The 56,695-nt window shown below is 70.0% G+C and carries 52 protein-coding genes, 1 tRNA gene and 2 pseudogenes (2 of these 55 running past the window's edge); 34 read left to right on the top strand and 21 right to left on the bottom strand.

Features of this window, described 5'->3' with window-relative positions:
* Positions 1-1,116, bottom strand: the 5' portion of a protein-coding gene (locus tag QFZ75_RS25100; protein ID WP_307540331.1) for a dynamin family protein. 492 nt of this gene lie to the left of the window's left edge; 1,116 of the gene's 1,608 nt are visible here — the first part of the coding sequence; the start codon lies at positions 1,114-1,116; its stop codon lies beyond the left edge, outside the window.
* A gap of 311 nt (positions 1,117-1,427) precedes the next feature.
* On the opposite strand from QFZ75_RS25100, the gene QFZ75_RS25095 reads away from it, so the two are divergent.
* Both QFZ75_RS25095 and QFZ75_RS25090 read left to right on the top strand, forming a co-directional pair.
* Positions 1,428-1,500, top strand: a tRNA-Arg gene (locus QFZ75_RS25095).
* A 282-nt stretch (positions 1,501-1,782) separates the two neighbouring features.
* Complete coding sequence (locus QFZ75_RS25090) at positions 1,783-3,672, top strand: TerD family protein (protein ID WP_307540329.1); 1,890 nt, start codon at positions 1,783-1,785, stop codon at positions 3,670-3,672.
* Positions 3,673-3,718: 46 nt separating this feature from the next.
* On the opposite strand, the gene QFZ75_RS25085 is transcribed toward QFZ75_RS25090, so the two are convergent.
* Both QFZ75_RS25085 and QFZ75_RS25080 read right to left on the bottom strand, forming a co-directional pair.
* Positions 3,719-5,155: a tyrosine-type recombinase/integrase gene (locus QFZ75_RS25085; RefSeq protein ID WP_307540327.1), complete on the bottom strand. Its 1,437-nt coding sequence runs from the start codon at positions 5,153-5,155 to the stop codon at positions 3,719-3,721.
* Positions 5,152-5,352: an AlpA family transcriptional regulator gene (locus QFZ75_RS25080; RefSeq protein ID WP_307540326.1), complete on the bottom strand. Its 201-nt coding sequence runs from the start codon at positions 5,350-5,352 to the stop codon at positions 5,152-5,154. Before QFZ75_RS25080 ends, QFZ75_RS25085 begins: the two co-directional genes overlap by 4 nt.
* 768 nt (positions 5,353-6,120) lie before the next feature.
* Here QFZ75_RS25080 and QFZ75_RS25075 point away from each other — a divergent pair.
* The 5 genes and pseudogenes from QFZ75_RS25075 to QFZ75_RS25055 all read left to right on the top strand — a co-directional run bounded on the left by QFZ75_RS25075 (position 6,121) and on the right by QFZ75_RS25055 (position 9,727).
* Positions 6,121-6,963 (top strand): helix-turn-helix domain-containing protein, encoded by an 843-nt coding sequence (locus QFZ75_RS25075; RefSeq protein WP_307540324.1) that lies wholly within the window; start codon positions 6,121-6,123, stop codon positions 6,961-6,963.
* A gap of 6 nt (positions 6,964-6,969) precedes the next feature.
* Complete coding sequence (locus tag QFZ75_RS25070) at positions 6,970-7,659, top strand: hypothetical protein (protein ID WP_307544771.1); 690 nt, start codon at positions 6,970-6,972, stop codon at positions 7,657-7,659.
* A 391-nt stretch (positions 7,660-8,050) separates the two neighbouring features.
* Positions 8,051-8,884, top strand: coding sequence for a plasmid mobilization relaxosome protein MobC (gene mobC / locus QFZ75_RS41190; protein WP_373465940.1), 834 nt, complete (start codon positions 8,051-8,053; stop codon positions 8,882-8,884).
* A pseudogene (locus QFZ75_RS25060) lies at positions 8,881-9,093 on the top strand (mobilization protein); the annotation flags it as partial. The gene mobC and the pseudogene QFZ75_RS25060, both read left to right, overlap by 4 nt.
* 100 nt (positions 9,094-9,193) lie before the next feature.
* Positions 9,194-9,727, top strand: a complete 534-nt coding sequence (locus QFZ75_RS25055) for an NUDIX hydrolase (protein WP_307540321.1) — start codon at positions 9,194-9,196, stop codon at positions 9,725-9,727.
* Here QFZ75_RS25055 and QFZ75_RS25050 read toward each other — a convergent pair.
* Positions 9,705-11,045, bottom strand: coding sequence for a helix-turn-helix domain-containing protein (locus QFZ75_RS25050; RefSeq protein ID WP_307540319.1), 1,341 nt, complete (start codon positions 11,043-11,045; stop codon positions 9,705-9,707). The genes QFZ75_RS25055 and QFZ75_RS25050 overlap by 23 nt on opposite strands.
* A 114-nt stretch (positions 11,046-11,159) precedes the next feature.
* Here QFZ75_RS25050 and QFZ75_RS25045 point away from each other — a divergent pair, with 114 nt between their 5' ends.
* The 11 genes from QFZ75_RS25045 (at position 11,160) to QFZ75_RS41185 (ending at position 21,739) form a co-directional block, all read left to right on the top strand.
* Positions 11,160-11,402 (top strand): hypothetical protein, encoded by a 243-nt coding sequence (locus QFZ75_RS25045; protein ID WP_307540317.1) that lies wholly within the window; start codon positions 11,160-11,162, stop codon positions 11,400-11,402.
* A 248-nt stretch (positions 11,403-11,650) separates the two neighbouring features.
* On the top strand, positions 11,651-12,094 hold the full coding sequence (locus tag QFZ75_RS25040; RefSeq protein ID WP_307540315.1) for a hypothetical protein: 444 nt from the start codon (positions 11,651-11,653) through the stop codon (positions 12,092-12,094).
* 69 nt (positions 12,095-12,163) lie between these two features.
* Positions 12,164-13,000: a protein kinase gene (locus QFZ75_RS25035; RefSeq protein ID WP_307540313.1), complete on the top strand. Its 837-nt coding sequence runs from the start codon at positions 12,164-12,166 to the stop codon at positions 12,998-13,000.
* 412 nt (positions 13,001-13,412) lie between these two features.
* Complete coding sequence (locus QFZ75_RS25030) at positions 13,413-14,408, top strand: hypothetical protein (RefSeq protein WP_307540311.1); 996 nt, start codon at positions 13,413-13,415, stop codon at positions 14,406-14,408.
* 140 nt (positions 14,409-14,548) lie between these two features.
* On the top strand, positions 14,549-16,063 hold the full coding sequence (locus QFZ75_RS25025) for an amino acid permease (protein WP_307540310.1): 1,515 nt from the start codon (positions 14,549-14,551) through the stop codon (positions 16,061-16,063).
* Complete coding sequence (locus tag QFZ75_RS25020) at positions 16,063-17,448, top strand: glutamine synthetase family protein (protein ID WP_307540308.1); 1,386 nt, start codon at positions 16,063-16,065, stop codon at positions 17,446-17,448. Before QFZ75_RS25025 ends, QFZ75_RS25020 begins: the two co-directional genes overlap by 1 nt.
* Positions 17,441-18,505 (top strand): hypothetical protein, encoded by a 1,065-nt coding sequence (locus tag QFZ75_RS25015; protein WP_307540306.1) that lies wholly within the window; start codon positions 17,441-17,443, stop codon positions 18,503-18,505. The genes QFZ75_RS25020 and QFZ75_RS25015 overlap by 8 nt, the downstream gene beginning before the upstream one ends.
* Positions 18,506-18,633: 128 nt before the next feature.
* A complete protein-coding gene (locus tag QFZ75_RS25010) occupies positions 18,634-19,296 on the top strand; it encodes a radical SAM protein (RefSeq protein ID WP_307540304.1) in 663 nt (220 codons plus the stop codon).
* Between the two features lie 96 nt (positions 19,297-19,392).
* Complete coding sequence (locus QFZ75_RS25005; RefSeq protein ID WP_307540302.1) at positions 19,393-21,042, top strand: DUF262 domain-containing protein; 1,650 nt, start codon at positions 19,393-19,395, stop codon at positions 21,040-21,042.
* Positions 21,043-21,058: 16 nt separating this feature from the next.
* Positions 21,059-21,337 (top strand): UPF0758 domain-containing protein, encoded by a 279-nt coding sequence (locus QFZ75_RS25000; protein WP_307540300.1) that lies wholly within the window; start codon positions 21,059-21,061, stop codon positions 21,335-21,337.
* Between the two features lie 9 nt (positions 21,338-21,346).
* Positions 21,347-21,739, top strand: a complete 393-nt coding sequence (locus tag QFZ75_RS41185) for a JAB domain-containing protein (RefSeq protein WP_373466060.1) — start codon at positions 21,347-21,349, stop codon at positions 21,737-21,739.
* Here QFZ75_RS41185 and QFZ75_RS24995 read toward each other — a convergent pair.
* From QFZ75_RS24995 to hsdR, 4 genes are all read right to left on the bottom strand, one after another.
* Positions 21,711-23,825: an N-6 DNA methylase gene (locus tag QFZ75_RS24995; RefSeq protein WP_307540298.1), complete on the bottom strand. Its 2,115-nt coding sequence runs from the start codon at positions 23,823-23,825 to the stop codon at positions 21,711-21,713. The two genes, QFZ75_RS41185 and QFZ75_RS24995, sit on opposite strands and share 29 nt — an antisense overlap.
* Positions 23,825-24,169 (bottom strand): hypothetical protein, encoded by a 345-nt coding sequence (locus QFZ75_RS24990; protein ID WP_307540296.1) that lies wholly within the window; start codon positions 24,167-24,169, stop codon positions 23,825-23,827. The genes QFZ75_RS24995 and QFZ75_RS24990 overlap by 1 nt, the downstream gene beginning before the upstream one ends.
* Before the next feature lie 528 nt (positions 24,170-24,697).
* The gene (locus QFZ75_RS24985; RefSeq protein ID WP_307540295.1) at positions 24,698-25,297 is read right to left on the bottom strand and encodes a hypothetical protein; all 600 of its coding nucleotides are present in this window, start codon (positions 25,295-25,297) and stop codon (positions 24,698-24,700) included.
* Positions 25,298-25,379: 82 nt separating this feature from the next.
* On the bottom strand, positions 25,380-27,836 hold the full coding sequence (gene hsdR, locus QFZ75_RS24980; RefSeq protein ID WP_307540294.1) for an EcoAI/FtnUII family type I restriction enzme subunit R: 2,457 nt from the start codon (positions 27,834-27,836) through the stop codon (positions 25,380-25,382).
* A gap of 172 nt (positions 27,837-28,008) precedes the next feature.
* Between hsdR and QFZ75_RS24975 the strand changes: the two are divergent.
* Positions 28,009-28,315, top strand: a pseudogene (locus QFZ75_RS24975) (sulfite exporter TauE/SafE family protein); the annotation flags it as partial.
* Positions 28,316-29,429: 1,114 nt separating this feature from the next.
* Here the strand turns inward: QFZ75_RS24975 and QFZ75_RS24970 are convergent.
* Together QFZ75_RS24970 and QFZ75_RS24965 are read right to left on the bottom strand one after the other, a co-directional pair.
* Complete coding sequence (locus QFZ75_RS24970; RefSeq protein ID WP_307540293.1) at positions 29,430-29,813, bottom strand: hypothetical protein; 384 nt, start codon at positions 29,811-29,813, stop codon at positions 29,430-29,432.
* Positions 29,813-30,739 (bottom strand): hypothetical protein, encoded by a 927-nt coding sequence (locus tag QFZ75_RS24965; RefSeq protein WP_307540291.1) that lies wholly within the window; start codon positions 30,737-30,739, stop codon positions 29,813-29,815. The genes QFZ75_RS24970 and QFZ75_RS24965 overlap by 1 nt, the downstream gene beginning before the upstream one ends.
* A 429-nt stretch (positions 30,740-31,168) precedes the next feature.
* On the opposite strand from QFZ75_RS24965, the gene QFZ75_RS24960 reads away from it, so the two are divergent.
* Together QFZ75_RS24960 and QFZ75_RS24955 are read left to right on the top strand one after the other, a co-directional pair.
* Positions 31,169-32,755: a serine/threonine-protein kinase gene (locus QFZ75_RS24960; protein ID WP_307540288.1), complete on the top strand. Its 1,587-nt coding sequence runs from the start codon at positions 31,169-31,171 to the stop codon at positions 32,753-32,755.
* Between the two features lie 118 nt (positions 32,756-32,873).
* Positions 32,874-33,140, top strand: coding sequence for a chaplin (locus QFZ75_RS24955; protein WP_307540286.1), 267 nt, complete (start codon positions 32,874-32,876; stop codon positions 33,138-33,140).
* 88 nt (positions 33,141-33,228) lie between these two features.
* Here QFZ75_RS24955 and QFZ75_RS24950 read toward each other — a convergent pair whose 3' ends face one another.
* The 7 genes from QFZ75_RS24950 to QFZ75_RS24920 all read right to left on the bottom strand — a co-directional run bounded on the left by QFZ75_RS24950 (position 33,229) and on the right by QFZ75_RS24920 (position 38,106).
* Positions 33,229-34,095: a tyrosinase family protein gene (locus tag QFZ75_RS24950; protein ID WP_307540284.1), complete on the bottom strand. Its 867-nt coding sequence runs from the start codon at positions 34,093-34,095 to the stop codon at positions 33,229-33,231.
* A complete protein-coding gene (locus tag QFZ75_RS24945; RefSeq protein WP_307540283.1) occupies positions 34,079-34,642 on the bottom strand; it encodes a tyrosinase family oxidase copper chaperone in 564 nt (187 codons plus the stop codon). Before QFZ75_RS24945 ends, QFZ75_RS24950 begins: the two co-directional genes overlap by 17 nt.
* Before the next feature lie 85 nt (positions 34,643-34,727).
* Positions 34,728-35,234: a hypothetical protein gene (locus tag QFZ75_RS24940; protein WP_307540282.1), complete on the bottom strand. Its 507-nt coding sequence runs from the start codon at positions 35,232-35,234 to the stop codon at positions 34,728-34,730.
* A gap of 251 nt (positions 35,235-35,485) precedes the next feature.
* Positions 35,486-35,980, bottom strand: a complete 495-nt coding sequence (locus QFZ75_RS24935) for a DUF5949 family protein (RefSeq protein WP_307540280.1) — start codon at positions 35,978-35,980, stop codon at positions 35,486-35,488.
* Between the two features lie 172 nt (positions 35,981-36,152).
* Positions 36,153-36,446: a hypothetical protein gene (locus QFZ75_RS24930; RefSeq protein WP_307540278.1), complete on the bottom strand. Its 294-nt coding sequence runs from the start codon at positions 36,444-36,446 to the stop codon at positions 36,153-36,155.
* Positions 36,447-36,700: 254 nt separating this feature from the next.
* Positions 36,701-37,594: a hypothetical protein gene (locus QFZ75_RS24925; RefSeq protein ID WP_307540277.1), complete on the bottom strand. Its 894-nt coding sequence runs from the start codon at positions 37,592-37,594 to the stop codon at positions 36,701-36,703.
* 272 nt (positions 37,595-37,866) lie between these two features.
* A complete protein-coding gene (locus tag QFZ75_RS24920; protein WP_307540276.1) occupies positions 37,867-38,106 on the bottom strand; it encodes a chaplin in 240 nt (79 codons plus the stop codon).
* 338 nt (positions 38,107-38,444) lie between these two features.
* Here QFZ75_RS24920 and QFZ75_RS24915 point away from each other — a divergent pair, with 338 nt between their 5' ends.
* The 9 genes from QFZ75_RS24915 to QFZ75_RS24875 all read left to right on the top strand — a co-directional run bounded on the left by QFZ75_RS24915 (position 38,445) and on the right by QFZ75_RS24875 (position 49,434).
* Positions 38,445-39,569, top strand: coding sequence for a DUF3344 domain-containing protein (locus QFZ75_RS24915; RefSeq protein WP_307540274.1), 1,125 nt, complete (start codon positions 38,445-38,447; stop codon positions 39,567-39,569).
* A gap of 144 nt (positions 39,570-39,713) precedes the next feature.
* Positions 39,714-40,907 carry a glycosyltransferase gene (locus QFZ75_RS24910; protein WP_307540272.1) on the top strand — a complete coding sequence of 398 codons (1,194 nt, stop codon included), beginning with the start codon at positions 39,714-39,716 and terminating at the stop codon, positions 40,905-40,907.
* Complete coding sequence (locus QFZ75_RS24905) at positions 40,904-42,367, top strand: exopolysaccharide biosynthesis polyprenyl glycosylphosphotransferase (RefSeq protein WP_307540271.1); 1,464 nt, start codon at positions 40,904-40,906, stop codon at positions 42,365-42,367. The genes QFZ75_RS24910 and QFZ75_RS24905 overlap by 4 nt, the downstream gene beginning before the upstream one ends.
* Positions 42,368-42,369: 2 nt before the next feature.
* A complete protein-coding gene (locus QFZ75_RS24900; protein ID WP_373465939.1) occupies positions 42,370-43,698 on the top strand; it encodes an O-antigen ligase family protein in 1,329 nt (442 codons plus the stop codon).
* Positions 43,695-45,566, top strand: coding sequence for a murein biosynthesis integral membrane protein MurJ (gene murJ / locus QFZ75_RS24895; RefSeq protein WP_307540270.1), 1,872 nt, complete (start codon positions 43,695-43,697; stop codon positions 45,564-45,566). The genes QFZ75_RS24900 and murJ overlap by 4 nt, the downstream gene beginning before the upstream one ends.
* A gap of 133 nt (positions 45,567-45,699) precedes the next feature.
* The gene (locus QFZ75_RS24890) at positions 45,700-46,458 is read left to right on the top strand and encodes a polysaccharide deacetylase family protein (RefSeq protein WP_307544766.1); all 759 of its coding nucleotides are present in this window, start codon (positions 45,700-45,702) and stop codon (positions 46,456-46,458) included.
* Positions 46,455-47,591, top strand: coding sequence for a glycosyltransferase (locus QFZ75_RS24885; RefSeq protein ID WP_307540269.1), 1,137 nt, complete (start codon positions 46,455-46,457; stop codon positions 47,589-47,591). The genes QFZ75_RS24890 and QFZ75_RS24885 overlap by 4 nt, the downstream gene beginning before the upstream one ends.
* The gene (locus QFZ75_RS24880) at positions 47,588-48,244 is read left to right on the top strand and encodes a lipopolysaccharide biosynthesis protein (RefSeq protein WP_307540268.1); all 657 of its coding nucleotides are present in this window, start codon (positions 47,588-47,590) and stop codon (positions 48,242-48,244) included. The genes QFZ75_RS24885 and QFZ75_RS24880 overlap by 4 nt, the downstream gene beginning before the upstream one ends.
* Positions 48,241-49,434: a GNAT family N-acetyltransferase gene (locus QFZ75_RS24875; protein ID WP_307540266.1), complete on the top strand. Its 1,194-nt coding sequence runs from the start codon at positions 48,241-48,243 to the stop codon at positions 49,432-49,434. Before QFZ75_RS24880 ends, QFZ75_RS24875 begins: the two co-directional genes overlap by 4 nt.
* Before the next feature lie 22 nt (positions 49,435-49,456).
* On the opposite strand, the gene QFZ75_RS24870 is transcribed toward QFZ75_RS24875, so the two are convergent.
* A complete protein-coding gene (locus QFZ75_RS24870; protein WP_307540264.1) occupies positions 49,457-50,794 on the bottom strand; it encodes a glycoside hydrolase family 26 protein in 1,338 nt (445 codons plus the stop codon).
* A 144-nt stretch (positions 50,795-50,938) separates the two neighbouring features.
* On the opposite strand from QFZ75_RS24870, the gene QFZ75_RS24865 reads away from it, so the two are divergent.
* Positions 50,939-52,249, top strand: coding sequence for an ATP-grasp domain-containing protein (locus QFZ75_RS24865; protein WP_307540262.1), 1,311 nt, complete (start codon positions 50,939-50,941; stop codon positions 52,247-52,249).
* On the top strand, positions 52,249-53,508 hold the full coding sequence (locus QFZ75_RS24860; RefSeq protein WP_307540261.1) for an FAD-dependent oxidoreductase: 1,260 nt from the start codon (positions 52,249-52,251) through the stop codon (positions 53,506-53,508). Before QFZ75_RS24865 ends, QFZ75_RS24860 begins: the two co-directional genes overlap by 1 nt.
* A 50-nt stretch (positions 53,509-53,558) precedes the next feature.
* Here the strand turns inward: QFZ75_RS24860 and QFZ75_RS24855 are convergent, their stop codons facing one another.
* The 3 genes from QFZ75_RS24855 to rdlA form a co-directional block, all read right to left on the bottom strand.
* Entirely contained in the window at positions 53,559-54,530 is a 972-nt protein-coding gene (locus QFZ75_RS24855; protein ID WP_307540259.1) for a chaplin family protein, read from the bottom strand.
* 119 nt (positions 54,531-54,649) lie between these two features.
* The gene (locus QFZ75_RS24850) at positions 54,650-54,841 is read right to left on the bottom strand and encodes a chaplin (protein ID WP_307544764.1); all 192 of its coding nucleotides are present in this window, start codon (positions 54,839-54,841) and stop codon (positions 54,650-54,652) included.
* 280 nt (positions 54,842-55,121) lie between these two features.
* Entirely contained in the window at positions 55,122-55,511 is a 390-nt protein-coding gene (rdlA, locus tag QFZ75_RS24845; RefSeq protein ID WP_307540257.1) for a rodlin RdlA, read from the bottom strand.
* 250 nt (positions 55,512-55,761) lie between these two features.
* Here rdlA and QFZ75_RS24840 point away from each other — a divergent pair, with 250 nt between their 5' ends.
* Complete coding sequence (locus tag QFZ75_RS24840; protein WP_307540256.1) at positions 55,762-56,154, top strand: rodlin; 393 nt, start codon at positions 55,762-55,764, stop codon at positions 56,152-56,154.
* Positions 56,155-56,261: 107 nt separating this feature from the next.
* Positions 56,262-56,695, top strand: partial view of a hypothetical protein gene (locus QFZ75_RS24835; protein WP_307540254.1) — the beginning only. Its footprint extends 1,312 nt past the window's final position; 434 of the gene's 1,746 nt are visible here — the first part of the coding sequence; its start codon is at positions 56,262-56,264; the stop codon falls past the right edge of the window.

Genomic DNA, 56,695 nt, shown 5'->3' with positions numbered 1-56,695 from the left:
CTCGGCCAGCGCGTCGAGCAGTTCACCGGCGCTGCAGTCCAGCGGGTAGCTGCGCCACCGTTTGAGCGCGCCCCCGGCGAGGACGGCACCGGCCTGCAGCCGGCCCCGCAGGCGCGTGTACTCGCTGTCGTACGCCCCCTCGACGGCCGTGGTGAGCCGCAGTGCGGCCGCGTACTGGGCCGCCGTCGCACCGGCGAGCTCGGGCATCCTCGACTTCAGCGAGTCGAGCGCCCCGTACGCCGTGCGCGCCATCGCCCGGTGCCGGGCACCCGGATCCTGCGCCTGCTGGGCGAGCCAGGTGCGCAGCGGCGCCACGGCCGTGGCCGGAAGCAGCCCTCCGCCCCAGGCGGATTCGGGCAGTTCGGGCACGGTGAAACGCGGCACGTTGCCGAGTCCCGCCTTGGCGAGGAGCGCGCCGAACTGGCGCGAGACCTCGGACACCACCTGGTGGGGCACCCGGTCGAGCACGGTGACGAGGGTGGCGTCCTGCTCCTTGGCGGTACGCAGCAGGTGCCACGGCACGGCGTCGGCGTACCGTGCCGCCGTGGTGACCATGACCCAGATGTCCGCCGCGCACATGAGTTCGGCGGCGAGTGCCCTGTTGGGCGCCACCAGGGAGTCGATGTCGGGCGCGTCGAGGAGTGCGAGCCCTCGCGGGAGGGTGTCGGCGGTCTCGACGCGCAGGACGCGGGTGTCGTCCTCCTCCGGCAGGAGGGGGTCGTCGTCGGCCTCCTGCCGGGGCACCCACACGCGCGTGAGGTGCGGCAGCACGCGCATCCCGCTGAACCAGTGGTGGTCCTCCGGGTGGCAGACGAGCACCGGGGTACGCGTCGTGGGCCGGAGCACCCCGGCCTCACTGACCCGCCGTCCCACAAGGGAGTTGACCAGCGTCGACTTGCCCGCCCCGGTCGATCCTCCTATCACGGCGAGCAGAGGTGCTTCGGGTTCCCTCAACCGGGGCACGAGATAATCGTCGAGTTGCGCAAGCAGTTCGTCGCGGTTGGCACGCGCGCGTGGAGCCCCCGCCAGGGGCAGCGGGAAGCGTGCGGCGGCGACACGGTCGCGCAGGGCGGAGAGTGCGTCGAGCAGCTGGGGCCGTACGTCCAAGGTCACCACATGTGAAGAATGCCCAATTTTGCAGGGTTTCTAAAGCATTTGGGCACGCCTGCGCGCCGATCGGACACACGGGGCCTAAAGGACGACTGGGGCGCAGGCATAACGAGTGCACAACACCCGGGGCGCGAGACGCCAAAAGCGATGCACGATTCGTACCTGCCTGCGATTATCAGGACCGCTTCACTGAACCTCCACATCGAGCCACGGAGGTGAAGCGCGAAGCACAGGGACCCAGGAGCTCTATCCTTGTCCCCGGCAAGGTCACAGCCCCGCCCGCACCCGGGCACCAGCATCACAGGCCACCACACCCGGCCCCCGTAGCTCAGTGGATAGAGCAGGCGCCTTCTAAGCGCTTGGCCGCAGGTTCGAGTCCTGCCGGGGGCGCTCACTCCCCGCCCTCCCACCGGGAGGGCGTTTCTGCTGTTCAGGGGAGCAATGACAGGCGCGGTACGCCTGTGACGCAAGGCCGGATGGACCCCCTGGTGGAGTGTGCGGGAGTCCGGCCGAGAGCGGTTCCGACCGGCTTTTGGCGGGCGTTCTTCCCGAAAACTTCCCGAAGTTTTGGTGCGGTCCCTCCACGGTCGGCAGGGCAGTTCACCCTTCCAGAGCAGGGCAAAACGACATACAGGTTGAAGGAGGGCCGTATATCGGATCATCCTTGGCACCATGGGTCTCGCCTCCACCTCCTTCGACCTGCCCGCCACGGGCGACTACGCCCGCGACTGGGCCTTGGTCGACGTGGAGACTTCCGGGCTCATAGCCCGGCGGGACCGGGTGCTGTCCGTGGCGGTGGTGACCATCGGGCCGGACGGCGAGCAGACCGGGGAGTTCTCCACGCTGCTCAACCCGGGATGCGATCCGGGACCGGTGGAGGTGCACGGGCTGACCGTCGAGCGACTGCAGGGTGCGCCTGCCTTCGACCAGGTCGCCGGGCGGATCGGAGCGATGCTCCAGGACCGGGTCCTGGTCGCCCACAACGCTCAGTTCGACTACGACTTCCTGGCCTACGAGTTCGCCCGGGCCCGGATGTGGCTGCCGGTGTCCCAGCGGCTGTGCACCTTGGCTTTGAACCGTCAGGTGGATCCGCCGACGGACGACATGAAACTGGGCACGCTGGCCGCCCACTACGGCGTACCGCAGCAGCGCGCGCACGATGCGCTGGACGACACCCGGGTGCTTGCCGGGATCCTGCGGGCCTCGCTGCGCGAGGCAGTGCGGCTCGACCTGCCCTTGCCACTGGTGAGCTGCCCGCCTCGGGCGGAATCGCAGTTCACACCGAAGCCACCCAAAACGCCGTGCGCCTATCGCAATCCCGGTCGGATGACTCCCGGCGGGCCACTGCTGCAGGGGATGAAGATCGCGATAACCGGTGAGACCGCCCACGCACGGGCGGAGCTGGTCGGGCGCGCTGTTGCCGTCGGACTGAACATGGTGACCTCCGTGAGCCGGCACACCAGCGTGCTCGTCACCAACGAGCCGGCGTCCCGGTCCGCCAAGGCCCGCCGCGCAGCCGCCGAGGGCGTACCGGTCATCGACGAGCACACCTTCCTGAAGCTGCTGGCCGACGTGCAGGTCGGAATCGTGCATGAGGCGACGGCTGCTTCCGCCGTGATCGCGCCGGTGAAGGCCCCGGCGGCGGCAGAAGGTCGGGCCACCGAGCCCGAACCCGCGGCAGCGCCTGTCCTGGTGCCGTCCCCCTCCGGCGCAACCGTCCCCGCCCCGCACCGACCGGGCGACTCGGCGGGCACCTTGGCCAAGCCGCTGACGGGCCGCCGGGTGCTGGTGCTCGGAGGTGTTCACAGAGATGCCGCCGCGGCTCGTACCCGCGTCGTCGAGCTCGGCGGATCGGCAGCGGTCAACCTGTCCACCAGCGTCACCGACGTCGTCCTTCTCGCCGGCGGTGAGAACGACCGCCGCATGAGCCGTATCACCGCCCTTGAGCTCGCCCTGCACGACACGGACTGGCTCACTTCACCGACCGTCACCAGCCCTGCAGCGGCGGCTGTCCGGCCGAAGGAACCGCACGTGATGCCGAGGGGCGGCGTCATCGACCTGCCCACCCCGTACGGCGGACCCGCGCCCGAGTGGTACGTCACCGCCAGCTGGGCTCCGCAGGCAGACTGCGAGATCGACGTCGTCGCTTTCGTCCTCGACGAGGACGAACAGGTCACCTTCGACGAGGACCTCATCTTCTACGGCGCCCCTGAAAGCCCCGCCGGCACCGTGCGGCTCCTCACCGGCGGTCCCGCCGAACAGACCATCGCCCTCGATCTCGCCTCCCTGCCGCCCGCTACCCGCAAGGTGGTCGTCGCCGCGGCCATCGACGGCGCGACCACCTTCGGGACGGTCGGCGCGATCCAGGTCAGTGCGGCTCCCAGCAGCAGCGGCTCGCCCCTCGCCCGGGCCACCCTGGACGCCGCGACAACCGAGCGCACCATGCTCCTTGCGGAGATCTACCGCAGGGGCCCCATCTGGCGTCTGCGCGCCGTCGGGCAGGGCTACGACCACGGCCTCGATGCCCTCGCGCGGGGATACGGGGTCGCCGTCTCCGAGTGAACGACGGTGCCGGAGGCGCAGGTGGCGGTCTGCACAGTCCGCTGGATCAGGTACGGCGATGCGGTGTGGGCGAGGAACCAAGCGTAGGAACCCGCACGCTTGGAGACAGCCCGGCGGGCAGTCGCTGGGGGCCTTCGATGCGCTGCTGGAGCGCGGCGAGCTGGCCGGTGACGCATCGGGCGTACGTGGCGAGCAGGACGGGGACGCTGTTGCCGGCCCATTCGGCGACCTGGGCGGGCGGGACGGCGTTGTTCAGCCAGGTGGTCAGGCAGGTGTGCCGAAGGTCGTACACGCGCTTGCCGGTCGGCGAGTTGTACTCGTGCTCGGACAGGACGGCCTCGCGGGCCTTGTTCCAGGCACGCCGAAAGACCGATCCGGCCAGCAGTCCGCCCTTCTCTCCGGGGAAGAGGAGGTCGCCGGGCTTCAGGCCGTCCGCCTCGATCAGGTCTCGCAGGGTGGCGACCAGAGCGGGGTGGACGGGGACGACGCGGGTGTCGCCTTGGGCGCGGCCCTTGAGATGGCGGGTCTCGTGGACCTGACCGTCGTCGGTCCACTGGCTGCCGACTTCGGGCTCGGCGGTGTGGACGAGTAGCTGGCCCCAGCCCTCAGCGGGCAGCGTGGCGTCGCCGACACGCAGCGCGACGGCTTCCTCTGGGCGCAGGCCCGCGTAGTAGAGCGTGGCGAAGAACGCGTGGAGTCGGTGGCCGGTGCGGGGGCGGGCGCCGATCCAGGTAAGGAGCGTGGCGACCTGGCCGGGGTTGAGCAGGGAGCGCTTGTCGACGGCTTCGGCGACCCTGGGAGCCGCGTCCTCGTCCTTGCCCGTGGGCAACGGGTTGTCGGTGAGGATCTTCTGACGGACGGCGTATTTGATCGCCACGTTCAGGATCCGCCGCTCACGTCTGACCGAGCTGGCGGCGGCCGGGGTGCCGTCCAGGAGGGTGTCGAGCGCTCGCAGGACGGCGTCGAGGTGCGCGGTGTGCTCCCAAGCCGTCATGGGAAGGGAATTGCGGCTGATCCAGGACAGGATCGTGCGGACCTCGGGCGGGGCCTCGTCCCGTCTCAGCTTGTTGAAGGCGTACTCGCGAAGGGCCCGTCGTACCTCGACCGGGTCGAAGCGGTCGGGGGGTTCGGCGCGCAGGAGGGCGAGTGTGGCTTTGGTGAGGGCCTTGGCGGTGTTCTTGCGATTGTTCGCCGAGATGCGGGGCCACTTCGCGTCGACGTACTGGCGGGCGAACTCGTACCAGGTGAGTTCGACCGGTGACGCGATCTGCGAGACCGGCAGTCCGGTGTCCGAATCGAAGGGCTCGCCATCATTGGCGGCGACGCGCAGTGCGGCGCGAAACGATTCCGCGAGTGCACTCGTCTCGAAACTTCGGCCTCGCCGGGTGCCATTGACGGACCAGCGGACGGTGTAGGTGGTCTTGCGCTTCCCCCTGTAGACCTCCGTGTCGTAGAAGCGGACCTTGAAGGACCGGTTGCTCACGCGTTGTCCTCGCAGTCGGTGAGCCAGTTCTCGTAGTCACTGCGGCGGATGCGCAGGGCACCGTTGGGGATGCGTATGCAGCGCGGGCCTCGGCCTTTCTTGCGCCAGTCGTAGAACGTGGAGCGGGAGATGCGGAGGTCGGTGCAGAACTCGTCGACCGTGAGCTTGTCGGTGGGACGGCGGGACGGAGACGTCAAACGGTGCTCCTCGGGCAGGGGGCGGGGAGTCCTGCGGTTGCGCCGGGACGGTGCGAAAGGCCGGCGGAATTGCGGACTTGGAAACCGATAGCGACGCAGATCTGCGGTCGGGATCAGCCTCGATTGACGTCATAACTGTCCGGAGAATCGCCGGTTTCGCAAACCGGCGATGTAGTGTTATATTGCCCGCCCTTATTGTCTGACTTACCCCATACGCCACCGTAAAAGCGGCGGAATTTCGCACGGCATCCCGGATGGAGGAAACAGCAGTACCTCAGGCAGTACCTCGGGTAGTGCCCAAGGTCGGCCACCCTGGTGGACGCACCGGCACTGGTGAGCCTCCTGCAACTGCCCGGAGACGGCGTACCGCAATGGGGCGGGACTCTGCGGACGCGAGTACCGAAGGGTTATGAGTTGCCCCGGTTCGACCTGCCGGATTCCGGCACTATTTCGTCAGCCGCCAATCCGGGCTTATTGTTTTTTGGCCCCACTCTTGATGTGTTCGCCGAGGGCTGCTTGCTTTCTCCGGAGAATGCTGGACTTGTCCGGGGCGGGTGTGGCTGTCTTGCTCAGGCGCCCGGAATCCTGATCCCGGGCGCCTGAGCAACCTCGGTATTCCAGGGCCTGGACCGGATGCCCTCGTGCACCCGCCTGCGGCCCTCGTCAGCGCCACCAGACCGGGAACCGCCGCGCCGCGCCCTTCCCTGCACCGCCCCGAAGCGGGCTGGTGCCGCCCCTCCCCGCCCCGAACCCAGGAGCCGCGACCCGATGAGCCACGACGCCCGCGCATGGGTGTGGGACCACAGCCGAAGCAAGGGCACCGCCCGCATGGTCCTCACCCTGATCGCCGACCGGTGCCTCGACCTCCGCTGCATCGCGTACGCATCCGTCCCCACCCTCATGAAGCGGGCGAACGCGTCCCGTACCGCGGTACGGGACGCCATCGACAAGCTGATCGCCAGCGGCGAACTGGTGCAGCTCGACGGCCGCAAGGGACCTCGCGGAGAGACGTACTACCAACTCCCGGCCGCCGCCCGGTTCCTCGCCGAACGAGCCGCCGACGAGGACCGGAATCCGACCCCCCAGGGGGACCGGATACCGACACCCGCCGGACCGGAATCCGGCCCTGCCGACCCGCCCGAAAGGGGACCGGATACCGGTCCCCAGGACCGGATTTCGACCCCTGGCGGGAGCGGATTCCGGCCCCGAGGAGGCACGGATTCCGGCCCCCAGAACAGTAGAGAACCAAAGATGAACGGTAAGAGCAGCAGCTCACCCTTCACTCCAGCCACCGAGTGGCAGATCGACGACGAAGCCCGCGTTTGGCTGCAGCAACAGGGGCACCTGGCCCGGCTCGGCGAGCACGGGCTGCAGGCCGCCGACGAGAAGTGGCGTGCCTACCGGGCCACATGGTCACCCCGCCCGGCCGCCGCCTGGGCTGCTGACTGGCGTGCCTGGATCACCAACGAACGCCCAGCCGACCATGGCCGCCGGCACCTGCGTGGCATACCCGGCGGAGGCACGCCGTCCAAGGCCCCCGGCATGACGCGCTCCGAGGAGCACATGGCCGCCTTGCTCGCCGCCCTCGACGAACCGAACGGAATGGAGTAACCCGCCCTGAACCCGCGCGAAACCGCCGCCGTCCTCGCCTACATCGGCCGCCTCGACCCCCGCACGATCCGGACCGCCGCCAGCGAGGCCCGCGACCAGATCGCCCAGTGGCACGAACTGCTCAGCGACGTACCCCTGGCCACTGCCCACGGCTGGGACGTCCGCGAGGCGGTACGGACCCACGTCCTCGACTCCCCGTACCCGATCCTTCCGGTGGACGTCGTCCGCACATGGCGGGCCTATCGCCGTGACCGCCTGGCTCGGCACACCGACCCCACTCCGTCCGCCAGCCCGGACGACGAAGCTGCCTGGCGTGCAGAACTCCTCGCCGCCCGGCACGCGGTCGCCACCGGCACGGCCGCGCCGTCGACCCACCGGCAGATCACCGGCGGCGACCCGAGCCCCGACCTCGAAGACCGCCTGCGCGCCCTCGGTACGTGCATCCCACCTGCCGCCCGCGCCGAGCTCGCCCGGTACCGGCCGACCCGAGCCGCCCGCGAAACCACCGTCGCCGAGGGACACCCCGATGCCCTCAGCGTTCCGTGCCAGTGGTGCCACGCCGCCGAGGGCGAGCCCTGCCGCACTCGACGCATGGGTCTCGACGGCCGTGCCAGGGGTAACGCACCCCGCGCCACGCCCCACCCGACCCGCGTAGACCTTGCCGCTGCGGAACTCAGCCGGCACAAGGCTGCGTGACCTTCCTTCGGCTCTCCGTCTCTCGCTGTCACTCCGCGACGAGGCAGCTTATGGAGATTGCATTTCCAACACCTTCGGTCCCCGAGACCGGCCGGGAACCGTACGCCGACGGGGACCGGTCCTGCGAGGGACCTCAGAGACTGAGGGACGGTCCCCGCGCAACTCGGCGGGACGGTCCCCCTGACGAGGCGTCACGGGGACCGGTCCCGGAGCCGAACACTGCGCCGCACGGGGACCGGTCCCCAACGGACCAATCGGGCACGGGGGCCGGGACCGGGTCAACGAGCAGGTCAACGCCTCACAAGAGCACCCTCGGTCCCCACAGCACACCCGGGGACCAACCATGTGGGGAGCGGGGACCGACGTCACCGTCGCCTGCCGGGACCGATAGATGCGGGGACCGACTGAACCACGGCCCCTTCAAGCGTGGACCGACTACGGGGACCGTTTCCCGGGACCGGATATAGAAGGCCGGTCCCCGCGGTCCCCGATCCGTTGTATCCCCGCGGGACCGCCCCGGCCCCGCCCGCCCTCTCTCACGCCCCCGACAACCACAGACCCCGCCCCCGCCCCGCCTCAAATACTTTGCCAAGGAGCTTCCATGCATCAGCGTCACCCTCAGACGACCGACGACGCGCACCAGAACGCAACCTCCCCAGCCCCAAACGGCACAGCAAGTTATCCCCTTGGATACTCCGCTCAAGACGGAGTATCCAAGGGTTCCCCTGCCCCTGGAGGGCAGGGGCTCGTCCGGCGCCGGGGGACGCCTGACGAGGAGGCTGCGACCGAGGGCGGATCGCAGCCAGAAGGGATACAGGACAGACCTGAGCAGCCGCGTATACACCGCCGCAAATACCAGCGTCGCCAGCGTCCACACGTCCGCAACACCCGCTTCAGCGACGACGAACTCGCCCTCGTAACCGCTGGCGCGAAGGCCGCCGGCCTGACCCGCGCAGGCTTCCTCGCCCGCGCTGCCCTCTCCGCCGCCCGAGACCTCGAACGGACCGCAAGCGCCGTCGCCGACGAGCGTGAGGTGATCGCCGAACTATTCGCCGCCCGCCGCCACGTCGGCAACAACCTCAACCAGGTCACGCGCGCAATCAACGCCGGCGCTCACCCACCCGAACTGGACGCCGTCATCGCCGCGACCCGGCGCGCCGTCCAGCGCGTCCAGCGCGCCACCGACCAGCTCCTCCAGCAGGACCAGGACGCGGCACCGGCATGATCCCCAGGATCCACAAACGCGGGCAGCGCACCCTCGGACTCCTGTACTACCCCTACGGACCAGGCAAGTTCGAGGAGCACACCGACCCGCACCTCGTCGCATCCTGGGACAACAACGCCCCCGACCCAGGCCGCGACCAGAGCGCTACACGCAAACAGCTCCAGCAGCTCCTCGACCAGCTTCTGGAGAACATCGATGCTTCCGAACGCGTACCGCACATCTCGTCAGTGTGACGCGAAAAGAACGGAATTTACGCCTCCATCCCGGTCGGTCTGAGATCCTGGAGTCCGATCGAGAGGGGCCGCAGGCATGGAGTGGAAGACCCACGGTGAGCGCCAGATCTACAACAACCCCTGGGTGAACCTGTGGTTGGTTGATGTCCAGCAGCCGGACGGCCGTCGTTGGGAGTACCACGTAGTTCGCCTGCGGCACCTAGCCGTGGCCGCCGTGGTCAATGACCGCCAAGAGGTCTTGATGATGTGGCGGCACCGCTTCATCACCAACTCGTGGGCCTGGGAGCTCCCCATGGGCCTGGTGGAAGAGGGCGAGACACCTGAGGAAGCAGCGGCTCGCGAAGTGCTGGAGGAGACCGGCTGGCGCCCTGGTCCGATCAAGCCTCTGATTTATGCCGAGCCGGCCAACGGGATCACCGACTCGCAGCACCACGTCTTCCGCGTCGACGGCGCGACCTACTCCGGACCGCCCACGGAGAAGAACGAGTCCGACCGCATCGAGTGGGTCCCCCTCAGTGAGGTGCGGGGCATGATCGACCGTCGTGAGGTCGTGAGCAGCGGATCTCTCGTCGGTCTGCTGTACCTGCTCATGGATGAAACGATCCGCTGACGGGTGGGAGAACTTCCCGTAGCCGGGCCTCGAAGGCCAGGGCTACGGGTTCTTGCCTATGGGGAGCCAACTGGCCGTAGAACTCCCTCAGGTGGCCCGTCACCCGCTCGGACACCACGGTCGACGCGGACTCCAGGGCTTGTGTAGCGGTGTGGCACGCTTGGTCGAGCTTGCCTTGGTCCAGTTGGGTCCGGGCCAGCCAGAATGCATGAAATGCACGGCCGCGGTGGTTGGCGCGGTCTTCTCTCCGTAAGGCGTCCGCGATCAAGGGTTCGGCGGTGGCCGCTTCGCCCAGCCGGCCGTGGGCGATGCCCGTGTCCACGATGAGCTTCGGTTCATCGAAGTAGGTCACCCATGACGGGTCGGGGTCGCTTGTCCGGATCTGCTCGAACTGGCGGTGCGCCTCCGTGAGCGCTCGGCGGGTGGAGGTCTGGCTACCAAGGGAAGCGTGGGCGAAGGCTTCGCGCATGGACAGCATCGACAGGACACGCGGGGTGGTGTCGGGGGCCGAGCGGGCCTGGTCCTGGGCGGCTGTGACGAGTGCCAGAGAGTCCGCGGGCTTGTCCTGGTAGGTCGCCTGCAAGCTCATGCAGGCGAGGACGTTGGCCATGAACTGTCGGTCGTCGATGTGCTTGGCCAGTTGCAGAGCTTCGCTGAAGTAGGTGCGGGCCTGGTTGTACTGGCGGGCGTCGAAGTAGATCCAGCCCGTGAGGCGTGCCAGTTCGGCGGCGATGCCGTAGAGGCCGTACTGGATGGACGGCGGCCGGTTCTCCTTCATGAGCCCGATCACGTATCGGAGCTGCCCAACGACGGCGGGCCTCAGGGCTTCTCCGCCGTGTTGATTGTCTCGTCGCCAGTAGTCCTCAATGGAAGACCGGAACGCCGCGAGGGTGGCGGCGCTGAAACTTGTCCGGGTGGCCATGGCCAAGATGCTGTCCACGTCCGGGCCCGGCAGAGACGCGGGGATCTGCTGCGCCGGCTCCGGTACCGGAAATGCTTCGCGGTCGGTGACGACAAGAGCCTGGGGCGTCTCCCACGACCGCCGGGCAAGTCCGAGCATGTGCCCTGGAATGCGTAAGCCGTCCGCGATGCGCTCGATGACATCCATGTGCACCAGCTGGCGCCGCCCGGAGAGCACTTCGCCGACTCGACTCGGGGTCAGGTCACATCGCCTGGCGATCATCGACGGGTAGATACCGGCCTTGACTTTGGCCAGTCGGAAGACCACGGCGAAGTCCCGTACCCGACACGCATCGATCATCTCGGGGTCGGTGAGCAACCGCGCGGGCAGTTCCGGCGGCTGGTTGGCTTGGGGCATCTGGGAGGCTCCCACACTGCGAAGGCTACGCAACGTCGCTGGTTCTCTACCTGCCGCGATATTACCCAAGTTGGGTAATCAGCCTGACCTTTTGGCAGAGGTACCCGGCTCGGGATGCTCCTCTGCATGGCGAGCAATCAGCAGACCAGACCAGACATCGGCGAACTGGCGAAGGACAGTGCCCGTGGACGTATCGGCGTCGTCATGGGCGAGGTCGGTGGCCGTGTGCAGATACGCCCGATCGGAGGCGGCAGGGAGTGGGACGCCATGCCGGACAAGGTGGCGGCACTCAGCGCGCGAGAGGAACTGAGCGCGCGCCTGGCCGTGAAGAACGACAACAGTCGGGTCGGACTGTGATGCGCGCCATCGGCCGGTGTACCGGGTTCCTGTTCATCATCTGCATCAGCGGTTCGCGCAGCTTGGTGATCGGCATGACCCTCAACGTCGGCCAGTAGAACGGCCGCCCCGAACGGGTGCCACATCCCGGCCCCCCGTCCCCGTTCGAGGCCGGCCTCAAAGCCTTCTTCCCGGTCGTCTATGAGCCGAGCTCGGCGGCCGGGGTGGAGCTGCTCACCACGCACTACCTCACACACCAGGAGATACGCATGACGGCAACAGCGAACGACCAGAGGACCGGCCGCATGGTGGCTGGCGAGGACCTGTTCGAGAGCCTCGCCCACTTCGTGGTCCTCCATGACGGACAGACGCCCGAGCGTGCCGAGCGCATCGCGGACCAGGCGGTCGCGTTCCTCGTCACCGCGGCCACCGCCACCGTCGCCATGGTGCCGTCGGACGACGTGGACCTCGGCCTGCACGCGCTCATCCTGCACACCAAGGAGTACGCCGGGCTGTGCGAGCAGTACGCGGGGCGTTTCCTGCACCACAACCCGAAGCCGGGCGGAGGAGGTCGTGATCCGAAAATGGTCGCTGCTGCGGCGCACGCCATGAAAGCCGCCGGGTTCATGGTCTTCGACGACCTGTGGACCGTGAACGGCGAGAACCTCGCACAGTGCGACGCGGACTGCGGCCGGCCGTACGGCCAGGCGTAGCTCACGACAACAGCGACACGGCCGGCCCCTGCTCGTGGTCGGCCGTGCTCGCCAGGAAGGAGAAAGACCTTGTCCGGCTCGCCCCCTGAACTGCCGGCCGTACTGCGTGATGCGCTCACGCCCACAGCTCAGTACCTGATCATCAACCGCCGAGGCTCCGTGGTCTGGGAAGTCGAAAACTCCCGGGGCCATTACGCCGTGAAAGTCGGCTACCCGATCGAGGCCACAGCCGACTGGGCCGCGCAGCCCTGGACCGCTCTCGCTCCCGCACGCGAAGGCGCCGTGCTGCATCACCTCGGCTTCGAGGACGTCGCGTACGGCGAGTGGGAGCAGGGAACCTGGAACTTCCAGCCGTGGCGGGAAGGGCCGGACCTGTACCGGCTGTGGGAACCCTGCCGTAGGCGGGACTCGTCCATCGCACCGCACGCCAGCGTGGCGCTGGGATGCGTTGAAGCGCTCGCCGAACTGCACGCGAAAGGCTGGGCCCACGGAGACATTCAGCCTGCCCACTTCATCATCGGGCCCGAACGCACCCATCTCATCGACCTAGCACTGGCTCGGGGTGGGCAGGTGCCTCAGGGGTACGACTTCCCGTTCCGCGGCTGCCTGGTCCACTACGAGGCACCGGAGATCGCGCGCAGCGTGCTCGCCACAGGAGAGGCGGAGCCGACCCAAGCTGCCGACATCTACGCACTCGGTGCGTCCCTGCTCATCTCCGCCACCGGCTGGCGGGCAGTCGAGTATCCGGACGACGCTCCACGCTCCGTACAGAGAGAAGCGGTGGCAAACGGCCGACGTCGCTCAGTGAAGGTGCCCGGTGAACTGGGCGCCCTGATCGACGCCATGCTCAGCCACGCCCCGGAGGACCGGCCCACCATCTACGAGGTGGGCAAAGCCCTGAACTGATCTACACATCAGACTGGACCGCCCTCAGCCTGGACAGCATTCCGGGTGGTCCGGTCTTCGACACTTTCTAAGCCCCCCACACACGCCAGCTCCCTTCAGCTCTACCGCGTCTCAGAGCCGGAACAGCTCCATAACCGGCGCTACGCCCTGCGCTCGAACCGCACGTCAAGTGGGCGAACCGGTTCCCGGCCCGGACCCTGCTTGAGCGCACAGCCGCCTCCGGCTGACCCAACAAGCCCCGTCGGGCCGCAGTCATCAGTCCCGGCTCCCCCTATGGCCAGCGGATCACACAGGCTGCGGCCCGACGGCCCCACCCCTGCATCGAGGAATCGCACTCTCATGCCCTTCTTACGCGCACCAGGTCAGTGCGCATTCGCTTTCCCCTCAGCTCTCTCGCGTCAGGGGTCCGCCGATGACCTCTTCTGACATGAGCTTGACGACTCCGCACCCTGCCGGCCGGGATGCCGATCTGCGCGTCGCCCTGGAGGACCTGCGGCTGAATCGGTGGCTGTCCACGAAGGAGCTGCTCACCAGGACGGATTCCTGGTCACTGCGGTGCAGCCGAAGCCAGGTCCTGGGCCGCGCGGCGGTGGACACCGAGGCGATCGAAATGTGGGCCGCGGAGGAGCCTGAGGACTGGAACGCCTGGATGATGCGGGCCCGCGTGCTAAGCGAACGCGTGATCCTCGCCCACCGCAACGGGGCCTCCCGGCCACAGCTGATGCAGGCCATCCTCAAGGCCCGTTACGCCTGCAGTGCGGCCGCGGAGTGGAAGGCCGATCCGGTGCCGCCCTTGTGCTTCATGACGCTCGCGCAGGCCGACGACGACCCGGAGCGGCCGCACAGCCCGCTCAACTGGATCGCGCGTGAGGACCTGCTGCCGCCGGGGCCCTGGCGGCTGCTGGACGCGGTGCACCAGCGCGATGCGCACAACCGTGAAGCCTTCCACCGGATGCTCGCCGTCTTCCGCGCCCGCGGCAATGAGCTGATCACCTTCGCGCAGTGGGTGGCGTCCAGAGCCCCGGCGGGGTCCGCGCTGAAGGTTCTGCCGCTGTACGCGTTCGTTGATCAGTACCGCAAGCAGTGGCAGACGCGGCAGACCGCCAGTGTGCTCGCGTACTGGGTCACCGAGGACAAAGCCCACTACGCCCGCAAGGCGCTGCATGAGTGGTTCGAGCCGACGCAGCCCGCGCCGGGGCAGCCCGACACCCGCTCCCTGCTGGATCTCAACCACCTGGCACACGCCCTGACGGCCACCGGCGTAGGCCACAGCGGCCCGGTGTTCGAAGCGATCGGCCCACACGTGACCACCGCGCCATGGGCCCAGGTCGCCCACGAACCGCAGGAATGGCAGGAGGAATTCCTCAAAGCCCGCCGCCCCACCCTGAAATCCAGGAGCCGCCGATGACCATCCGAGGCCCACCCTCCGCAGCCGCGGCCCCTTGCGCTCGCCCTTCTCTCCTCCGACTCCTCCAAGGACCTTTCCGTTGCGCTTACCACCCGCACCACACCATCTCTGCCCTCCTCCCTTCTCCCCCGAGGTGCCCGATGCCGCACAGACGATCAACTAGCCGCCGTCCGCTGGACGACGACGCGGCGCTGCGCGGCCACGGCTACACGCCCGAACTAAAACGCGGCATGGGCGGCTTCGGGAACTTCGCGATCAGCTTCTCCGTGATCTGCATCCTGGCCGGCGGCATGACCCTGTTCGGCTACGGCCTCAACACCGGCGGCCCCGCCGTCATGCTGTGGGGCTGGGTCGGCATCGGCGCCATGACCCTCATCCTCGGCGCGTGCCTGGCCGAGGTCACTTCCGCCTATCCCACCTCGGGCGGCCTGTACTACATGGCCCACCGCCTCGGCGGCCCCCGCTGGGCGTGGGTCACCGGCTGGCTCAACCTGCTGGGCCTGCTCGGTGCGATCGCCGGCATCGACTACGGGTGCGCGCTGTTCGTCGGCGCGTTCGCCAACCTGCAGTGGGGACTTGAGCCCACACCCGAGACGACGATGCTGATCTTCGCCGGCATCCTGCTGCTGCACGGCGCCCTCAACGCGCTCGGGGTGCGCCTGGTGACCGTGCTGAACTCGATCTCGGTGTGGTGGCAGCTCGCCGGCGTCGCGCTGATCGTCGGCGCGCTCACCCTCGCCCCGGGTGAGCGCCAGAGCGCCAGCTTCGTGTTCACGCACGTCAACAATGGCACCGGCTTCGACAACCCCGTGTATGTGGCCGCACTCGGTTGCCTGCTGGCCGCGTACACGTTCTGCGGCTACGACGCTTCCTCGCACCTGTCGGAGGAGACCAAGGGCGCACAGATCGCAGCGCCCAGGGGCATCGTGCGTGCCATCGCCTGGTCCTGGGCGGCCGGGTTCGTTCTGCTAGCCGGTCTGCTGTTCGCCATCGAGGACTATGCGGGCACGCTGGGCACGAGCACGGGTGTGCCGCCGGCGCAGATTTTCATCGACGTCCTGGGCACCGGCGTGGCCAAGGGGCTGCTCCTCGTCGTGATCGTCGCGCAGTTGTTCTGCGGGAACGCGGAGACGGCCGCCGCCTCCCGCATGGTGTATGCGTTCTCGCGGGATGGGGCCCTCTACGGCTCCGCGACCTGGCGCCGCGTCAGCAGCCGCACCAAGACCCCTGTCCCCGCGGTGTGGCTGTCGGTGGGGATCGCGCTGCTCCTGGCGCTGCCCAGCCTGTACTCGCCGGCCGCCTACGCTGCCGTCACCGCGATCAACGTCATCGGCATCACACCCGCCTACGTGATCCCGGTCTATCTGCGGCGGCGCCACCCAGAGAAGTTCACGCCGGGCCCCTGGCACCTGGGCGCCTGGAGCAAGCCGCTGGGCTGGATCTCGGTCGGCTACGTGGCCGTGCTGACCGTCGTCTTCTGCCTGCCACAGGCTTCCCCGATCACCGTGCAGTCCTTCAACTACGCCGGCATCGCCCTCGCGGTGGTCCTGCTCATCGCGTGGCTCACCTGGATCACCAAGGGCCGACGCTCCTACAAGATCCCGCCGCTCGGCACCGAAGCCGAAACCGTGGCACTGTCCGAAGGCGTGCTGTGATGACCCACGAGACCCAACCGAACGACCTGCCTGTCCTGGCGTCGGGCTTGCAGCAGCCGGAGAACCTGGTTCGCCTGGTGGAAGAGGGCGAGATCACGACGGTGATGCTCGCGGTCCCCGACATGCAGGGCCGCCTCAAGGGCAAGCTCCACGACGCCCGCACGTTCCTGGACCGCTTCGAGTCGGAGATGTGCTCCTACGTCCTGGCCACCGACCTGAACATGAACGCACAGCCGGGATACTCCCTCACGGGCTGGGACGACGGGTTCCAGGACCTGCACGTCGTCCCCGACCCGAAGTCGATCCGCCGGCTGTCCTACCTGCCCGGCACGGTCCTGGTCCACGGCGACGCTGTCCGCCACGGCTGGCCCATCGACGTCGCCCCGCGGCAGATGCTCCGTCAGCAGATCGCCGAACTGGCCTCCCTCGGGTATCGGGCCAAGGTCGGCATCGAGAGCGAGTTCATGCTCTACAAGGGCACCCCGGCGCAGGCCCGCCGCCGCGGGTACCGAGGGCTCGTCCCCGTCTCGCCCTACAACCTCGACTATGCCCTCGACCACCCGCCGGCCCTGAGCGCCTTCTTCCACGACCTCTGGGAGGTCCTGCATACGGCCGGCTGCCCGCCCGAGGCGATCAAGACGGAAGGGGCACCCGGCCAGATCGAGGTTACGTGGCCCTACGGGGCCCCAATGGCGGCCTGCGACGTCTACACCGTCCACCAGCACGCGGTGCGCCACCTTGCCGCACAGCACAAGATGGCGCCCACGTTCATGGCCGCCCCGCAGACCGGGGTCGGCAGCGGCCTGCACCTGCACGTGTCCCTGTGGCGCGACGAGGACGACTCGGCGTTCTGGATGGAGCAGGGCAGTGAGCTGCCCGAACCGCTGCAGCACTCCGTCGCCGGGCTCCTTGACGCCCTCCCACACTTGGCACCGCTGTACGCGCCCACCAGCAACTCCTACAAGCGCTACCGCCCGCACTCGTTCGCCCCCACCCGCTTCACGTGGGGGCACGGCAACCGCACGTGTGCCATCCGTATCACCGGCGAGGAGTCGAACCCGCATCTGGAGAACCGCGTGCCGGGCGCCGACGCGAACCCCTATCTGGCCCTGGCCGCGACGCTCGCCGGGATCATCCACGGCCTCCGCAACCAGCCGAAACTCCCCCCGCCCTGCACGGGCGACAGCTACCAGGACACCCATGCGCGCGAGATGCCGTACAGCCTGGATGAGGCAACCACCGACTTCGCCAGCAGCCGCATCGCGTCGCTCGCATTCGGGCCCGACCCCGTGGACCACTACGTCCATGCCGCCGAGCTCGAACACGCCGCCCTCGCGTTCGAGGTGACGGACGTGGAACTGGCGAGGGGGTTCGACCGTGGCTGAGGTTCCCACCGTGGCGTTCCCCGTCACTGCTACGCCGGCGCGCCGTGTGCTGGGGCAGCTCGCAAGGCTGCTGTCGCTGGCCACCCTCGCGAGCCTGGCCAGCGGGACGGTGTTCGCTGCGTCCCTGTACGGCGTGCAGTGGGAGGTCACCGAATTGATCAAAGTCACCCAGCTCGCCTGCAGTTACCTGGTGGGCGGCTGGCTCACCTGGCTGGTGCTTCGCCGACCCGCCCCGAATACCGCTCCGCGCTGGTGGCGGCCGCTGCGAGGACATGCGGCGGGGACGCTGGGAGTGGCGATCTCCGGGTTGGCCATGCCGGTGGCCGGCACGCTGGGCCGTGATCTGGGGCCGGCGCTGTTCGGCTGCGCGGTGGCATGGCTGGCGGTGGAAATCTGCCGTTCTCACGGCGTCTGGCCGGACGACGGGGCTCCGTATACGCCTGTCCAGCAACTGCAGCGCTGGAAGGTCGCACAGTGGGGGTTCATCGTTTGTGGCGTGTCCGGTCTTCTCTTCGGCCTGCTGGGGAAGCTGTTGACCTGGCTCGACCTGGACATCGTGCCGGTCATGCGGGACAGCCAGATGGTCACGCTCGGTATCAGCGGTCCGGTAGAACTCGCCCTGACCATCGTGCATTCCGTCGCGATCGAGGACGTCGTTATCGTCGCGGCCACGATCACGCTGATGAAGGCCGTACGCAGGCCCACATGGGAGATCTACACCCTGGTCTGCCTCATCGAGATAGGACTGCACGCCTACTTCGGGCTTCCCGCCATCGGCGCCGCCGCCATGGCCGCAGGCCGCGTCTGGCTGTACCTGCGCTACCGCAGCCTCCTGCCCCTATTGGCCGCACACACCCTGTGGAACCTCTTCCCCGAACTTGGGCGGCTGTCCTTGCCCTACCTGCTGATGGCGGGCGTCCTCCTCGCCGTCCTATTCACCGAGATCGACCGCCGGCTGAAGAAGACCGCCGGTCAGCCACCCCCGGAAGCACCCGTCTCCTCACAGCCCGCCACCCCTACGCATGACCGCGACCGTATGCAGGAGACGCGCCCGTGAGCACGACGGACGAACTCGCTGCCCCCGACATGTGAGTCCACCGTCTCTGAGACACCCGGGGTGGCGGGCCACACGGCACCCTCCACCCCGGCCCCCCGCCGCTCAGCACGACCGAAAGGAAACCGTCCATGACGATCACCTCCGCGCGATCCCAAGCCCCGCCCGCCATAACGGAGTTCCTAGAACTCGAGATCACCGGACGGTGTCAGCTCACCTGCCCCACCCTGTGCTACGCGAAATCGGGCCCCACCAACGGGCACGGCGAGATGTCCACCGCCGACTGGAAGCAGCTCATCAGCGACGCCGCCGAGGTCGGCGTGAAGAAGGTCCAGTTCATCGGCGGGGAACCCACCCTGCACCCCGACTTCGAGGCTCTGGTGAACCGCGCCCTGGTACTCGGCCTCGCCGTCCAGGTCTACAGCAACCTGTACCGCCTGAAGCTTGAGCACTGGGAGCTGTTCATGCGCCCACGGTTGACGGTGGCGACGTCGTACTACAGCGACGATCCTGCAGAGCATGAGCGCGTCACCAACCGCAGGGGCTCGCACGCGGCGACCCGCGCAAACATCGTCGAGGCCCTACGCCGCGGCATCCGTCTGCAGATCGGCATCGTCGAGGTCTTCGAGGGACAGCGCACCGCGCAGATCCGCGAGGAGCTGCTCGCCCTCGGCGCCGACAGGATCGTCACCGACCAGGTCCGCAGCGTCGGCCACGGCGAGGTCCTAGGCAGCGCCGTCCGGACGCGGTCAGCTATAGCGGAGACGGCCAGCGTTGTCAGTGGCGCCTCATAGACTGTCGTCGACTGCTCAGATGGGGGGCCAGCGTTGGCGATCACTCCTGCTCAGAAGCGCCAAGCGCAGGATCCGGACTCGAACGTGCCTCGGTTGGTGACCGTGGTCGACCGAGTGCTGGAGGGTGATGTTGTACTGCCGAAGTTCCAGAGGAACTTCGTTTGGACCCGGCAGCAGATCCTCGACCTGCTCGATTCAGTGGCACGCAACTACCCCATCGGAAGCATCCTGCTGTGGCAGAGCACGGAGCAACTCGCGAGCGAGCGCACGGTCGCCGGCCTGGTCGTCGGTGAACACCGGCACGGATACCCGGTCAACTACATCCTTGATGGGCAGCAGCGTCTAGCGACAATCTGCGGCGCATTGCACTGGAGCCCCGACAACGACCCTGAGAGCAACTGGAATATCGTTTACGACCTCGAAGCGCAGCTGTTCCGGCATACAGACACGCTGGAGGACCCACTCCCGCACCTGATCCCGGTCCGGCTGCTCGCCAACGGCTTCGCCTTCGCCAATCGCGCTTCGAAACTCGGCTCCACAGAGCTGCAGGAACGCGCAGAGGGACTGTACAACCGATTCTCGAACTATCAGGTCGCCGTCGTCACGCTGCGGGGCATGCCATCTACCGAGGTAGCCAAGGTCTTCGAGCGGATCAACAGCACAGCGACCCCCCTCACCGTCGTCGACCTCATGCGGGCCGCAACCTGGAGCCCGGAGTTCGATCTCAAGGATGAGATCGACGAACTGCTCGAAGTCCTGAGCCGGAAGCAGTATGGCAAGGTCGACACGAAGACGATGCTACGGACGATTTCAGCGGCGGCAGGGTTCGGATTCTCTCGTGAGGATATGAACCAGCTGCGGAACCTCAGCAAGGACGAGCTGGAAGCAGCGGTGAAGGCCGCTGCCGAAGCATCCAAGCTCGCGGTCGACTTCCTGACCACGCATGTCCGCACTCCACGCGCTACTGCCCTGCCCTACTACAACCAGTTCGCGGTCCTGGTGGAGATCTTCCGCCAGGTGCCGAAGGCTACGGCGGCCCAATACGACGCCATCGAGCGCTGGTTCTGGCTCACCGCCAGCGGCGAGTACTTTAAGGGCTGGAACGCCCGACAGATGTCGGACGACCGCGAAGCGGTACTCGGCTTCGCCGAGGGCCGGACCGATGAAATCGAGGTCAGTGCGGGCGTGCCGCGCAGTGTTCTGTGGCGCCGCAATCAGTTCAGGGCCACGAACGCCCCGTCGAAGCTGCTGGGCCTCATGCTCGCCGAGGCCCACCCGCTGGACCTCCGCAATGGTCGCCGGATCGACACGGACAAGGCGCTTTCCTGGCAGAACGACAAGGAGTTCCACCACTTCTTCCCGAAATCGTTTCTGAAGAAGCAGGGGCTCAACATCAGCCAGGCCAACGTCTGCGCCAATCTGGTCATGCTGAGTTCCGTATCAAACATCGCCATCAGCGACCAGCCGCCCTCGGTCTACCTCAAGGATCTGTGCGAGACTCAAGGTATGGACACGATCCGTACACGGCTGGTCTCCTGCCTGATCGACGACGCCGCCTTCGAGGCTGCGCTGCAGGACGACTACGAAGGGTTCCTCCGCGCTCGTTCCGAGACTTTGCATAACCGCTTGATGGAGCTCATCGGCTCGTCCGCTGCCAGCGCTCAACAGCGCGTGACCATTCCCGACGACGGCGAGAGCGGCACCGGCAATACCGACGAGCCGGTTGACCGGGACTCCGCGGACTGAGCAGGAGCAGCGACGCATGCGGGTTATAGACATGCCAGCGGCCGACCGACCTCGAGAGAGCCTCTGGCTGCACGAAGCGGAGGCGCTCGCCGACCGTGAACTGCTCGTACTCCTTCTGGGCTCGGGCATTCCAGGACAGGACGCGGTTCAACTGGCGGGCGAACTCCTGGCATCACACGGTGGTCTCGGCGGCCTAGCTCAGGCCGACCCACAAACCCTTGTGAAGCTCCTGGGAATGGGGCAGGCGAAAGCGGTACGTGTCGCGGCGGCCTTCCAACTGGCCCGCCGCCTGTAGAACACAGTCCTGCACAGCCCTGGCCGAATCATAACCACAGCCGACCTCGCCGCGGTCTCCGCACCCCTGCTGCGCGGGCTATGCCACGAGCGCGCAATCGTCGTGGCCTGTGACGCGTCCGGTAAGGTAATCCGAATCACCCGCCTGACCGACGGCACCACGGACCGCAGTCTGGTCCCGGTCCGTGACACCCTCGCGTTGGCCCTGACAGTCGGCGGAACGTCCTTCGGCGTGGCCCACAACCACCCCTCGGGTAGCCCCGATCCGAGCGCGTCCGACCGCCGGGTGACCGACCGCCTGCGGGAGGCAGCGGAGGCGGTCGGTCTACGATTCCTTGATCACGTTGTCGTGACAGATCGCGCCCGACGCCGTGTCACAGGCTTGAGACAAGAGCGGTGTTGAGGACAGACGGCCGCAACATGTCGAGTACATATTGCGCATATACCCCCCTCAACTCATTGGTAATCGAGTCGAGTACTTCCGCCGCCTCATCCTGCGCAGGACGGGAAGGTAGCGGGATCTCAATATCTTCGAAACGCTTACGCCCTAGCGTGCGATTACGATCCGCGCCTCCGGGAGAGGCGGCTGCGACTTTCGCCAGCCCTTCACGAGATAGCAGGTAATGGCGCAGGTAGCTTACATTAACCCGATCATCCACTGGGAGATAGGCCAAGAATCTATTGGATGCGATGTACTCTGCAGAATCAACTGCTGTAGTGACACTAATTGCCCCTTCCCATGCCTTGATGTTACTCAAAATGAGCGCACCTGACGGGAAAGTGAAGTAGTTTAGCTTGCTAACCTTTGAGCCGAGTGCGCTCGGGTAGCGAATGATCCCCTTCCCGAAGGAGCGCATGCCGATGACGCGATAGGATTCCGTCTCTTCGACATCAATTGGCGTACGTTCCAGTCGCACAACATCGCCGATGCGGACAACTTCCACCCGACGCTTATCTCTTGATGCGGAATGTGGGACATCTAGCTTCCCGTGAAGGGTCTGCAAGAATTTCAAGACCTCTTGCTCGTCTCTGATCAGATCATCCACAATGTCCACTGGCGAGCGATGGGCCAGTTCGTCGTCGGTGTCTGGATTGATTAGATCGAGATTGAAACCCGACGCCTGGATTTCGTTTGCGTCGACCTTCCAGGCATGTTCATTGGCGGTACGCCCTACCCGATTTTCCCCTCCCCACCATTTTGCACAGTCGGCGAACGCTTCATACTCCATCGGCTTCGTCTTGCTGTAGCCTCGCCGGCCTTCCGGCAATGGGATCTCGTAGAACCAGGTCTCCTTGGTTTGCCCGGCCTTCTCGAAGAAAAGTAGATTCGCAGGGATCTGCGTGTATGGGGCGAAGACGCCCTGCGGAAGGCGCACGATCGTGTGGAGGTTGCACTCGCGCATCAACTTCCGCTTGATCTTTGCGCCCACGCCACTGCCGAAGAGCACGCCGTTTGGAAGGACGATCGCGCAGCGGCCTCCGGGCTTAAGTCGCTCGATCACCGAGTAGAGGAAGAGCCAGGCGGTCTCGTGTGTCCCGACACCAGCCGAGTCAAAAGCTGCTGCTACTGACTTCTCTTCTTCGCCACCGAAAGGAGGGTTGGTCAGTACAACGTTTACGCGGTGCTTTGGACTGCTCTCCTCGCGCATCTTACGCAGTGCGTTCGTGCGCATGACGTTCGGCGCATCAATGCCGTGGAGGAGAAGGTTCATCGTTCCGAGCAGATACGGGAGCGGCTTCTTTTCCATTCCGCGAATATTGTGATGGAGTTCGGATAGTTCCTCCCGTGAACGCGGACGATCCTTCAGCTTGTCGTACGCCTCCACGAGGAAGCCGCCCGTTCCGCAGGCCGGATCGAGAATAGACTCGTCCAGCTTTAGAAAACTCTGCTCCACCATGAATCGGATCACTGGTCGCGGGGTGTAGAATTCGCCTGAATCACCGGCGGCATCGCGCATCTCCTTCAGGATCGACTCGTAGACGAACGCCATCGTGTGGATGTCGTCGGCTGACTCGAATTCGATGCCGTTGACCACATTGACGAGGTCACGCAGCAGCGTGCCCGACAGCATTCGGTTGTTGACGTCCTGGAAGATCGTGGAGATTACGTTCCTGGGATCGCCTTCCTCGTCGCCACTCAACTCCCGCAGGTACGGGAGCAACTTTCCGTTGACGAAGTCGAGGAACTCAGGACCGGTGAAGTCGGTCTTCTCCCCCCAGCTCTCCCAGTCATAGGGGGACTGAATTGCGCGCTCGTAGTCGAGGAACTCCGCCTCCCTCTCTGCCTCCACGCACACATCAAAGGCACGCAGGAACAGGATCCACGTCAGCTGAGGGAGCCGGTCGAGGTCGCCGTTTAGGCCCGCGTCCTTGCGCATGATGTCGCGTGCCGACTTAATCGCGGACTGCAGTTCCGCACGGGTTCGCTTCTTGGGCTTTTGCGCGGGTACCTCAATGGCTAGTTGGCCGGTGGTGTCCTTCGGCAACATCAGTCTTCCGTTCCAGTGGAGTCGTTCACGGCGCGCGCCCAGAGGTCACGCACTGCGGCCAGTGCGCCGTCCAGTGTCGGCGCGGTCTCGGTCAACCCCTCAGCGAGAGGTGGGTAAGTGTCCTGCCGCAGCGGCGGCGGATCAGGGATCGAGCGAGGAAGGACGTGCGTGTCCCCAATCGTGAAGACATGCCGTACGACGGCGTATAGCTTTGCATCGGCAGCCGCGTTCGTTTTAATCAGCAGGACGAGATCGGCCAGGTTCTTGATCCTGGTGCTGGGGCGGTCACTGTATTCGCGTGTGCGGGCGTGCAGCTCTTCGGCGAATCGCTGTCGTCGGGCCACGGCTTCGATCGTCCGAGCAGGATGCCCGCGAAGTCCAGAGATCCGAGGAGAGGCAGGGACTCGGTAGCCGCCACGTCCTCCTCACTGCGGGCGGCGATGTTGATGCGGACCCCTGCAAAGGTCTTGCCGCCCAGGCTGGCTTCGATGGAGAACTCCCACGCCGAGTGCCCTCCCGTATCGGCGGCCAGCTCAGTCGGCGGGGGACTTGGAAGGTGAACCAATCCCCGTCCGAGTCTTCGGAGAGCGCATCAAACAGCACCTCGTGGATGGCGCTGCCGTTTATCCCGGTTTCCCTGATGGCGAGATCCATGTCCCTGGTCGCCCTCGCGCGGTTCCGGAGCCGGAACTCAAGCACGGCCCCACCCTTGAGGATCCATACGGCCACCGCATCGGCGTAGAGCCGTGCTGCGATCCGGTCGAAGACCACACGGCGACGCAGTCGTCCCAGATCGGTGGCTTCAGTCTCCGACTGGCGCTGCAGTCTCGCTTCCAGTGCCCGGCGAAGTGCGATCGCGTCGTGATACTTGCTCACTCCGCCACTTCCCTCAGCGCCCGCTCCACACCGAGCTCGGCCCGAGCTCCGATTTCTTGGGCGGCGTGCAGAAGGCGGCGGCGGCTGGCCAGGCCCTTCGACAGGGCTTCGCTCACCGCGGAGTCGATCACTTCTTGATCGACAGCGGCGGCGGCGCTCTCGGCGATGGCACGACGTGGGGTAGTGACCTTGAAGCCCTCGTGCTGTTCGATGCCGTCAGCTTCCAATGCCGCGTGATGCAGGACGACAGCTGCGTCCTTCGCGCGAAACCCCTTGGGCACGGTCAGATGGACCTCTGCCGGGTTGGCGCTGCCCAGATCGTGTACCGCAAGGGCCGTCACATGCGACACCACAGCCAGTCCCCGGCTCCAGAGAGACCAGCGGACCAAGTGGTCCGTGTCGCCGCTCGGCAGGTCGAGGTACTCGCGGAAGCGGTAGATACCGCGGTCGATGCGGATCCAGTTCCGGCGACCGACGTGGAAGTGCTGAGCCTGGTAGGAGTAGCCAGCCGTTATCGCCTGCGCAGCTGTGAAGTAGCCACGCTGGCGGGCAGCCGTCCGCCACAGTCGGTCACGAGATGTGTCATCGCCAAGCACCGAATGAGCGTAGCAGAAATACCCCTCCTAGTTTCCTTTAGTTTCATGCATCGCCCTACTTGAAGCTAAGATTAAAGTAGAGTTATGCGACATCAAAAATGCGCTTGCCCAGGTCATCGATCGCCTCGTGCATCTGCGGCGTCCCGCCAAACCGCGCAGCCAGCTGCCGGATCGTACCCAGCTGCCGAAAGGGCGGTACCCGCAGCGCGCCCGCCTCCAGCTCCGTGGCGCCCTTCTCGGTGAAACGGTCCAACAGCGCGTCCAGCACCTCTCGCGCCTCGGGCGCGAACTTCTTGAGAAACTGATCGTGCTCACGGCGGACCCGGTGTGCCCGCTCAGCCCGGCTGATCAGCGGAAGCTCCCAGGCCGCGTTGATCAGTAGATCAATAGGATCTGCCTCCGGATGGTCGAGTTTGCGCAGCAGGTCTTCCTCTGTGATGCCGACCTCGTCGCTCCGCAGCTGTGCGCGCAGGACCGTGCGGCTCCGGGCCATCGCCCACTGAGTTCGCAGGTCGGTAGGTGACAGGTTCAGCTCCAGGACGCGATCGTGAACGTACTCCCGGTAGCGCACCATGCGCATGGTCTGCCCGTCGTGATGCAACTGGTAGTGCATGTCGTTCCAGACAAAGACCTCCACCCCGCTGACGTAGATGCGTCGTGTGCCGCTGCTCTGGATCTCATCGATCCGGTCCTCGTCCGCGATCAGCGTGTCTCCGGCGCCCGTCGGCAGCGATCCTTCTCCCTGCGATTCGAACCTCATCTCCGGCTCCGTTGCGTCCTCGCCGGAAGAGTCCGCATCGGGGTCTTCCTCGGCGCGTTCTACCAGCTCTCCTTGGCTATCGGTCTGGTCGTTGATGACTCTGAGCGGCGGGCCATCGAACTCTGGATCATTAAAAAGGGCCGTCGCGTCGACGAAGTCGACGATGTCGAAGGATCCCTTGTTGATGTCCAGGCAGAGTCGCGTGCCCCGTCCGATGATCTGCTTGAACTGAGGCATGGAGTTGATCCTGCGCAGGATGACGATGTTTCGGACGGAAGGGATGTCTACGCCTGTAGTCAGCATCTGGCTGGTGGCGACGATTACGGGCTCATCGGTGTCGTCCCTCCGGAACCGGTCCAGCAGTTCTCTTCCCGGCTTGCCGTCGTCATCGGTGACCCGGCAGACGTAGTCCGGGTGCCTCGCGACTAGATCGAGATTGGCCTGGTTCAATGCGGCAACCATGCGGTGCGCGTGGTCGTTGTTCTCACAGAAGACGATGGTCTTCGCCATCCGGTCCGTCTCCGTGAGGTAGTTGGTCAGGTAGCGCGCCACCTCATCGGTGCGCTCCTGGATGGCCAGGACCTTCTCGTAGTGGCGCTGTGTGTAGAGCTGGTCTGGAATCAGGTTGCCATCGGTATCCCGCTGGCCGGGTTCGGGTCGGAAGCCCGTCATGTCGACGTTCAGGTGAACTCGGCGCAGTCGGTAGGGCGCCAGGAAGCCATCCTCGATCCCGTCCTTGAGCGAATACTCATAAACAGGCTCACCGAAGTACCCGTATGTGTCCCGCTCCTTCTCCGCGATCGGCGTTGCGGTCAGCCCCAACTGCGTGGCGTCGGAGAAGTAGTCGAGGATGCCTCGCCACTTGCCCTCCTCGGCTGAGCTGCCACGATGGCACTCATCCACGATGATCAGGTGGAAGTAGTCAGGCGGGTATTGGCTGAAGAGCGCCGTCTCGTCACCCCTGGCACTGTCGAGCGCCTGATACAGAGCAAAGAAGATCTGCCGAGCACGTTGAGCCTGCCCACCGATCTTGTGCACAACATCACCGAATACCTGTTCGAAGTAGTCGTCCTTCGGCTGGTTGACGAGGATGTTGCGATCCGCAAGATAGAGGACTCGGGGCATCTCACCTCCGGCCCACCCACTACGGCGCAGCTTGGAGACGAGCTGGAACGCCACCATGGTCTTGCCTGTGCCCGTGGCCAGCGTCAGCAGGATCCGTTTCTGCCCCCGGGCTATCGCAAGCAGTGCCTCGTTGACCGCTCGGCGCTGGTAGTAACGGGGCCGCTTCGGCGTGAGGTCATTGTTCCGCAGCCGGTGATCGAACGGGGCAAGGACGAGTTCACGCTCCAGGTGCGTGGCGATCTGCTTCTCGCCGCAGTACCGCTCCCACAGCCGCTCCGGAGACGGGAACGCCTGGACCTGGTGCCGATTGCCACCGATCTCGATCTCCCAGATCTCGGTCCCATTCGTGGCGTAAGCCACCGGCAGCCCGAGCCTGCGCGCGTATCTCTTGGCCTGCTCGATGCCTGCCGCGACGTCAACGCTGGTTCGCTTGGCTTCGACCACCGCTATCGGTACGTCGTCCCGATACTGCAGGACGTAGTCCGCGATCAAGGCCCGCTCCCGGCGGTGTCGTCGAGGCGAGACCACGATCTTGCCGTCGTTGATCGGGTACTGCTCCCTGATCTGTTCCTTGCTCCAGCCCGCTCCCGACAGTGCCGGCATCACAAAGGCCCGGCACGTCTGCTGCTCCGTCAGTCCACTCGCACTCGCCATACAAGATTCGTACATCAAGAGAACAGAGCGGGGAGTGAGAACGAGCAACTCCCAGCTGATGTCACAGACTGTGATCGCACTCGATGGGATGCTCCGCACTAAAAGACCTCGGACTCGCTCTGAGTAAGAGCTATAAGCGACCTGCGTACGCGTCCGCATGTGGCGGTTTCTAGGCATCTACGGAATCGGGGGCTGCTCCCTGCTGGGCCCGATCCCCGTCGGCCGCGGAGCACCCGTCGCACTGCCCTCCACGTTCGTGACATCCGTCATCGGCTGCGAACACCTACGCGCTCCCCCTGGCCGCAGCAGGCGACGTCGCCCCCAGGCTACTGGGCTTCTGCTGCGGTGCCGGAGGCAAGGTCAGCGGCTACCTCGGCGCCAGTCTCCAACCCCACCTGCCCGACACCGCACTCCGGCTCCTGCTCGGCACCCTCGTCACCGGCATGAGCACGCTAAATGCAATCCAGATCCTGTGCTGACCGCAAATGGCTCAGCCCTGATGAACGCGGTGCGCCGTCCATGGCGCCGTTTCCTCTTCGGGCCGTTCCCTGGCCTGGGTCCTGTGTGTCAGACGCACCGGCATCCGCGGAGCCTCGAGTGCCTGGCCGGCACTCGAGGCTCCGAGCGGTGGACGGCGGCCCATGCCACGGAACCGACAAACGGGACAACGAATCGGCCCGGAAACACACTCGGCCTGACCCCGGCCGCGCCGTCCCGACCCCTGCACGGTCCCTGGGTCCTGGCATCGCCCCTCAGAGCAGTCGCCCGGACCGCGAGCGGCAATCTCGACCACCTACTCAGCCGCAGGTCAGAGGGGTTCGAACTCCCCCGAGCGCCACCGAACTCTAAACCCACGAGCAGCGGATTTAGGCCGTTCTGACAAGGCTGACGATCCGCCACCCAAAAATAAACGTTTCTTCAGGTCAGATATCTGCACAAATAGGGCGGGTGGGACTCGAAGCCACGGTCGGCGGATCATGAGTCCGCTGCTCCTCTCTACGAGATATCAACCAGGCCGACAGCGTGCGTCAGCAGACTGATTCCGCTGACTGCCAGAGCACGCTCTGGACCAAAGCTTCCGAAACCAAGATCCGGACCGGACGCGGGCCAGCGGCCGGTCACACATTCCAACTAGCCTCATTTCTACTGGCCAGCGACGCGCGAGCCCTGTACCAACAGAAAGCGAAGAACCTGCTGGGCGGTCCGCACCGGTGACTGAGCCTGACCGCTTGGCACCACGAAATTCTCGGCGATCACGCTTGACCGGCTTACGCATCGGGTCGTCTGACCAGTGACGCAACATACCTGACGACCCATCAGAACGAGCGTCAAATGAGCGTCGCGAGCGTCATTTCAGCGTCAAGATATCGCCCGTAACGCCCACACCGCCCATAACGCGCACGGGCAAAACCCCAGCTCAGCCCCCCTTCGCCACCGGCTCCAAGATCGCCACGCACTCCACATGGCGCGTCATCGGAATCACGTTGTCTTCTGACAGATGATCTTGGCCGTTTGCCGGTTGAATTTGATCGGTGCCGGGTTCCTGTCACCCGATAGCGGCCAGCAGCCAGCGCTCGGTGAGGGGCGGTGGGATCAGTCGTTGCGGAATGGTTCCCAGAGGTCGGGGAGGGGGGCGCTGGGGTCCTCGCCTTCGGTGGACAGGCCGACGTAGGCGCGTAGGGCGGGTCGGGTGCCGGGGAGGCCGTACTGGGTGAACTGCTTGTGGAGGTCTGAGCCGAACGGCACGGGCTGGAAGTCCTCGGCGGTCAGCAGCTCGGCCAGGACCTTCAGCAGCTTCTGGCGTCCAGGGGAGAGCTCGGTGAACAGCGTTGGGGTGTCCGTGGGTTCAAACAGGGCTTCTAGCAGGTTCTCGGCGCGGACTGCCAGCGGGTGGGGCACGACCCCGGTCTTCTTGAGATGGGGCAGGGCGCGGACGATTTCCAGGAGGACCCCGTCCGGGTCCTCAGCGGCGTCCATCAGATGCAGCAGGCTTCGGACGGTGTAGCTGTGCAGGTCGCCGGCGTGGTGGGCGGTGGCGGACTCGGGGGCCGGCCCGGCGCCGAAGGCCGCCAGTTCGGCGGCGATGCGCTCCGCCAGCGGCAGGCCGGGCGCGGCGGCCGGGTGCGCGACCAGCATGCGGCCCAGCGCGGCAAGGGGTGCTTGTGGTCGAGGTGGTGCCGGACCCGGCCGTCCGGGTCGTGGTCGGCGAGCAGCCCGACCGCGACGAGGACCGTGGCGACGCAGACCGGGTCCCGCTCGCCGTCGAGGCAGGCCAGCAACGGGAGCAGGGTGGCGTCGGCCTCCTCGGGGAACCAGCCGAGGAGGTACGCGGTCTTGGTGCGGATCTCCAGGTCCCGGTCGCCGAGCAGTTCGAGCAGGACAGGAAACTGGGCGCGGACCGCGTCATAGGAGCGCAGTGCGCCCTCGCGGGCGTCGACGGGGTGCCCGGCCGCACAGTACGCCCGTCCCTCGCGCAAGTTCTTCAGCTGCTCCTCGTCGGTCTCGGCGGTGATCTGCTCGTCGTACCAGCGCAGATTTTCTTCGGGGCTGATGACTGCGGCCCGCCACGCGGCGGTGTCGATGCCGAGCGGGAGGTCGTACTCGTCGTGCCAGTCAACGGCCAAACGGGTCAGCAGCAGCAGTGCGTCGGCCCGGGCGCCGGCCGGGCCTGCGACAGCGATTCGGGCGAGGAACGGTACGGCGTACGGAGAGGCCAAGTACCGGGTGCCCTGGTGAAAGATGTTGCTGAACAGGCTACGGAAGGCGTTCTCCCGGGCCTCCTGGTCCGGCCCGCACACCGTCCGGAGCTGGCCGGGCACGTCCTCGGCGCTGCCGTAGGCGTGCCCCAGAGCTGCCCAGTCGATGTCGTCCAGCCCTGCCAGGAGATCGTCGGATCGTTTCATGATCCGTATGCTCGCAGGGACCGCTGACACCGACCCCGCAGACGAACTGTCTCCTTGAGCCCAGCGGCCGAACTCACCCGTCAATCGGTCAAGATCGCTTGTCAAAGGACACCCGTCAGCGGTCGCAGCCTACGGGGCCTTCCCGAAAACACCGAAAGATTCACTGACGGCCGGTCAGGTAAATACATATGGGCAGGTCACAGGAACAGTATCCATGTCTCCGCCAGGCGCCTTCTAAGCGCTTGGCCGCAGGTTCGAGTCCTGCCGGGGGCGCTCACTCCCCGCCCTCCCACCGGGAGGGCCTCTCGCTGCGCACCGCGTGCCGTACACACCGCGTGCCGTACACCTCGTACCGCACGGCCCGGACCGGCACCTCGGGCGTACACGGCCGACGGCCCGGCGCACACCCGTCCCACTAATCTGTTCGTCATGAACGCACCGGGGGACATGGTCGACGGGCGGTTCGAGTTGCTCGAGCGGCTCGGCAGCGGGGGTATGGGAACGGTATGGCGGGCGCGTGACGGCGTGCTGCACCGGGAGGTCGCCCTCAAGGCCGTACGGCAGGACGCGGCGGCCGACGAGGCCGTCCGCGAGCGGGTGTTGCGGGAGGCGCGGGCGCTGGCCCGGGTCAGTCATCCGAACGTGGTGATGATCCATCACATCGTGGACGACGACCCTCACCCCTGGCTCGTGATGGAACTGGTGCCCGGGGTCTCGCTCCAGGAACGCCTCGCCGACGGCCCGCTGCGCCCCGCGGAGGCCGCCCGGCTGGGCCGGCAGGTGCTCAGCGCCCTGCGCGCCGCCGACGCGGCGGGGGTCCAGCACCGGGACGTCAAGCCCGCCAACATCCTTCTGCGCCCCGACGGCTCCGCCGTGCTCACCGACTTCGGGATCGCCGCGCTGCAGGGCTCCACCGCGCTGACGGCGACCGGCGAACTCATCGGCTCCCCGGAGTACATCGCCCCCGAACGGATCCGGGGCAACGACAACGACCCGGCGTCCGACCTCTGGTCCCTGGGGCTGGTCCTGTACGTCTGCGTGGAGGGCGTCAGCCCGCTGCGCCGCGGGACGACCCTGGCCACCCTGGCCGCCGTCCTCGACGAGGACGAGGCCGTGCCCCCGCCGGTGCGCTCGGGCCCGCTCGCCCCCGTACTGCAGGCGCTGCTCGTACGCGATCCGGCGGCCCGGCCCGACGCGGCACGGCTGGACGCGATGCTGGCGCAGGCCGAGTCGGGTACGGCACCGGACCCGGACCGGGCGCTGCCCGCCTCGACCGCCCCGCTGCCGCCCGCCTCCCCGGCGCCGCCCACCTCCCCGACGGCGCCGACGGACGTCCTGCGGGTCCCGGCGGACGTCCGGCGCGCCCCGGCGGACGCCATGCGGGTCCCGCCCGCCTCCGCCGGTCCTTCGCGCGGGCCCGGGCGCCGAAGAGGCCGCGCGGCGCTCGTGGTGACCGCCGTCGTGGTCGCCCTCGCGACGGCGGCCACCACCCTGGCGCTCACCCTGGGCAACCGGAACGGCGGCGAGGCCCGCGGGGCCGAGGGCGCCGACCGCTCGACGACGGCCGGCTCGTCCGCACCGTCCGCGCGGCGGACGCCGGCCCCCACCCCGTCGTCCCCGGCCCCCTCGAAGAAGACGGTGGCTCAGCCGACCGCCTCCGAGGACACCGGGGACGGCGAGGGAGCCGGCGACGGATGGATCGCCCAACTCCACTCCGAACCGGTCGGCACCGGCACCGCCGCCCGGGACCGGCGGCTCGCCACCGTCCGTCAGTCCGTCCCCGAGGCCGTCTACGTCCGCAGCGACGACTACGCGTCCCTCCGCCCGGGCTTCTGGGTCTTCTACGCTCCCGGCCCCTTCGCCGACGGCCGCGCCGCCCTGGCCTTCTGCGACGCACGCGGCAGGACCACGCCGACCACCTGCGTCGGCCGGTACCTGAGCACGGACGCCGACGACCGCGGCCTCCAGTGCCGGCCGCCCGCCGCCACCCCGACGGGCCGCTGCACGCGCCCGTGACCCGGGCCGCGTGGATGATGTCACGGTGCGTGCCGTTACCGTCCGTGCCTCCTCGCGTTGAAGGGACAGTGCGGTCGCGTTCATGCTGCCGCGCTCACCGATTCGAAGGAGAAACGTGATGTCTCGCATCGCGAAGGCAGCCGGTGTCGCTCTCGGCACGAGCGCCGTTGTGCTCAGTGGTACCGGTCTGGCCATGGCGGACGCGGACGCCGCGAGCACGGCCGCCGGCTCGCCCGGCGTGGCGTCGGGCAACGCCATCCAGGTTCCGGTCCACGTGCCGATCAACCTCTGCGGCAACACCGTGAACGTCATCGGCCTGCTGAACCCGGCGTTCGGCAACGGGTGCGCGAACCTCAGCCACCACGACGAGGGCTACGGTCACTGAGCCACCGCACAGACGTGGAGCCCCCTGCGGTACCCACCGCCGGGGGCTTCCCCCTGTCCCGCGTACCGGGTGTCACACGTACCGGGTGTCACACGTACCGGTAGATCCGGCTGTGGTCCTCCAGTTCGTCCGGTGTCACGTCCCACGGCGGCATCGCCTCGTGCCGCGCCACGACCCGCCCGTGCTGCAGGTCACCGAGGCCCGGCGGCGAGGCGGGCAGGTACCGGGCGCCCCGGTGCCGCTTCTGCCAGCGTGTCCAGAGCAGGTCCACGAAGGAGTGGTGCAGCCAGAAGACGGGGTCGTTGACGGACGCCCCGCCCAGCATGTGTCCGCCGACCCAGCGGTGGACGCGGTTGTGGTTGCGCCAGGCGTCGTTGCCGCGCCCGTGTCCCCACCCCTCCAGCTTGTTGCGGAAACCGCGGCCGGAGGTGGAGTTCCAGGGCTGTGTGTCGTACACCGGGTCGTCCAGGGCCCCGGCGACGTCGTCCGCCGTGGGCAGGGCGAGCGGATCGCGGGGCCTGCCGAGGTCGCGGGTGAGGTAGTCGCCGTCGGTCATCGACTCCTTGACGACCCACTTCCGGTGCCGGCGGGCGAAGGGCCCGGTCGTGACCTGGTGGTCGGACCGCCGTCCGTTGCCGCCGAGCAGGTCCTCGCCCCAGAGCGGGGCGGCGGGTGTGCGGTCCCTCGTCCAGTCCCAGTAGGGCACGGACACCGTGGGGTCCACCCGGCGCAGGGCCCGCTCCAGGTCCAGCAGGAACCGCCGGTGCCAGGGGAGGAAGGAGGGCGTCATGTGAGCCGTACGCAGCCCCTTCTCGCCGTCCGACACGTAGTGGTCGATGTGCACGCGGACGAACTCGTCGTACTCACCGGTGCGTTTGATCTCCAGGAACGCCTCGACGAGCCTGCGCCTCTCCGTACGCGTCAGCGCGCTCACGTTCTTACGCGTGTACACCATGCCCGTGCTCCTCCCCCTCCTCCTTCTCCGTTCCGTGCCCCGTCTCGTGGCCTGCCCCGTGCCCCGCCCCGTGACCCGGTTCCGCCCCCGCCTCCGTGGCGGGCGCGCGCAGCCGCAGGGTCCCGCCCAGTTCGTCCACGGCCGCGCGGGCGGCGGCCAGCGGGGTCGGGTACGACCGGTAGTGGTCGATCATCGTCAGATAGCCGCCGTCGGCCCGCCGCATGAGGTGCAGCGGCCGGCCGTCCACCGTGACCTGCCAGGACCCGGCGATCGGCGTGCGCGCGGCCCCGGCCGGACGCACGTCACCGGCCGGCTCCCGGTACCCACGGATCCGGCGCCCCCGGTACGCCTCGTCGAACCCGGCCGCGAACTCCGCCTCGAAACGGTCCGATTCGAGGCGGTCCGGGTCGCCGGATTCCCCACCGGGGGCGTACGGCTCGGCGCGCGACCGTCTCGACGCGACGACGAACGGCGCCAGGGCGACGGTCACGGCCGCCGCGAGCACCCCTCTCAGGACGTCACGCCGCGCATCGTTCCCCGGCCTCATCCGCACTGCCCCACCTCCGGCTTCCCGAACCCCGGCTTCCCCGGCCCGTACGTCGGCCCGTACGTCCTCGACGGACTCCGTGTCCCTACAGTCCCGGCGCGACGTCCAGGTCCGCGCCGGGCGCCGCCTGCAGGACCGGGGCGAGCAGGCCGACCTCGGGCAGCTTGGCGGCCGGGAGTCCGAGCATCTCGGGGCGCGGCGCGGTCAACGGGGCGTCCAGCGAGGCGCCGGGCGTCAGGGCGCGCACGGTGGTGTCGGGCGTGGTGGCACTGAGGTGGTCGAAGGTGTCGCCGAGGACGCGCGGCAGAGGCGCACGCGCGTCCAGCTCGGGCAGGCCCGTGGTGACGGGCAGCTGCGGAAGGGCCCGCTCCGGCAGCAGTCGGCCCTCGATGTACCGGGGCCCGTCGGGGCTGCCCGGCCTGAGCAGCGGCACGGTGCCGCCGACCCTGGGCATCTCCATGTCCAGGGCGTGCTCCGCACCTCCGAGGGGCACGACGACCGGAACCGCGTCGGCGGCGACGGCGGGCGTCGCGACGGCGGCCGCCACACAGGTGATGACTGCGGCGAGAGTTCCTCGGGTGGTCGACTTCATCAGGCACGGGCCTTTCGGGATTCGAATGCGCGGAGTGCGTCCGGAACGGGTAACGACCCCGCGAACAGGATCAGGTCAAAATTCCCTCGTTCGATGCAATAGTCAGCTCATCCGAAAATCCCATCCGTCCCTCGCTGTCTGGCGATTCGGCGCGCGGCAATTCAGTACGCGGTGATTCGCCGTGTGGTGATTCGGCACGCGGTGATTCGGCACGCGGTGATTCAGTACGCGGTGATTCGGCGCGCGGTGATTCAGCGCGGGTCACGGGCCGGGACCAGGGCGTGCGCCGCCCTGGTCAGGGTTTCCTCGTCGCCGACGAAAGCGGCCAGCGCCTCGGGCTCGACGGGCTTGCCCGGCTCTGCCTCGGGCCACGGGCGGGTGGTGAACAGGAAGTAGGCGTGACCGCGTTCGCCGACTGCGGCGAGCCACTCCGGCGGTACGGGGCATCGCGCGTTGAGCCGGGTCATGCCGACGACGGCCTGGTCCGCCTCGACGAGGAGGCGGACCGGGAAGTCGGGCTGCCGGGTGGCGTCGACGACCGGGTCGCCGAGGGGCAGGCCGTTGGCCTCCAGCAGTCGCTCGACGGCGGCCGCGGAGCCCTCGGGACCGTTCTCGCCGTCGCCGAGGGGGTAGGCGAGGAGGTACGGCATGTTGCCGTCGGGCTGTTCGCCGCTCCATGCCATGACGACGAGCGTGCCGAGGTCCGCGGCGGGGAAAGGGCGCGTTTCGCTGGTTGCTGAGGTCATCGCGGAACCGTACCGACGTACCGGAACACGTCCGTCCGCTCCTCACCCGCCCGGGGGATCTGCGTGCGGGTCTCCACACGAACGGGGGACGGGACCGAACCGGCCCGGGGAACCGGCGCGAGGGATCGGTCCGAGGGATCGGCGCGCGGTGCGCGACCGGCCCCCGGTGGCACTACTGGAGGGGAAGTCCGCCCAGGAGGCCCGTGGGGCCGCTCGCGGAGTTCAGCGTGTCCGTCAGGGCGTTGACGGTGCTGAGCACGGAGTCCTTGTTCTCCGTGTCGAGCGCCCTCGACTGCGACTGCAGGGGCATGAGGTCCAACGGCTGGGTGGTGAGCTGGGTGATGGCCGAGTCGACGCCGCCGTTGATGCTGGTGGGGGGCGCCATGTCGGCGGCGAGGGCGGGCGCGGCGACTCCGGCGACGGCCAGGGACCCGGCAACGACAGCGGCGGCCTTCAGGGACTTCATCGTGTTCCTTTCGTCGGCGACTCGCGTCACCAGAGGGAATCTCGGTGTACTCAACGACCCCCGGCCGGGCCGGAAACCCCGTACTCCGCAGATTCCCGCGACCCACCCGATTGCGCAGGGGGTCCCGTCAGGAAATGGGACCTCTCATATGAGAACCCTGAAGGATTGTTCGCACAGGGCAGGACGGACGGATGACAGCCGTCGGGCCGGTCCGTCTCGACGGACCGGCCCGGCTCCCGGGAGTGGGCGACCACTCAGGAGGACCGCTCAGGAGGACCGCTCAGGAGGGCGGCAGGCCGCGCGGCGTCCGCGGGTACCCCGGGCAGGCCCGCCAGGTTCGGGGCAGGCAGGCCGGCGCTCAGCGTCGCGGCGGCGACGAAGTTGACGAGGCCCGTCACGACCTGCTTCGTGGCCGCGCCCTGAGCGGCGGCGTCACCGCCGGTGGCGGCCTTGACCAGCGCGTCGACCGAGGTCTGCAGGGCCTTGAGCGCGTCGGCCCTGAGGTCGGGCGCGGCCGCCCGGCCGGCGTTCCCGCCCGGCGGGAGCGCGGGGGCGCCGGGCAGCGCCGGCAGGATCGACGGCGGGGCGGCCGGCACGTCCGGCACGGCCGGCGCCTTCGGCTCGGTCGGCGTCCTGGCCGGCGGAGTCTGCGGAACGGCCGGGGTCTGCGGAACCGCCGGGGTCTGCGGGGTGCTCGGCGTCTGCGGAACGGCGGGCTTCTGCGGAGTGTCCGGCTTCTGCGGAACCGCCGGGGTCTGCGGAGTGCTCGGCGTCTGTGGAACGGCGGGCTTCTGCGGGGTGCTCGGCGCCTGCGGAGTGTTGGGGGCCGTCGCGGCGGCCTTGGTGATGGCCTGCTTCACGGCGTCGGAGAGCCTGGCGGCGTCGGCGGCGGGGAGCTGCCCGTTGTCGGCCTTGAGCGTGGCGGAGAGCAGCTCGGTGACCGGCTTCAGCACTCCCGCGACGTCCCCGAGGGCCGCGGTCTGCGCCAGCAGGGCGTCCGCCTCGGGCACCGGTGCCCGGACCGTGCGGGCCCGGTCGCCGTGCGCCGCGTCGTGGTCGGCGGCCACGGCGGCGGGTCCGGCGATCCCCAGCAGGAGCATGGCGCAGAGGGCGGAGGCCGCGGTACGCCGCACGGGCAGAGCACGCATGGAGGGGTCCTTTCGACGGTGCGTCGGATCTGGGGGCTTGCCCGCAGGCTCGCCCAGGGGCTTGGTCCTCACCGTGGAAGTGGTGACCGCCGCCTGCAACCGATCGACCGCGCCCGGCGGCGGCCCGCGTCCGCCGACGGGACCGTTGTCCCTGGTGAGGCGCCCTGCCCCGGCCCGCCGGGGGCACCTGATGCCCCTCCCTCCATTCGGGGCAACGCGGATCGGCCGCCCTCCCGGTGGGAGGACGGCCGATCGGGGGCGGAGCTATGACGTCAGTTGTTGACGCACTTGTTGCCGAACGCCGGGTTCAGCAGGCCGATCACGTCGATCGTGTTGCCGCACAGGTTGATCGGCACGTGAACGGGGATCTGCAGCACGTTGCCCGAGAGGACACCCGGGGAGTTGGCGGCGACGGCGCTCGCGTCACTGTCGGCAGCGGCGATGCCGGCGGTGCCGGCCACGGCGGCGGCGGCCACGGAGGTAAAGACCAGGCCCTTCGCGATACGCGACATGGAGAGGTGCTCCTTGGGATTGAAACAACAGCCGGGCGGAGGTGCCCGGCTCTGGAATCAACGCGCGGCACGGGCGCGGGTTGTGCCTCCAAAAGAGTGACGCTCCGGCCCGTTACCAGAAGCGGGCCAGAGGGTTATCCCGGGAGATGCACACGGTTCCGACACACTTGACGGGTTTCACCGATAAATACGGATAGCGGCTACAGTTGCGTTCTCCCCCGGACCCCTGGAAAAGACAGGGGAGCCATGGCGGCATCCATCCGATGCGCCCGTCCCGTCCGCTCGTCAGGACCAGAACCTCTTCCGCCGAAATTTCCCTCGAAAGGGCAACGCCGGTCATGCGCAATTCCCTGGGTCTTCTGTTGCGCCGTGGGACGGTGAGTGCTTTTTCCCTCGCTTCGCTCTGTGTGCCGGGCGGACCGGTGGCGGCCGCGCCCGCCCCGCCGGGTGCGGACGCGGGTGCGCGGGTCGCCGCCGAGGCGGAGGGTCTGCCGTTCGCGCAGCGGTACCGCGCGCTGCGGCACGGCGGGATCGTCCGGGCCGCCAACGTGTCGGTCACCTGCCGCGGGCCGCTCGCGCCGACGACGGTGTCCTGCCCCGCCGCACAGGCGGGGGCCGCGGCCCCGAACGACGGCTTCGACATGTTCTACACCGACGTCGACAGCGACCCGAACACCTACAACTCCAGCCGCGCCACGGTCGCGTTGCCGGCCGGCGCCGAGGTCGCGTACGCGCGGCTGTACTGGGGCGGCAACCTACGGGCCGGTGAGCAGAAGCCGCCGCGGGACAACGGGCGCGTGCTGTTCGCGGAGCCCGGCGGCCGGTACAAGGAGGTGCTCGCGGACACCGTCGTCGGGCACCGGGTGGCGCGGGACGCGGACGCCTACCAGGCCTCGGCGGACGTCACCCCGCTGGTGAGGTCGAGCGGCGCGGGCGCGTACACCGTGGCGCAGGTCAATGTGGCGATGGGGCACTCGGCGGCCGGCGCGTGGGGCGGCTGGACCCTGGTGGTGGCGTACGAGAAGGAGTCGGAGCCGCTGCGGCATCTGGCGGTGTGGGACGGCTTCGGCCCGCTGGGTCCGGGCGACGACCAGGTGGTCCGGATGCACGACCTGGACTTCCCCGCGGGGGCCGCGGGACGCGTGGGGCTCGTCGCCTACGACGGGGACCGCGGGCGGACCGGTGACTCGCTCACCGTGTCGGACGGGTGGGGCCTGCCCGTGCCCCTCGGCGACGGCGCCAACCCCCGTGACGACGTACTGAACTCGACCATCGGCGAAGCCGACGGGACGGCCTCCGCGCGGACGCCCTCGTACCCGAACACGCTCGGGTACGACTCCGACGTCCTCGATCTCGACGAGGGGCTGCGGTTCGGCGGGGACCGACTGGAGTTCCGGCTGGCGTCGCGGCGGGACGCGGCCTGGGCCGGCGCGCTGTTCGTCGCCGTCGACGCGAAGCGCTGATGCCCTCCCCGCCGTCGCCCTTCCCTTCCGTCGCCCTTCCCCGCCGCTCCCGTCCGCCCGACTTTCGCCCGACTTCCGTCCGAGTCCCGCCCGAGTTCCGCCCGCGCTCCGTCCGAGCGCCGTCCGTGAGCGAGGAAAGCACGCATGCACCTGTCCACCCCCGGCTCCCGGCCACGGATCCTGCACGTCTCCCAGCCCGTCGACGGCGGGGTGGCCCGCGTGGTCACGGACCTGGCGCGGGCGCAGCTGGCCGCCGGCGCCGAGGTCGCCGTCGCCTGTCCGGCGTCCGGCGGCCTCGCGACGGCGGCCGGGGACCTGGGCGCCGGTGTACGGGACTGGCAGGCGACCCGGTCGCCGGGACCGCGGCTCGCGCGGGAGGTACGGAGTCTGCGTCGGATCGTGCGGGACGTGCGTCCCGACGTGGTGCACGCGCACAGCGCCAAGGCCGGTCTCGCGGTACGGCTCGCCGTGCGCGGGCGGGTGCCGACCGTGTTCCAGCCGCACGCCTGGTCGTTCGAGGCCGCCGGCGGCGCCACCGGGCTGCTCGCGCTCAACTGGGAGCGGCTGGGCGCGCGGTGGGCGTCGCGGATGATCTGCGTCAGTGAGGCCGAGCGGCAGACCGGACAGCGGTCGGGCATCAGGGGACGCTGGAGCGTCATCCCCAACGGCATCGACCTGGCGGGCTACCACCCGGTGCCGGCGGACACCGTGCGGGCCGGGATCCCGCTGCTCACGCGGATCGGTCCGGCGGCGCCGCTCGTGGTCTGCGTCGGACGGCTCTGCCGGCAGAAGGGACAGGACGTCCTCCTGGAGGCGTGGCACGAGGTGACCCGGCGGGTGCCCGGCGCGCGGCTGGTGCTGGTCGGCGACGGGCCGGACGCGCGGTCGCTGCGGGCCCGGGCCCCCGCGTCCGTGCTGTTCGCCGGGGCCGTCACCGACGCCGCGCCCTGGTACCAGGCCGCCGACCTGGTGGTCCTGCCGTCCCGCTGGGAGGGCATGGCGCTGGCGCCGCTGGAGGCCATGGCCTGCGGGCGGCCCGTCGTGCTCACCGACGTGGACGGGGCCCGCGAGAGCCTGCCACCGGGCCAGGGGCCGCGCTGCCTGGTGCCGCCCGACCGGCCGAAGGCGCTGGCCGGGGCGGTCGCCGGGCTGCTCCTCGACCCGCCGCTGCGCGCGTCGCTCGGCCGTCAGGCACGCCGGTACGCAACGACCACGCACGACGTGCGGCGCACGGCCGCGGCCGTCGCCGACGTGTACCGCGACCTGATCGGCACCTGGCCGACCGGCCGGGGCACGGGCGTGGACCACACCGAGTGCAGGGAGTCCATCCACACGTGACTGCGGACAGCACCGTCCCCTCCCCCGGCGGCCGGCCGCGGACGGCGGACCACGGTTTCCCGCCCGTCTCGCCCGCCTCGCCCGTCTCGGTCATCCCGCCGCGCGAGGCCGCCGACGGTTTCAGGTTCCCCGGCGGCCGGCGGCCCCCGGCGGGGCGGGCCTCCCGGCTGCCGCTGCTCGGCGTGGACGTCGGCGCCGCGCTGGCCGGCGGGCTGCTGGCGCTGCCCCTGGCGCATCCGCTGCCGCTGGCCGTGCTGGTGCTCGCGGTGCTCGGGCTCAACACGCACCCCTCGCTCCACCGGGACGTCCCCGTACCCGTACCCGCCGTCCTGGACGAACTGCCCGTCCTCTGCGGCCGGATCGCGCTCGGCTGGTGCGCACTGGCGACCCTGCTGGCGGCGTACTCCCCGGAGCACGCGCTGTCCGCCCGCACGCTGCTGCTGGGCTGCGCGGCGCAGTCGGTGGCGAGCTGCGCGGGCCGCGGTGCCGTGCGCGGGCACCGGCGCCGGGCACTTCTGCGACGCCCGCGCGCGGCCCTGGTGGTGGGCCGCGCCGCGGAGGCGCAGCGGGTGGCGTCCGCCGTCCTGCGGCACCCGGGCTGCGGAGTGCGCCCCGTGGGCGTCGTCGCCGACGAGGCGGCCGGCCCCGAAGGGCTGCCCGTGCTGACCACCGGCGAGGAGGTCCAGCGGGCGATCGTCCAGAACGGCGTGCAGGACGTGCTCGCCGTGGGACCCGCCGCCCTCGCCGAACAGGGCCCGCTGCTGCGGGCGCTGGGCGAGTCGGGCTGCACCGTGTGGGAGCTCGGTACGGACGGACCGGCGTACGCGCGGGCCGAACGGCTGGCCGGGTTCGCCTGCCGGCGGCTGTCCGCCGGGCGCCGGTACGGGAGCGCCGGGAAGCGGCTGCTGGACGTGCTGACCTCCGGGGCCCTGCTGCTGCTCGCCGGACCGGTGCTGCTGGGGTGCGCGGTGGTGCTGCGGGCCGCCGACGGACCCGGTGTGGTGTTCCGGCAGGAGCGGATCGGCAAGGACGGGCGGCCGTTCACCCTGCTGAAGTTCCGTACGCACCGGCCGGTCGACGCGCACGAGGCGGCGACCCGCTGGAGCGTGGCCGACGAACGGGAGATGCGCCGGTTCTGCCGTTTCCTGCGGCGGACCTCGCTGGACGAGCTGCTCCAGCTGTGGAACGTCTTCCGGGGCGACATGAGCCTGGTCGGGCCCCGTCCCGAACGGCCGTACTTCGTGGCCCAGTTCAGCCAGACGTACCCCGGCTACGCGGCCCGCCACCGGATGCGGACCGGGATCACCGGGCTCGCGCAGATCCACGGGCTGCGCGGCGACACGTCGATCGAGGACCGCTGCCGGTTCGACAACGCGTACATCGACGACTGGTCGCTCTGGCAGGACGTCTGCATCCTGCTGCGCACCGCGGTCTCGCTCGTGCGCCCGACGGGGAGCTGACGGTGACCCAGGTCCTGCCCGCTCCGCCGCCGGTCGCCGTCGCGGCCGCGGCGCCCCGCCGCCTCCTCCCCGTGCTGCCCGTCCTCGCCCTCGTCGCCACGCTCGCGCTGCCGGTCCCCGGGGGCGCGGACGGGGCCGGGGGCGGCACCGTCGCCGACGCCGTGTCCGGGCTGGTCGTGGTGTGCTGCGCGGTGCGTCTGGTACGCGGCCGGCGGCGCCCCCTGTCCCGTACCGCCGCCGTCGTGCTGGGGGTGCCCGTCGCCGGGATCGCCGTCGCGACGGCCGGCGCGGCCTCGGCCGGGGCGGGCGCCGAGGGGCTGGTGCGTTACCTGCAGATCTTCGTCCTGGTGCCCGCGGCGGTGATGCTGCTGATCCGCGACCGCCGGGACGCGCGCCTGCTGGCCTGGTCCCTCGTCGGGCTCGCGCTGTGGCAGGGGACTCTCGGCGTCCACCAGTACGTGACCGGGACCGGGGCCTCGTACCAGGGCGAGATGATCCGGGCGGTGGGCACGTTCGGGCCGACGGACATCATGGGCATGGCGGCCGTGGTGTCGTTCGGTCTGGTGTGCGCGCTCGGCCTCGCGCTCGGGTCCGGGCCCACGCGGCAGCGGACCGCGGCGGCGGTGTGCGCGCTGGCGCTGCTGCTGCCGCTCGCGCTGTCGTTCAGCCGCGGGGCGTGGATCGCGACGGCCGTCACGTGCGGGGCGCAGCTCGCGCTCGCCGGGATGCGGCGGGCCGTACGGGTGCTCGCGGCGGTGGCGGCGGCCGCGGTGGTCCTGGTGGGCGGGCTCGGCGTGGGCACCGCGATGCTCCAGGAGCGGATCAGCAGCATCACGCAGGTCGCACAGGCCCCGGACCAGTCGGTGACCGACCGGTACACGATGTGGACGGCGGCCGTCGACATGTGGCGGGGCCGGCCGCTGACCGGTGTGGGGCTGAAGGGCTTCCCCGACCACCGCGACGGGCACGCCTCGCTCGCCCTGTCCTCGGGCAGCGACACGGACGGGGCGGGCGCCGGCTTCCACCGGCAGCCGCTGCTGTCCCCGCACAACATGTACTTGCTGGTGCTGAGCGAACAGGGCCTGCTGGGGCTGCTCGCGCTGGCGGGCGGCTGGCTCGCGCTGCTGGTCCGCGGGCTGCGGCGGCTCGTGCGCGCACGACGGTCCCGGAGCGGCCTCGACTGCGCGCTGGCGGCGTGCGGGGTGCTGCTGTGGCAGTTGGTCGACTTCGTGTACGCCGACATCGGCGGCCCCTCGACCGTGCTGACCGCGCTGGTCCTGGGCCTCGCCGCCTGGTGGGCGCTGGCTTCCGAGGGGGCCGGGGAACGATGACGGTCACGCCTCCCCGGGCGGAGGGCGGGGGAACGACGGCCGGCCCCGGTGACAAGGCCCTGCTGCCCGGGGCCCGCGCGGCGTCGCGGGATGCCGCGGCCGAGGAGGCCGCCGGAGCAGCCGCCTCCAGCTCCGGACCCGGCTCCGGAGCCGCCCCCGGAGCCGGAGGCGGAGTCGCCCCGCCCACCCGCGGGTTCCTCGCCAGGGCCACGCTCGTCACCGCCGTCCTGTCCATCGCGGGGGCGCTGCTCGGCCTGGGCCGGGACCAGGCGCTGGCGCACCTCTTCGGAGCCGGCACCGAGACGGACGCCTTCCTGGTGGCGTGGACCGTGCCGGAGGTCGCGGCGACGCTGCTGATCGAGGACGGGATGGCCTTCGTACTGGTCCCGGCGTTCAGCCTGGCCGTCGCCCGGCGGGCGCGCGGAGCCGGCACGGACCCCGTCCGGGCCCTGGTCGCCTCGACGCTGCCCCGTATCGCGCTGGTCCTGGTGGGCGTCTGCGCACTGCTGATCGCCGGGGCGCCGTACCTGGTCGCGGGGCTCGCGCCGGGGCTGCCCGACCCCGGGCTCGCCGTCGACTGCACGCGGCTGACGGCGACCTGCGTGCTGAGCTTCGGGCTGGCCGGCTACTGCAGCGCCGCGCTGCGCGCGCACCGCCGCTTCCTGGCGCCCGCCGCCATCTACGTCGCCTACAACACCGGCATCATCACGTCGATGTTCGTCCTCGGCGGCCGCTGGGGCGTGCGGTCGGCGGCCGTCGGCGTCGCGGTCGGCGGCTGCCTGATGGTGGCGGCCCAGACCCCGGCGCTCGTACGGCAGCTCTTCGGCCGCCGCCGGCCGGCCACCGCCGCGGCCGCGACCACCACCCCGTCCCCGTCCCCGTCCCCGTCCCCATCTCCGGCTTCGGCTTCGGCTTCGGAAGCCGCGCGCCCGGAGAACGGGGAGGCCACCGGCGGCGAAGATCCCGCGACCGGGCGGTCCGTGACCCATGCGGTGAACCTCGCCCTCGTCACCCCGGTGCTGCTCTTCGCCCTCTGCCGGCAGTCCCAGGTGCTCATCGAGCGCTACCTCGCCTCGAACCTCCCCTCCGGCGCCATCTCGCACCTGAACTACGCGCAGAAGGTGGCCCAGATCCCGATGACCCTCTCGCTGATGCTGTGCACGGTCACCTTCCCGGTGCTGGCGCAGGCGCTCGCCGAGGGGGACACCGAGCGGGCCCGCGACCGCGTCGAGCGGGACGTCTCGATCGCCGCCTGCATAGTGCTGCTGGGCGCGGCGGCGGTCTTCGCGTGCGCGCCGCAGATCATCCAGCTCCTCTTCCAGCGCGGCGCGTTCACCGCCCAGGACACCGCGGCGACGGCCACCGTCATGCGGGTGTACTCGGCCGGACTGCTCGGCCACACCCTGGTGGGCGCACTCGTGCGCACGTACTTCTCCGCCGGGCGCCCCACCTGGTACCCGCTGGCGGCGATGACCGCGGGCATCGTCGCCACGTCGTGGATCGGCGCGGCGACCGTCGGGGCCTGGGGCGTGTGCGGGATCGCCGCCGCCAACGCGACCGGGATCACCCTCACCGCGGCGCTGCTGCTGTCCGGCATGAACGAGCGGCGCAGCGTGCCGATCCGTACCCGCCGGGTCGTCCACGAGCTCAGCAAGCCGGTCCGCGCGGCCGTGCTGGCGGCCGTGGCCGGATCGCTCTGCGCGAGCCGCCTCGACTCCCCCGGGGCTGCCCTGTTCACCGGCGGCCTCGCCGTCTCCGTCGTCTACGTCCTGCTGCTCCGGTTGCTCGGCGTCCAGGCCGTCGCACCCGCCTTCCGAACCGCCCTCCGCTCCGTCACCCGAAGGCTGCCGCATGCCCGTTCCCGCTGACCCGAACCACCCGATCGACCCGAACCACCCGACCGACCCGACCGACCCGACCGGTCCGACCGGCCCGCCCCACCCGGCCGACGACCCGTCCCGTACCGGCGCCGCCCGCCCGGTCGCGCCCCTGTGGGTGGCGATGTACCACTCGGTGGGCGACTGCTCCGACGACCCGTACCGCATCACGGTCTCGCCCGCCCGCCTCGACCGGCAGCTGGGCTGGCTGCACCGCCGGGGCCTGCGCGGGGTGAGCATGGCCGACCTGCTCGCGGCCCGCGCCCGGGGGGAGGGGCGCGGCCTGGTCGGGCTCACCTTCGACGACGGATACGCGGACTTCGCCGACCACGCCCTGCCCGTGCTGCGGCGCTGGGGCTTCGGCGCCACCGTCTTCGTCCTGCCGGGCAGGCTCGGCGGCACGAACGACTGGGACCCGCTCGGCCCGCGCAGACCGCTCCTCACCGCCGACGCCGTCCGCCGGCTCGCGGACCTCGCGGACACCGAGGGCCTGGAGATCGCCTCGCACGGTCTCACCCACGTCGACCTCACCCGCGCCGACGACGCGCTGCTGGGCGCCGAGACCGCCGGCAGCCGGGCGCTGCTCTCCGAGCTGACGGGCCGTGAGGTGCTGGGCCTGTGCTACCCGTACGGGACCGTGGACCGACGGGTCGTCGACGCCGTGCGGGCCGCCGGGTACCGCTACGCCTGCGCGATCGACCCCGGTCCGCTCACCGGGACCTTCGCCCTGCCCCGGGTCCACATCGGGGAGAACGACACGTCCTGGCGGCTGCTGCTGAAGTACCGCCTCAACCGGCTGCGCAGGCGCCCGGCGCCCCTGACCGGTGCCGCCGCCGACGCCGGCACCGGTACGGGCGCCGGCACCATGGCGGAGACCCGGTGAGGGCCCTGCACGTCATCACCGGGCTCGGTGTCGGCGGGGCCGAGCAGCAACTGCGCCTGCTGGTGCGGAACCTGCCCGTCGACTGCGACGTGGTGACGCTCACCAACCCGGGCGCGGTCGCCGAGGGCCTCACCGAGGACGGCGTGCGCGTCACCCACCTCGGCATGCGCGGCAACCGCGACCTGGCGGCGCTCCCCCGGCTCGTCCGCCTGATCCGGGACGGCGGGTACGACCTCGTCCACACGCACCTCTACCGGGCGTGCGTGTACGGCAGGGCCGCCGCGCGGCTCGCCGGGGTACGGGCCGTCGTGGCCACCGAGCACTCGCTCGGCGACTCGCAGATGGAGGGCCGCCGGCTCACCTCCGGCGTCCGCGCGCTCTACCTGGCCAGCGAGCGCCTCGGCCGCACGACGGTCGCCGTCTCCCCCACGGTCGCCGAGCGGCTGCGCCACTGGGGTGTGCCGGGACCGCGCATCGAGGTCGTGCCGAACGGCATCGACGTGGCCGGTTTCCGCTTCGACCCCGGCCGGCGCGAGAGCGTCCGGCGGCGGCTCGGGCTGCCGCAGGAGGCGTACGTCGTCGGGGGTGTCGGACGCCTGACGGCCGGCAAGCGGTTCGAGGTGCTCGTCCGGGCGCTGGCCGACCTGCCCGACGACGTCCGGCTGCTGCTGGTCGGCGGCGGTCCGCAGGAGAGCGTGCTGCGGCGCGCCGCGCGGCACAGGGGGGTCGCCGACCGGGTGCTGTTCACCGGTGAGCGCCCCAACGGTCCTGCCGGGCCGAGCGCCCGCGACGGCCTCGACCTGCCGTCGCTGCTGGCAGCCATGGACGTCCTCGCCTCGCCCTGCGCCGAGGAGGCCTTCGGACTCGCCGTCGTGGAGGCCCTGGCGGCGGGCCTGCCCGTGCTCTACGTCTCCTGCCCGGCCGTCGAGGACCTGCCCCGCGAGGCGGCGCCGGCCGCCCGGCGGGTGCAGGGCGGCGCGGACTCCTTCGTACGGGCCCTGCGGCAGGCCCGCGCGCAGGGCCCCGGGCCGCGCTCGGCACCGGACGCCGCCCACCACTACGGCATCGCCCGCAGCGCCGACCGGCTGATGGACATCTACACGGCCGCAACCCTGGGAGTGAGTTCCACATGAGCGACAACCTGCACCGTTCGACCGGGCGGCCGGGAACGGCACTCGCCCGTGCCAGGGCGCTGCCTCCGTGGTCCCTGCTCGCCGCCGGCGTCCTCCTCGGGGGCGTCCTCGGCGGCGCGTACGGCGGCCTGAGGACCCCGCAGTACAGCGCGACGAGCTACGTCGTCGCCGTCCCCACCAAGAAGTCGGACCCGGCGGCGGCGCTCGGCTTCGCGCAGGCGTACGGGCGGGTCGCCACCCAGCTCGCGGTGCTCGGCGACGCCCAGGTGTGGGCGGGCGTGCCGGTGTCGACCCTGCGCGAGAGCGTGCGGGCGGCGACCTCACCGGACGCGCCGATGGTCGCCGTGACCGCCACCTCCGAACGCCCCGACCTCGCCGCCGACATCGCCAACGCCGTGTCGCGCTCGCTGACCCGGCACGCGAACGACACCGAGGACAGCACGCACGTGGAGCTGCTGCAGTTCTCCCGCGCGATCGAGCCCACCGAGGCCTCCTCCCTCTCGGCGGGCGTGACCGGTCTCGTCGGGGCGAGCGCCGGCGGGCTGCTCGGCGGGCTCGCGCTGCTGGTCCGGCCGCGCCGGGCCGCGCAGGCCCCGGCCGCCGCCTCGGTGCCGGGCCCCGCCACCGCCGTCGACGTCCACGGACAGCTGTGAGAGCCGCCGCCCTGCGCACGGAACCCCGCACGCAGCCGGAGCTGCGTACGGAACTGTGCACGGACGAAGGGGAGTTCGGGCGACTGGCCGGGGAGTGGGGGGCGCTGTACCGGCGGTGCGGCACGGCGACCCCGTTCCAGACCCATGCGTGGCTGCACTCGTGGTGGCTCTCGTACGGCACGCCCGGCCGGCTCCGGCTGGTGCTGGTCCACGACGGCGGTGACCTGGTGGCCGCCGCGCCGCTGATGCTCGTACGGCAGCCGTGGCCGGTCCTCGTACCGCTGGGCGGGGCGATCTCCGACTTCGGGGACGTGCTGATCGAGGACGGCGAGCGCGGCGACCGGGCCGCCGCAGCCCTGGCCGACGGGCTGGCCGCCGCCGCGCGCACCGCGCTGATCGACTTCCGTGAGGTGCGGCCCGGCGGTGCGGTCGAACGGGTGTACGCGCGCTGGCGCGGGCCCCGCCGGCAGGTGCCGGACTCGCTGTGCCTGGAGCTCCCCGCCGTGCCGATGGACGACCTGATCGGACGGCTCGCGACGGCCAAGGCGCAGCAGCGGGTCCGCGCCAAGCTGCGCAAACTGGCCTCGCTGGGCGTCGAACGGCGTGCCGTGCGCCCGGACGAGGTGGACGCGGCACTGCGCCGGCTCCTGGAACTGCACCGGCTCCAGTGGCAGGGCCGCAAGGTGACCGCCGAGCACCTGCAGGATCGCTTCGCCGAACACCTGATCCGTTCGGTGGGGCCGATGGTCCGCGCCGGCGACGCGGTGGTGACCGAGTTCCGCCTCGACGGCGCCGTGGTGGCGGTGGACCTGACGCTGCTGTCGGAGCGGTTCACGGGCGGCTACCTCTACGGCGCGCATCCGCGGCTGCGCGAGCGCAAGGCGGACGTGGCGACGATGCTGCTGCACGCCTGCGCCCAGCACACCGCGCCGGGCGGCGACGACGGAGCGGGCGGCGGCAGCGGAGCGGGCGGCGGCGGGCGCCGGGTGCTGAGCCTGCTGCGGGGCAACGAGCCCTACAAGCACCACTGGCGTCCGCAGCCCGTCGTCAACCAGCGCTTCCTGCTGGCCCGGCGGCGGACGGCGCCGCTGATGTCCGCCACCGTCTGCGACGTGGCCGCGCGCAGCGGGGGCAAGAAGCTGCTCGACCGGTTCCTCGGCCGACGGGAACGAGGTGGCGGCAGGCCGTGACCGGCCCGCCGCCACCTCGCGGTCAGCGGTTGCGCGACCACCAGTCGAAGCGCAGACAGAGCTTGCCGCCGAGCCAGTACTCCACCCAGTCGCCCAGCTCGACCGGTGAGCAGTCCGACGGCCGCGCCGGCGGGTCGGTCGGCCTTGGCGTGGGGTCGGTCGGCCTTGGCGTGGGATCGGTGGGCCTGGGTGCCGTCCCGTCGGTCCGGCCGAAGAGCGCCTTGCGGTAGATCTCGGAGGCCCGCGGGTTGTCGTCGCACTGCCACACGCCGTGCGGGCAGTAGTCGGTGAGCGTGTTGTACAACGGTTTGTGCTCGTCCAGCCAGGCGAGCATGCGCTTCATGTAGGTCGCGTTGTCGCCGTTCCTGAAGAGTCCCCATTCAGGATAGGAGATCGGCTTGCCGTGCTCCTTCGCGAAATCGACGTGCTGTTGCAGCCCGTAGGGCTCCGCCACCGCCTCGTCGAACGACTGTCCGCGCGGCTGGTCGTAGGAGTCCATGCCGATGATGTCGACCGTCTCGTCGCCCGGGTAGCACCGGGTCCAGGCAACGGCGTCCCGGCCGCGGTTCGGCGTGAAGTCGAACCGGAACTTCTGGCCCGGCACCGCCCGCATGGTGGTGACGATCCTGTCCCAGTACTTCTTCCAGGCCTCCGGGTCCGGTCCGCAGCGATGGGTGTACGTGATGCCGTTCATCTCCCAGCCGAGCACGATGACGGTGTCGGGCACCTCCAGCTCGACGAGCCGCTCGGCCAGCGTGCGGAAGTGGTGGTCGTACTCTCCGGCCGCGCCCCGTCGCAGCAGGCCGCGGACCTCGGAGTCGGAGACGCCCTCCTCGTTGCGCTCCAGCATGGGGACGTTGAGGACGAAGAGCCGGTCGGCCTCCTCCCGCCGCCAGTCCGCCCAGGCGTCGAGGAATCCGGGCAGGCCCTCGATGTTGCTCCAGCGGTCGCCCGGCAGGTACGTGTGCGCCACGCGCAGTTCGGCCCCGCCCAGCCAGTGGCTGAGCTCGGCGATCCGGGCCACGCCGCGGGGCCCGTAGTCCAGGTAGGCGCCGAAGGCCGGACTCTCGGGGCTCTCCGGACTCTCGGGGCTCTCGGGGCTTCCGGGGCTTCCGGGGCTCCCGGAGCTCTTCGGCGACGCGGGCCGGTCGCCGGCCGCCGCGGCCCCCGACGGCTGGAGCGGCGTCATCGGCGCCACGACACCGGTCGGCGCGGTGGACGGGACCGGGGGTTCGGCCGCCCGCCCGCCCGTGGCGAACCCCGTCCCGGACGCGAGCGCGGCCGAGGCGAGGAGTCCGGCGGCGAGTACGGCGGCGACACGGGCCGGCCGTCTGGTTCGGGTCCGTTGCAGTGGGGCCATGTCCACTCCTCGCGCTTCGTTTCCACCGTCCACTGACACTCAGTCATATGAATGGGAACTGCGCCAACCGAGTCCGCGCGCCGGGGAAATGCCCGATCACCCGCACGGGTGAGACATTCGAACAGACCTCGAGGAACCACGTTCATGCCGTCCTTCGACATCCGCGTCCCCGCCGTACTGCTGCGCATCGACCGCAATCCCTTCCACCACGGCACGCTCGGAGCCGTACGGTCGCTCGGCCGGGCCGGAATCGACGTGCACCTGGTCGCCGACTGCGCGGGCAGTCCCGTGCGCGCCTCCCGGTTCGTGCGCCGGATGCATCCGCCGCCCGCCCCCGGTGCCCCGCCCGCCGACGTCGCCCTGGCGTTGCGCCGAGTGGCGGCCCGGGTGGCCCGGCCCGCCGTACTGATCCCAATGGATGACGCGAGCGCCGTCGCGGTGGACCGGCTCAGGGACGAGCTGGCCCCCCGCTTCCTGCTGCCCCCCGCTCCCCCGGGTCTCGCCGAGCGCGTCGCGGACAAGGCGGAGCTGGCCGTCGTGTGCGCGTCCGCGGGCATCGCGCACCCCTCGACGCTGATGCCGGACGGCCCCGCGCAGGCGGCCGCGGCGGTCCGCCGGCTGGGACTGCCCGTGGTGGCGAAGTGGAGCCGGCCCTGGCTGCTGCCCGCCGGGACGGATCTGCGCAGCACGACGGTGCTGAATTCCGCGCAGGAGGCGCGGGCCCTGGCCCGGCGCGCCGAGGAGGCGGGCAGCCGCCTGCTGCTCCAGGCGTTCCTGCCGCCGGGGCGGGACCGGGACTGGTTCTTCCACGGGTACGCGGACCGGACCGGGGCGGTGCGCGGCGGCGGCCCGGGGCGCAAGCAGCGGGCCTGGCCGCGCGGCGCGGGGCTGACCGCGGTGGGCCGCTGGACGCCGGACCCGGCCGTGCAGGCGCTGGCCGAGCGGCTGGTGTCGGTGCTCGGTTACCGCGGCATCCTCGACCTGGACTTCCGCCGCGACGCCGCGACCGGCGCGTACCACCTGCTCGACTTCAATCCGCGGCCCGGCGCGCAGTTCCGGCTGTTCGCCGACGGAGCGGGGCTCGACGTGGTGCGCGCACAGCACCTGGACCTGACCCACCGTCCGCTGCCGGCGCCCGAGCCCCGCCCGGGCCGGACGTTCGTGGTGGAGAACTACGCGCCGTTCGCGGCCGTCTTCCGGGGCGGCACCGAACGGGCCTGGCACGCCCGGGACGACCTCGCGCCCGGTGTCGCCCTGTGGGCGCTGTGGGCGCGCCACGTGGGCCTGCGCGCGGGCCGGCGCCTGCGGGACCGGGTACGCCCGGCGGCCCCCGCGCCCGCCGCCGGCGCACGGGTCGTGCGGCCGGCCGCACCCCTCGACCGGGCGGCCGCACCCCTCGACGCACCTCCCCTGTCCGATCCCCTGTCCGACGACGAGAAAGCGAGCAGTCACTGATGTACGACCTGCTGGTGGTGGGAGCCGGTCCCTACGGACTGTCCATCGCCTCCCACGCGGCGGCGGCCGGCCTGAGCCTGCGCGTGTTCGGCCGGCCCATGGCGTCCTGGCGCGACCACATGCCCCGCGGCATGTTCCTCAAGTCCGAGCCGTGGGCGTCCGACCTGTCGGACCCGGAGGGCCGGCTGGGCCTGGCCGCCTACTGCGCGGAGCGGGGGATGGAGGCCCGGCACGGGGCGCCCGTCCCGGTCGAGGTGTTCGCCTCGTACGGACTGTGGTTCGCGCGGCACTCGGTCCCGGAGGTGGACGAGCGCATGATCGCCGGCGTCCGCCCCTGCCCGGGCGGTTTCGAGGCGCTCACCGAGGACGGGGAGACCGTCCGCGCGAGGACGGTCGCGCTGGCGGTCGGCGTCATGCCCTTCACCGAGATCCCCGCCGCCCTGCGGGGGCTGGACCCCGCGTACGCCTCGCACAGCAGCCACCACGGTGACCTGGACCGGTTCCGCGGCAAGGACGTGACCGTGGTCGGCGGCGGCCAGGCCGCGCTGGAGACGGCGGCCCTGCTCGCCGAACAGGGCACCCGCGTACGTGTCGTGGCCCGGGCCCCGCAGCTGAGCTGGAACGACGTGCCGCCGCCCTGGGAGCGCCCGTGGTGGCAGTCGGCACGCGCCCCGCACAGCGGCCTGGGCCCCGGCTGGCGCAACTGGTTCTACGCCGAGCGCCCCGGCGCGTTCCGCCGCCTCCCCGGACCCACCCGGGCCCGGATCGCCACGACGGCACTGGGTCCCGCGGGCGCCTGGTGGGTCCGCGACCGCGTCGAACCGTCCGTGCCCCTGCTGCTGGGCCACGAGATCACGGCGGCGTACGGGACCGGGGGCGGCGTACGCCTGGAACTGCTGGACCGGTCCGGCGGGTCGGCGACCCTGGAGACCGGGCACGTCATCGCCGCCACGGGGTTCAGGCCGACCCGGGAACGCCTGGGTCTGCTGCCGGCCGACGTACGCGCGGACCTCGCCGTGTCACCGGACGGATCACCTTGTGTGGGCCGGGAGTTCGAGTCGTCCCGGCCCGGTCTGTTCCTGGCCGGCCTGGTCACGGCGTCGGCCTTCGGCCCGGCGATGCGCTTCGTGCACGGCGCCTCGTTCACGGCCCGGACCCTCGTACGGGGGGTGCGGCGCCGGCTCCGTACGGGAGCGGCCCCGCTGTCCGTGCCCGGGGCGCGGGAGAGGCAGGAGGTGCTGGGGGCGGCGGGGCGCTGACCGCCGGGGCCTGTCGGGTGCCGGGCGCGTGGCGTCCGGCACCCGGTGGGTCACCACTGACGGGACGCGGCTCGGTTCCGTCGGTACAGGATCGCTCCGCCGAGCAGCAGGCCCATGCCGGCCGCCGAGGCCCCGAGCATTCCGTCGCTGCCGGTGTCGGCCAGCTCCGGCCGGTGGCCCCCGCCCCTGGAGGGCGTGTGCGGGGGCGTCGCGTCCGGCGGCGGCGGCGGGGTGGCCGTCGGCGGGTGTCCCGGCGGGGTGGCCGGGGGCCCGGGCGGCGGCGTCTCCTCGTCGTCGCCGTAGCCCTTCGGACCGTCGTCGTCGTGACCGCGCGGGTCGTCGTGGCCGTGGCCCTTGGGACCGTTGTGCTGGGCGCACCCGTTGCCGAACACGGGGTTCAGCAGGCCGATCACGTCGATCGTGTTGCCGCACGCGTTGACCGGCACGTCGACCGGGGTCTGGGCGTCGTTGCCCGTGCCGACGCCGGGCGAACCGTGCGTGACACCGTGCGCGGCGGAGCCGGTGTGGTGGTGGCCCGGCCCGCCGTGGTGGGGGGTGGTAGGCCCGCCGTGGTGGGGGTTCGGCCCGCCGTGCCCGGGGCCGCCGTGACCACCGGAGCCGTGGTCCGAACCGTGGGCGTGGTCCGAACCGTGACCGGAGCCGTGGGCGTGGTCCGAACCGTGGCCGGGGCTGCGGTCCGTGCCGGGGGCGTGGTGATGGCTTGAGCCGTGGCCGGAGGTGGCTCCGTGACGGGGGGCGTCCGGCTTCCGGTGCTTGCCCGTGGGGGTGGCGCAGGAGTTGCCGAAGGACGGATTGAGGGCGGCGACCGCGTTCGCGGAGTTGCCGCACGCGTTCACGGGCACATCCAGCGGGGCCTGCACGCTGTTGCCGGACAGCACGCCGGGCGAGTCCGCCGCCACCGCGCTCGCGTCCGAGTCGGCGAAGGCCTGGGAGCTGCACAGGGACAGGATGCTCGTCGCGGCGGCGGCCGCGACCATTCCCTTGCTCAGGGTCTGTCGCAATCTCCTTGTCCTTTCTGCTCGTAGAAGTTCTGCTCGTAGAAGCGGGAAAAGCCGGCCTTGGCGCCGGAAAGCGGTCCAAGGCCGGCCTGGTTCAGCCGTACGGCTGGTGCGTTACGACGTCAGTCGTTGACGCACTTGTTGCCGAACGCCGGGTTCAGCAGGCCGATCACGTTGATCGTGTTGCCGCACACGTTGACGGGAACGTGAACAGGAACCTGGACGACGTTGCCCGAGAGGACGCCGGGGGAGCCCACGGCGGCACCCTGGGCCTCGGAGTCGGCGAAGGCGGGGGCCGCCATTCCGAGCGCCATGATGGCTCCGGCGATGACAGCTGCGCTCTTCTTGTGATTCACGTGCTTTCCCTTCTCTGCGGTCATGCCCCTGTGACGGCCGAAACCGAGCGAGCGCACTGTGGACGGCTCGCAGCACGACCTCGGGTGGTGAACGAGAAACGGAGGTCCGAAGAAACTACGTAATGTGAACCGTTTGGCAATTCACTCGAACGCACCGAACAGGTGGAACAGACGCGGAGAAAAACCCGGGCTGTCCGCATACGAATACGGCGGACAGCCCGGGCGGTGCCAGGTTCGGCTACTCGCCGTTCGCCGACAGGACGGACAGGTCCTCCAGGATGTGCGACAGCGCGGCGTCGCGCTTCGCCTGGGTGGAGTTGTCCGAGCACTGCTGCGCGAGGTCGTCCGACAGGATCGGGACGTCCTGGATCGGAACGATGTTCACGACGGCGACGTTGATGTCCTCCAGGCCCACGCACGGCTTGTTGAGCGAGCCCTCGACCAGCGAGAGCTGGGGGCTCATGTCGCCCTTGGTCGCCGAGTTGCCGAACGCCGACGAGGCGCCGTTGCCGTTGGCCACGGCCGGCCCGGAGTCATCACCGATGGCCAGCGCCTGGGGGGCGGCCGCCACCGACATACCGATGACAGAAGCGGCAGCCGCCGCGGCGAACATTGCCTTCTTAAGCACTTCGCGTTCCTTTCCTAGTAGCGACGCATGTCGTACTGCCTCATCAACCGGTGGCGTCGCGATTGGTTGCGGGCGTTCACCCGGTTGGCCCGCATTGAATCCGTCGGCGGATGGGAATGGCCGTGCCCGGTGCCCCTTCGCGAACCACTCCCGTGTAAGCCGACGGAGTGAACGGGAGGAACTATGTCCCGCCCATGGAGTTGAACCAGGGCGCTCCGGTGGACGGGGTTTCCTAAGAGAGGACTAACCAATGATCAAGAAGGTTCTTGCCACCGCGGCGATCGCTGCTTCCGTCGTGGGTGCTTCCGCCGCCGTGGCTCCGCAGGCGCTGGCGATCGGCGACGACAGCGGCCCGAGCACCGCGAACGGCAACGCGGCCGCGCAGTACTACGGCAACTCCGCCACGTACGGCGACATGAGCCCGCAGATGGCCCTCATCCAGGGCTCCTTCAACAAGCCCTGCATCGGCCTGAACGACATCAACGTTCCGGTGGTCAACCTGATCCCGATCCAGGATGTCCCGATCCTGTCGGACGACATGAACCAGCAGTGCACCGAGAACTCCACCCAGGTCAAGCGCGACGGCGCGCTGGCGCACCTCCTGGAGGACGTGTCGATCCTCTCCGCCAACGGCGAGGACTGAGAACGGCACAGGGGCGGGACCACCGGGCTTCCCGGTGGTCCCGCCCCTGTCGTGTGCCGGGGGCCCGGGGCGTCAAGCCCGGCCGGACACGGGCCGATGAACGGATCATGACGTCGACGCATCCGCCCGCGCCCCCCTCCCCTGCTCCGCACGTGAAGTCCCGGCCGCCCTCGCCCTGCGCCGGGCCGCTGCCGCCGGGGCCGGGTCCCGGCCTCAGGTGGGCGGTGTGGCCGCGGGTGGCGGTGTGGCTCGTGCCCGCGCTGCTCGTGGCGTACGCGGGGTTCCGGCGGCGGTGGATGTCCGACGACGCCTACATCTACGTACGGACCGTGCGGCAGGTGCTGGCGGGGAACGGGCCCGTGTTCAACGCCGGTGAGCGGGTCGAGTCGTCGACCGGCACCCTGTGGCAGTGGCTGCTCGTCGGGGCCGGGGGCACGGGGGCCGATCCGGCGGCCGCGGCGGTGTTCGGGGGGCTGCTGCTGACCGCCGCCGGGTTCGCGCTGGCGGGGGTCGGCGCGCTGCGGATGTACGGCGGGCGGGC

Source organism: Streptomyces sp. V3I8 (genome assembly GCF_030817535.1).
Taxonomy (GTDB): Bacteria; Actinomycetota; Actinomycetes; order Streptomycetales; family Streptomycetaceae; genus Streptomyces.
This window is presented reverse-complemented; position numbering and strand designations above follow the sequence as displayed.

Bases quoted from the DNA above. Each gene is read 5' to 3' on its own strand.
- hsdR (WP_307540294.1), bottom strand. From the start codon at position 27,836: ATGGCGAGTGCGAGTGGACTGACGGAGCAGCAGACGTGCCGGGCCTTT.
- QFZ75_RS25030 (WP_307540311.1), top strand. From the start codon at position 13,413: ATGACCTCTTCTGACATGAGCTTGACGACTCCGCACCCTGCCGGCCGG.
- QFZ75_RS24915 (WP_307540274.1), top strand. From the start codon at position 38,445: ATGCGCAATTCCCTGGGTCTTCTGTTGCGCCGTGGGACGGTGAGTGCT.
- QFZ75_RS24880 (WP_307540268.1), top strand. From the start codon at position 47,588: ATGAGCGACAACCTGCACCGTTCGACCGGGCGGCCGGGAACGGCACTC.
- QFZ75_RS25055 (WP_307540321.1), top strand. From the start codon at position 9,194: ATGGAGTGGAAGACCCACGGTGAGCGCCAGATCTACAACAACCCCTGG.
- QFZ75_RS25000 (WP_307540300.1), top strand. From the start codon at position 21,059: ATGCGGGTTATAGACATGCCAGCGGCCGACCGACCTCGAGAGAGCCTC.
- QFZ75_RS25040 (WP_307540315.1), top strand. From the start codon at position 11,651: ATGACGGCAACAGCGAACGACCAGAGGACCGGCCGCATGGTGGCTGGC.
- QFZ75_RS25050 (WP_307540319.1), bottom strand. From the start codon at position 11,045: ATGCCCCAAGCCAACCAGCCGCCGGAACTGCCCGCGCGGTTGCTCACC.
- QFZ75_RS25020 (WP_307540308.1), top strand. From the start codon at position 16,063: ATGACCCACGAGACCCAACCGAACGACCTGCCTGTCCTGGCGTCGGGC.
- QFZ75_RS24870 (WP_307540264.1), bottom strand. From the start codon at position 50,794: ATGGCCCCACTGCAACGGACCCGAACCAGACGGCCGGCCCGTGTCGCC.
- QFZ75_RS24955 (WP_307540286.1), top strand. From the start codon at position 32,874: ATGTCTCGCATCGCGAAGGCAGCCGGTGTCGCTCTCGGCACGAGCGCC.
- QFZ75_RS25075 (WP_307540324.1), top strand. From the start codon at position 6,121: ATGAGCCACGACGCCCGCGCATGGGTGTGGGACCACAGCCGAAGCAAG.
- QFZ75_RS24850 (WP_307544764.1), bottom strand. From the start codon at position 54,841: ATGGCGCTCGGAATGGCGGCCCCCGCCTTCGCCGACTCCGAGGCCCAG.
- QFZ75_RS24920 (WP_307540276.1), bottom strand. From the start codon at position 38,106: ATGTCGCGTATCGCGAAGGGCCTGGTCTTTACCTCCGTGGCCGCCGCC.
- QFZ75_RS24940 (WP_307540282.1), bottom strand. From the start codon at position 35,234: ATGAAGTCGACCACCCGAGGAACTCTCGCCGCAGTCATCACCTGTGTG.
- QFZ75_RS24840 (WP_307540256.1), top strand. From the start codon at position 55,762: ATGATCAAGAAGGTTCTTGCCACCGCGGCGATCGCTGCTTCCGTCGTG.
- QFZ75_RS24995 (WP_307540298.1), bottom strand. From the start codon at position 23,825: ATGTTGCCGAAGGACACCACCGGCCAACTAGCCATTGAGGTACCCGCG.
- QFZ75_RS25010 (WP_307540304.1), top strand. From the start codon at position 18,634: ATGACGATCACCTCCGCGCGATCCCAAGCCCCGCCCGCCATAACGGAG.
- QFZ75_RS25045 (WP_307540317.1), top strand. From the start codon at position 11,160: ATGCTCCTCTGCATGGCGAGCAATCAGCAGACCAGACCAGACATCGGC.
- QFZ75_RS24965 (WP_307540291.1), bottom strand. From the start codon at position 30,739: ATGAAACGATCCGACGATCTCCTGGCAGGGCTGGACGACATCGACTGG.
- QFZ75_RS24865 (WP_307540262.1), top strand. From the start codon at position 50,939: ATGCCGTCCTTCGACATCCGCGTCCCCGCCGTACTGCTGCGCATCGAC.
- QFZ75_RS24925 (WP_307540277.1), bottom strand. From the start codon at position 37,594: ATGCGTGCTCTGCCCGTGCGGCGTACCGCGGCCTCCGCCCTCTGCGCC.
- murJ (WP_307540270.1), top strand. From the start codon at position 43,695: ATGACGGTCACGCCTCCCCGGGCGGAGGGCGGGGGAACGACGGCCGGC.
- QFZ75_RS25090 (WP_307540329.1), top strand. From the start codon at position 1,783: ATGGGTCTCGCCTCCACCTCCTTCGACCTGCCCGCCACGGGCGACTAC.
- QFZ75_RS24910 (WP_307540272.1), top strand. From the start codon at position 39,714: ATGCACCTGTCCACCCCCGGCTCCCGGCCACGGATCCTGCACGTCTCC.
- QFZ75_RS24945 (WP_307540283.1), bottom strand. From the start codon at position 34,642: ATGAGGCCGGGGAACGATGCGCGGCGTGACGTCCTGAGAGGGGTGCTC.
- QFZ75_RS25025 (WP_307540310.1), top strand. From the start codon at position 14,549: ATGCCGCACAGACGATCAACTAGCCGCCGTCCGCTGGACGACGACGCG.
- QFZ75_RS24935 (WP_307540280.1), bottom strand. From the start codon at position 35,980: ATGACCTCAGCAACCAGCGAAACGCGCCCTTTCCCCGCCGCGGACCTC.
- QFZ75_RS24890 (WP_307544766.1), top strand. From the start codon at position 45,700: ATGTACCACTCGGTGGGCGACTGCTCCGACGACCCGTACCGCATCACG.
- mobC (WP_373465940.1), top strand. From the start codon at position 8,051: ATGCGGGGACCGACTGAACCACGGCCCCTTCAAGCGTGGACCGACTAC.
- QFZ75_RS24930 (WP_307540278.1), bottom strand. From the start codon at position 36,446: ATGAAGTCCCTGAAGGCCGCCGCTGTCGTTGCCGGGTCCCTGGCCGTC.
- QFZ75_RS24960 (WP_307540288.1), top strand. From the start codon at position 31,169: ATGAACGCACCGGGGGACATGGTCGACGGGCGGTTCGAGTTGCTCGAG.
- QFZ75_RS24860 (WP_307540261.1), top strand. From the start codon at position 52,249: ATGTACGACCTGCTGGTGGTGGGAGCCGGTCCCTACGGACTGTCCATC.
- QFZ75_RS24950 (WP_307540284.1), bottom strand. From the start codon at position 34,095: ATGGTGTACACGCGTAAGAACGTGAGCGCGCTGACGCGTACGGAGAGG.
- QFZ75_RS24970 (WP_307540293.1), bottom strand. From the start codon at position 29,813: ATGGACGCCGCTGAGGACCCGGACGGGGTCCTCCTGGAAATCGTCCGC.